This window comes from Psychrobacter sp. NPDC064578, assembly GCF_044901245.1.
GTDB classification, from domain to species: Bacteria; Pseudomonadota; Gammaproteobacteria; order Pseudomonadales; family Moraxellaceae; genus Psychrobacter; species Psychrobacter cibarius_C.
This window is the reverse complement of sequence record NZ_JBJDPI010000002.1, coordinates 173,015-230,685: the sequence shown is the minus strand read 5'-3', so window position 1 is coordinate 230,685 and position 57,671 is coordinate 173,015. Positions and strand designations below refer to the sequence as shown.

At 43.6% G+C, this 57,671-nt stretch carries 39 protein-coding genes (1 of these 39 cut by a window edge); 27 read left to right on the top strand and 12 right to left on the bottom strand.

The window, feature by feature from the left end; translation table 11 throughout:
- From rimO to ACI2JM_RS02820, 12 genes are all read left to right on the top strand, one after another.
- On the top strand, window positions 1-78 hold the 3' portion of the coding sequence (gene rimO, locus ACI2JM_RS02875) for a 30S ribosomal protein S12 methylthiotransferase RimO (RefSeq protein ID WP_404641951.1). Its footprint begins 1,530 nt before the window's first position; the window shows 78 of its 1,608 coding nt (coding positions 1,531-1,608); the start codon falls outside the window, past its left edge; it ends in the stop codon at window positions 76-78.
- A 228-nt stretch (window positions 79-306) separates the two neighbouring features.
- Window positions 307-1,032 (top strand): UMP kinase, encoded by a 726-nt coding sequence (pyrH, locus tag ACI2JM_RS02870; RefSeq protein ID WP_045444979.1) that lies wholly within the window; start codon window positions 307-309, stop codon window positions 1,030-1,032.
- Window positions 1,033-1,204: 172 nt separating this feature from the next.
- Window positions 1,205-1,759: a ribosome recycling factor gene (gene frr / locus ACI2JM_RS02865; protein ID WP_045451790.1), complete on the top strand. Its 555-nt coding sequence runs from the start codon at window positions 1,205-1,207 to the stop codon at window positions 1,757-1,759.
- A 313-nt stretch (window positions 1,760-2,072) separates the two neighbouring features.
- Window positions 2,073-2,831 (top strand): polyprenyl diphosphate synthase, encoded by a 759-nt coding sequence (gene uppS / locus ACI2JM_RS02860; RefSeq protein WP_060490684.1) that lies wholly within the window; start codon window positions 2,073-2,075, stop codon window positions 2,829-2,831.
- A 201-nt stretch (window positions 2,832-3,032) separates the two neighbouring features.
- Entirely contained in the window at window positions 3,033-3,842 is an 810-nt protein-coding gene (locus tag ACI2JM_RS02855; RefSeq protein WP_045451791.1) for a phosphatidate cytidylyltransferase, read from the top strand.
- Window positions 3,843-3,995: 153 nt separating this feature from the next.
- Window positions 3,996-5,204, top strand: coding sequence for a 1-deoxy-D-xylulose-5-phosphate reductoisomerase (gene ispC / locus ACI2JM_RS02850; protein WP_404641948.1), 1,209 nt, complete (start codon window positions 3,996-3,998; stop codon window positions 5,202-5,204).
- 85 nt (window positions 5,205-5,289) lie between these two features.
- A complete protein-coding gene (gene rseP / locus ACI2JM_RS02845; protein ID WP_404641946.1) occupies window positions 5,290-6,666 on the top strand; it encodes an RIP metalloprotease RseP in 1,377 nt (458 codons plus the stop codon).
- Between the two features lie 262 nt (window positions 6,667-6,928).
- The gene (bamA, locus tag ACI2JM_RS02840) at window positions 6,929-9,352 is read left to right on the top strand and encodes an outer membrane protein assembly factor BamA (RefSeq protein WP_404641944.1); all 2,424 of its coding nucleotides are present in this window, start codon (window positions 6,929-6,931) and stop codon (window positions 9,350-9,352) included.
- Between the two features lie 146 nt (window positions 9,353-9,498).
- A complete protein-coding gene (gene lpxD, locus ACI2JM_RS02835; RefSeq protein ID WP_404641942.1) occupies window positions 9,499-10,515 on the top strand; it encodes a UDP-3-O-(3-hydroxymyristoyl)glucosamine N-acyltransferase in 1,017 nt (338 codons plus the stop codon).
- A gap of 72 nt (window positions 10,516-10,587) precedes the next feature.
- Window positions 10,588-11,097, top strand: a complete 510-nt coding sequence (gene fabZ / locus ACI2JM_RS02830) for a 3-hydroxyacyl-ACP dehydratase FabZ (RefSeq protein ID WP_045444990.1) — start codon at window positions 10,588-10,590, stop codon at window positions 11,095-11,097.
- Between the two features lie 202 nt (window positions 11,098-11,299).
- A complete protein-coding gene (gene lpxA, locus ACI2JM_RS02825; protein ID WP_060490688.1) occupies window positions 11,300-12,079 on the top strand; it encodes an acyl-ACP--UDP-N-acetylglucosamine O-acyltransferase in 780 nt (259 codons plus the stop codon).
- Window positions 12,080-12,389: 310 nt separating this feature from the next.
- Window positions 12,390-13,742, top strand: coding sequence for a sodium-dependent transporter (locus tag ACI2JM_RS02820; protein WP_201559871.1), 1,353 nt, complete (start codon window positions 12,390-12,392; stop codon window positions 13,740-13,742).
- 96 nt (window positions 13,743-13,838) lie between these two features.
- On the opposite strand, the gene tgt is transcribed toward ACI2JM_RS02820, so the two are convergent.
- Window positions 13,839-14,990 carry a tRNA guanosine(34) transglycosylase Tgt gene (gene tgt / locus ACI2JM_RS02815; RefSeq protein ID WP_193009500.1) on the bottom strand — a complete coding sequence of 384 codons (1,152 nt, stop codon included), beginning with the start codon at window positions 14,988-14,990 and terminating at the stop codon, window positions 13,839-13,841.
- A 235-nt stretch (window positions 14,991-15,225) separates the two neighbouring features.
- Here tgt and ACI2JM_RS02810 point away from each other — a divergent pair, with 235 nt between their 5' ends.
- Entirely contained in the window at window positions 15,226-15,876 is a 651-nt protein-coding gene (locus ACI2JM_RS02810) for a heme-binding protein (RefSeq protein WP_238034406.1), read from the top strand.
- A 164-nt stretch (window positions 15,877-16,040) separates the two neighbouring features.
- Here ACI2JM_RS02810 and asd read toward each other — a convergent pair whose 3' ends face one another.
- Entirely contained in the window at window positions 16,041-17,174 is a 1,134-nt protein-coding gene (asd, locus tag ACI2JM_RS02805) for an aspartate-semialdehyde dehydrogenase (protein WP_404641938.1), read from the bottom strand.
- Between the two features lie 384 nt (window positions 17,175-17,558).
- Between asd and ACI2JM_RS02800 the strand changes: the two genes are divergently transcribed.
- Entirely contained in the window at window positions 17,559-18,683 is a 1,125-nt protein-coding gene (locus ACI2JM_RS02800; RefSeq protein WP_404641936.1) for an endonuclease/exonuclease/phosphatase family protein, read from the top strand.
- A 495-nt stretch (window positions 18,684-19,178) separates the two neighbouring features.
- On the opposite strand, the gene ACI2JM_RS02795 is transcribed toward ACI2JM_RS02800, so the two are convergent.
- Entirely contained in the window at window positions 19,179-20,582 is a 1,404-nt protein-coding gene (locus ACI2JM_RS02795) for a peptidylprolyl isomerase (RefSeq protein ID WP_109590426.1), read from the bottom strand.
- A 150-nt stretch (window positions 20,583-20,732) separates the two neighbouring features.
- The gene (locus ACI2JM_RS02790) at window positions 20,733-23,291 is read right to left on the bottom strand and encodes an LPS-assembly protein LptD (protein ID WP_404642208.1); all 2,559 of its coding nucleotides are present in this window, start codon (window positions 23,289-23,291) and stop codon (window positions 20,733-20,735) included.
- 963 nt (window positions 23,292-24,254) lie between these two features.
- Between ACI2JM_RS02790 and ACI2JM_RS02785 the strand changes: the two genes are divergently transcribed.
- A complete protein-coding gene (locus tag ACI2JM_RS02785) occupies window positions 24,255-25,367 on the top strand; it encodes an aminoglycoside phosphotransferase family protein (protein WP_404641933.1) in 1,113 nt (370 codons plus the stop codon).
- Between the two features lie 133 nt (window positions 25,368-25,500).
- The gene (murU, locus tag ACI2JM_RS02780) at window positions 25,501-26,244 is read left to right on the top strand and encodes an N-acetylmuramate alpha-1-phosphate uridylyltransferase MurU (protein WP_404641931.1); all 744 of its coding nucleotides are present in this window, start codon (window positions 25,501-25,503) and stop codon (window positions 26,242-26,244) included.
- A 158-nt stretch (window positions 26,245-26,402) separates the two neighbouring features.
- On the opposite strand, the gene ACI2JM_RS02775 is transcribed toward murU, so the two are convergent.
- The 7 genes from ACI2JM_RS02775 to ACI2JM_RS02745 form a co-directional block, all read right to left on the bottom strand.
- Entirely contained in the window at window positions 26,403-26,519 is a 117-nt protein-coding gene (locus tag ACI2JM_RS02775) for a DUF2474 domain-containing protein (protein ID WP_372815413.1), read from the bottom strand.
- A 91-nt stretch (window positions 26,520-26,610) separates the two neighbouring features.
- Entirely contained in the window at window positions 26,611-27,627 is a 1,017-nt protein-coding gene (cydB, locus tag ACI2JM_RS02770; RefSeq protein WP_045445007.1) for a cytochrome d ubiquinol oxidase subunit II, read from the bottom strand.
- Window positions 27,627-29,123: a cytochrome ubiquinol oxidase subunit I gene (locus tag ACI2JM_RS02765; RefSeq protein ID WP_404641928.1), complete on the bottom strand. Its 1,497-nt coding sequence runs from the start codon at window positions 29,121-29,123 to the stop codon at window positions 27,627-27,629. Before ACI2JM_RS02765 ends, cydB begins: the two co-directional genes overlap by 1 nt.
- A gap of 503 nt (window positions 29,124-29,626) precedes the next feature.
- Window positions 29,627-32,098 carry an esterase/lipase family protein gene (locus ACI2JM_RS02760; protein WP_404641926.1) on the bottom strand — a complete coding sequence of 824 codons (2,472 nt, stop codon included), beginning with the start codon at window positions 32,096-32,098 and terminating at the stop codon, window positions 29,627-29,629.
- A gap of 320 nt (window positions 32,099-32,418) precedes the next feature.
- Window positions 32,419-33,588: a hypothetical protein gene (locus ACI2JM_RS02755; protein ID WP_238034410.1), complete on the bottom strand. Its 1,170-nt coding sequence runs from the start codon at window positions 33,586-33,588 to the stop codon at window positions 32,419-32,421.
- 279 nt (window positions 33,589-33,867) lie between these two features.
- Window positions 33,868-34,506: a 2-polyprenyl-3-methyl-6-methoxy-1,4-benzoquinone monooxygenase gene (gene coq7, locus ACI2JM_RS02750; RefSeq protein ID WP_238034501.1), complete on the bottom strand. Its 639-nt coding sequence runs from the start codon at window positions 34,504-34,506 to the stop codon at window positions 33,868-33,870.
- Between the two features lie 198 nt (window positions 34,507-34,704).
- Entirely contained in the window at window positions 34,705-36,036 is a 1,332-nt protein-coding gene (locus ACI2JM_RS02745; RefSeq protein ID WP_055124429.1) for an MFS transporter, read from the bottom strand.
- Window positions 36,037-36,500: 464 nt separating this feature from the next.
- Between ACI2JM_RS02745 and ACI2JM_RS02740 the strand changes: the two genes are divergently transcribed.
- A complete protein-coding gene (locus tag ACI2JM_RS02740; protein ID WP_404641923.1) occupies window positions 36,501-40,091 on the top strand; it encodes an autotransporter assembly complex family protein in 3,591 nt (1,196 codons plus the stop codon).
- A gap of 165 nt (window positions 40,092-40,256) precedes the next feature.
- Entirely contained in the window at window positions 40,257-45,251 is a 4,995-nt protein-coding gene (locus ACI2JM_RS02735) for a translocation/assembly module TamB domain-containing protein (RefSeq protein WP_404641921.1), read from the top strand.
- A 259-nt stretch (window positions 45,252-45,510) separates the two neighbouring features.
- Here the strand turns inward: ACI2JM_RS02735 and hemP are convergent, their stop codons facing one another.
- The gene (hemP, locus tag ACI2JM_RS02730) at window positions 45,511-45,669 is read right to left on the bottom strand and encodes a hemin uptake protein HemP (protein ID WP_227672156.1); all 159 of its coding nucleotides are present in this window, start codon (window positions 45,667-45,669) and stop codon (window positions 45,511-45,513) included.
- 297 nt (window positions 45,670-45,966) lie between these two features.
- On the opposite strand from hemP, the gene ACI2JM_RS02725 reads away from it, so the two are divergent.
- The 9 genes from ACI2JM_RS02725 (at window position 45,967) to ACI2JM_RS02685 (ending at window position 57,301) form a co-directional block, all read left to right on the top strand.
- Entirely contained in the window at window positions 45,967-47,070 is a 1,104-nt protein-coding gene (locus tag ACI2JM_RS02725) for an NUDIX domain-containing protein (protein ID WP_087814605.1), read from the top strand.
- A gap of 440 nt (window positions 47,071-47,510) precedes the next feature.
- On the top strand, window positions 47,511-48,668 hold the full coding sequence (locus ACI2JM_RS02720) for a lipocalin family protein (RefSeq protein ID WP_404641919.1): 1,158 nt from the start codon (window positions 47,511-47,513) through the stop codon (window positions 48,666-48,668).
- A gap of 339 nt (window positions 48,669-49,007) precedes the next feature.
- On the top strand, window positions 49,008-50,453 hold the full coding sequence (locus ACI2JM_RS02715) for a glyceraldehyde-3-phosphate dehydrogenase (RefSeq protein WP_404641917.1): 1,446 nt from the start codon (window positions 49,008-49,010) through the stop codon (window positions 50,451-50,453).
- Between the two features lie 292 nt (window positions 50,454-50,745).
- Complete coding sequence (gene cgtA / locus ACI2JM_RS02710) at window positions 50,746-51,963, top strand: Obg family GTPase CgtA (RefSeq protein WP_055124422.1); 1,218 nt, start codon at window positions 50,746-50,748, stop codon at window positions 51,961-51,963.
- Between the two features lie 79 nt (window positions 51,964-52,042).
- Window positions 52,043-53,215, top strand: a complete 1,173-nt coding sequence (proB, locus tag ACI2JM_RS02705) for a glutamate 5-kinase (RefSeq protein ID WP_045445028.1) — start codon at window positions 52,043-52,045, stop codon at window positions 53,213-53,215.
- A 293-nt stretch (window positions 53,216-53,508) separates the two neighbouring features.
- Window positions 53,509-54,645 (top strand): uroporphyrinogen decarboxylase, encoded by a 1,137-nt coding sequence (gene hemE / locus ACI2JM_RS02700; protein WP_404641914.1) that lies wholly within the window; start codon window positions 53,509-53,511, stop codon window positions 54,643-54,645.
- A 110-nt stretch (window positions 54,646-54,755) separates the two neighbouring features.
- A complete protein-coding gene (argC, locus tag ACI2JM_RS02695) occupies window positions 54,756-55,823 on the top strand; it encodes an N-acetyl-gamma-glutamyl-phosphate reductase (protein WP_055124420.1) in 1,068 nt (355 codons plus the stop codon).
- Window positions 55,824-55,924: 101 nt separating this feature from the next.
- Entirely contained in the window at window positions 55,925-56,791 is an 867-nt protein-coding gene (locus tag ACI2JM_RS02690) for a hypothetical protein (protein WP_404641911.1), read from the top strand.
- A 102-nt stretch (window positions 56,792-56,893) separates the two neighbouring features.
- Window positions 56,894-57,301, top strand: coding sequence for an ATP-dependent Clp protease adaptor ClpS (locus ACI2JM_RS02685; RefSeq protein WP_238034418.1), 408 nt, complete (start codon window positions 56,894-56,896; stop codon window positions 57,299-57,301).
- Window positions 57,302-57,671 lie beyond the last annotated feature (370 nt).

Genomic DNA, 57,671 nt, shown 5'->3' with positions numbered 1-57,671 from the left:
GTTAAGGTCGGACAATTCCTAACGGTTACGATTGACGACGCTAGCGAATATGATTTGTTTGCCAGTTACAAAGGCTAAGCAGTCACTGTAGCTGATTAGTCACTACAATATACGAGTGAAAATTGCCCAATCGCGGGCAGTTTTTGCTACAATTAGCGCAATTTAGCCTTTTTACACGTTTGTCATCAGTTGCGGTGCTTCCTATATAGTACCTCGGTGATGACACTTCGAGTAAATTCGAAGGCAAACTCTATTTGTGTTTTACCGCTCATTTTAATTATAATTTAATGCTAACAAGGTGACCTCATGTCTGACAAAAACCCGCGTTACTCTCGTATCTTGCTGAAACTCTCTGGTGAAGCCTTAGCTGGTGGCAAAGAGATGGGAATTGATAGCGAAGTGCTCGATAAGATGAGCTTGTCTATCGCCCATTTGCGTGGTCTTGGTGTTCAAGTCGGTATCGTGGTCGGCGGCGGTAACTTATATCGCGGCGCGCAGTTGCAACAAGAAGGCTTAGTCGGCCGTGTGACTGGTGATCAAATGGGTATGTTAGCAACCGTTATGAACGGTCTGGCGATGCGTGATGCGCTTGAGCGCCGCAATATTAAAACCCGCTTGATGTCAGCCTTGCCAATCGGTGAAGTGACCGAAAGCTATAGCAGCCGTAATGCCATTCGCTATCTCAAAAATGGTGAAGTATGTATCTTTGTTGCTGGTACGGGCAACCCTTTCTTTACCACTGATACTGCTGCTTGCTTACGTGGTATTGAAATTGAAGCGGGCTTAATTCTAAAAGCCACCAAAGTAGATGGCGTTTATGACAAAGACCCAAGCTTACATGACGATGCAGTTAAATATGATGGTTTAACTTTTGATGAAGTATTAGAGCAAAAACTTGGCGTAATGGATTTAACTGCCATTGCATTATGCCGTGAGCACAACGTGCCGCTACAAGTGTTTGATATGACCAAGCCTAATGCGTTATTAAACGTCATCATGGGCGAAAATGAAGGCACACGCGTTTATCACTGATTTGCCTGAATACTCTAAACGCTCTGAACGCTCTAAATATTAATACGAGAATACCAGTTATTAAACTTAGATTGGTCGTTAATAACTACCAGTCGCTAATAATTAATAGTGAACACCCGTATATTTACTAACAAATGAATGATTTATCGATAGCGATAAATAAGGATATCTAATGATCAAAGAGATTAAGCAAGACGGCGAAGCGCGTATGCAAAAAACACTGGAAGCGCTTGAGAGCACTTTTAGCAAAGTCCGTACAGGGCGCGCACATCCAGGTATGTTGTCAGGCGTGATGGTTAGCTACTACGGGTCGCCTACACCTTTGAATCAAGTAGCGAGTGTCAACGTTGAAGACTCACGTACGCTCATGGTTCAGCCGTTTGACCGTACCATGGTACAAGCAATTGACAAGGCGATTCGCGAAGCAGATTTGGGTCTCAACCCAGTGACCGCCGATGTGATTCGTGTGCCAATGCCTGCATTGACAGAAGAGACACGCCGCGACATGCAAAAGCTTGCGCGTGGAGAAGCAGAAAGTAGCCGTGTTTCTATCCGTAATATTCGCCGTGACATGATGAATGACATCAAAGAATTGGCCAAAGAGAAAGAGATCTCAGAAGACGACGAGCGCCGTGCCAGTGATGACATTCAAAAAATCACTGACAAGTATATCGAAACCATCGATAAACGTTTGAGCAAAAAAGAAACTGACTTGATGGACGTGTAAAGCACTGGTTTTTCGATCGTGTAAGACAAAAATCCGTTATGTCATATCCTTATAATAAGCAGCCAATCTGTCAGTACTATTGGCTGCTTATTATTGTGTAGACGGGACCGATAATAGCGTCAATGTTATATCAATCGGATACGGCAATAGGCTTTCTCAGATTTGTAAACTGTATTTTATAAGCGCTATCTTGCAAACTAAATCACGCCCATAGATGGGTTTATGATAAGTTTGTGAATTATGGTTATGACGCTTTCTAATCGTTATCGCAGCCGTTATTATTATTTTACCTCAACAATAAGCACTTTCGCCTATGTCCACTTCAGCCGTTTTGGCTCCTGATCTTCTTCCACGCCATATCGCTATCATCATGGATGGCAACAATCGTTATGGTAAAGCCAATGATTTGGGCAAAGGCCAAGGGCATGTGGCTGGCAAAGATGCACTCGATCCTATCGTCGAGTATTGCGTTAATACGGGTATCGAAGTATTAACGGTATTTGCATTTTCTAGTGAGAATTGGCAACGCCCGCCCAGTGAGGTGGCACTACTCATGCAACTGTTAGCCTCGACCATTCATGAGCAAATACCACGCATGAATGAGTATCGTATTCGTCTACGTTTTATTGGTGACCGCAGTCAGCTGAGTGATGATTTGCAAGCATTAATGGCGGACGCTGAAGCGAAAACAGCAGACTTTAAAGCCATGACTCTAGTCATCGCTATCAGTTATGGTGGGCAATGGGATATTGCCCATGCGGCAAAACAGCTGGCGCAGCAAGTAGAGGCTGGTCAGTTACGTGCTGATGATATTAATAAAGAATTGCTCGGTAACTATGTGCAATTAGCAGATGCACCAGCAGTAGATATGCTGATACGCACAGGCGGTGAATACCGAATTTCTAACTTTTTATTGTGGCAGTCAGCCTATGCCGAGCTATTCTTTACCCAGACATTATGGCCAAATTTTGCAGCCGATGAGCTGGCAGCAATGGTAAAAGAGTTTGCTCAGCGGCAGCGCCGTTTTGGCAAAACCAGTGAGCAGATAGTGATAGAGCAAGCAAGTCGTTAATGGTGTTAAGCATTTGCCTGTTATTTTGTAAAGGAAAAAGCTCTTACAAAGCCGCTATCGTATAAGTAGTTAATATTGCTTGTTTGTGAAATAATAAACCGCGTCAATAAGCGTCAACTGCTATTAGTGGGCTATTGTAGATTAGCTGCTATAATGCACGTTTTGACCATGCGTTTTTCATTATTATAAGGCTCAATAAGTATGTGGCAACGAATTAAGACGGCAGTTGTTCTCGTTATTATCGTTGGTATTGCAATGTTTGCGAGCCAAACCCCTATTTTATTTGCACCGCTGTTAGCGATAGGCGTCATTATTGCCGCTCACGAATGGACTAAGCTGATGCCTAAGTGGCGTCATCCTGCGCTGTTTGTGCTATTGGTTTTGGTGTTGACCCTAGTATCACTCATGTTTAAAGTGACATGGTTATTTTGGTGGGTGGCTTCACTGGCTATATGGCTAATGGCGTTGTCTTGGGTGCGAGTGTTCCCGACTCATACCAATTGGTATGGCAAAAAACTGGCATTGATGGGTGCGGTGATATTGACCGCATCGATTACGGCGATGTTTTATTTGTGGCAACTGTCAGCATGGTGGTTGCTCTATGTGTTCCTTTTGGTCTGGTGCGCAGATAGTGGCGCTTATTTTGTGGGGCGTAAGCTTGGTCGCCGCAAAATGGCACCGAACGTCTCACCCAATAAAAGTATGGAAGGGTTGGCTGGTGGCTTGGTCACTGGTCTGCTCGTGGTCATTGCCATCAGTGTATTTAAGTTGCAATTGACGGGTGTGCCGTTAGTTGCATTTGTAGCATTGTCAGCCTTGACTATTTTAGCCTCGGTACTTGGTGATTTATTTGAGTCGATGCTTAAGCGCCGCGCTGATGTCAAAGATTCAGGAACGATTTTACCGGGGCATGGCGGCGTGCTTGACCGTATCGACTCACTGCTATCTGCTACACCGATATTTGCGCTTGGTTTTTGGGCGATACAGCAGTTAGGGTTGATAGTGGTTTAGGACTGAAAAAATAATTCATAGACGATGATACGCCCTAATTATAGTGGTTAAGATGAGTGACTAGTCAATACATTGGATATCGTCCATCTCTTATTTATCAGATGTTTTATCGATTTCTTATTTAATTTTTTAGAGTATCATTTACAGGCACCGATGGTTATGACGCAACGCATCGCCGTACTAGGCGCGACAGGTTCGATTGGCGATAGCACGTTAGCAATATTAGCGGCGCAACCACAGCTTTACACGGTCTACGCTCTGTCAGGCTATCACCGTTTAGACAAACTGTTTGCACTTTGCCAGCAGTTTTTGCCAAAGCGCGTTAGCGTACCGACCGCCGCAGTCGATGATTTTGCCCAGCGACTCCGTGCGGCAGGTCTTGACATCGATGTGGTAGGCGGCGAAGCAGGGCTGGTTGATATTGCCACTGATTCGCAGACGGATACCGTTGTCGCTGCGATCGTAGGCGCAGCTGGTCTGCCTTCTACTTTAGCCGCTGCTCGTGCAGGTAAGCGTATTTTACTAGCCAATAAAGAAGCGCTGGTGATGGCAGGGCAAGTGATGATTAATGCGGTCAAAATGCATAACGCTACTTTGTTACCGCTTGACTCTGAGCACAATGCTATTTTTCAGTGTTTACCACTGGCTATTCAGCAGGACAATACTCAAATTCATCAGCCAAACCACGGCATGCGTAAGCTATGGTTAACGGCCTCTGGTGGACCGTTTTTGCAAAAATCGTTTGCGCAGATGCAGCAAGCGAGCGTCGCTGAAGCGGTCAAACATCCAAATTGGTCAATGGGTCAAAAGATATCTGTCGACTCATCCACGATGATGAATAAAGGGCTTGAGCTGATTGAAGCCTGCCATTTGTTTGATTTGTCTGAAGATAAAATAAATGTGGTGATTCACCCACAAAGTATCATTCACTCAATGGTAGAATATAGCGATGGTAGCTTTTTGGCGCAGCTCGGCAGCCCCGATATGAAAACGCCCATTGCCCATGCGCTCAGTTATCCTGATCGTATTGAGAGTGGCTCACAGCCGTTAGACTTATTTGCACTTAGTGGTTTGGAGTTTATTGAGCCTGACTTGCAAAAATTTGCGTGTTTGCGTTTGGCAAGACAGGCGATGCAAGCGGGCACACAAGCGACGATTGTTTTAAATGCGGCCAACGAAATTGCCGTGGCGGCGTTTTTGGCTGGGAAAATTCGCCTGACCGACATTGCTGATATCAACGAGCAGGCTTTGAATGATATACAGCTACCACCGTTAAACGAAACGGCTGACATAGAAGATATACTCGCAATTGATAAAATAGCACGTCACCTGACGGACAAACTTGTGGCAAAGTTGGTGTGAATGTCTCAACAACTGCGTCGTTAAGAAACGATGTTAATAAAAGATGCAAAGAAAGAATGCTGAGAAACCATACTGAGAAAAGAACATGACATTTTTATTAACGCTCCTTGCGGCAATATTTGTCTTAGGTCCGCTTATTGCCTTACATGAGTGGGGACACTATATCGTCGCTCGTCTTTGCGGCGTTAAAGTCTTGACCTATTCTATTGGGTTTGGTCCCAAACTCTTTGGTTGGACCAGCAAAAAAAGCGGTATTGATTATCGTATTTCCGCTTTGCCACTTGGTGGTTATGTCAAAATGCTCGATGAGCGCGAAGGTGAGGTAGCAAAAGCTGAGCAACATTTGGCGTTTAATCGTCAGCATCCGCTAAAAAAGATTGCGATTGTTGCCGCCGGTCCTATCATGAACTTTATCATTGCTATTGCGCTGTTTTGGGTGTTGTTTATGACACCATCAGAGCAGCTGGCGACGAAGATTGGGCAGGTATTACCCGAGACGCCTGCTGCTATGGCACAGTTGCCAGTTGGTGATAAAATCGTTGCGATTGATGGGCATGAGGTACAAACGTGGGAAGGCATCAACTATCGGCTTGCCGGACGGATGGGCGAGACGGACAATGTCAGTATTACTCTGCAATCAGAGACACAAGCTGATAATGCGATCAAAACTTATCAAGCGCCCGTAACTCAGTTTATGCAAGGCAGCGCACAAGGTAAAGATGCGTTGACCAGCTTTGGCATGCTGCCATGGCAACCAGATATTGCACCGATAGTAGGTGATTTGACCGCTGATGGTGCCGCCAGTCGCCAAGGACTAAAAGTAGGCGATCGTATTGTTGCTATCAATGATCAACCAATTAAAGATTGGCTCAGTGCCACTCGTATCATCCGCGACAGTCCTGAAACTTTGCTGAATTTCACAGTATTGCGTGATGGTAAACCCGTACAGCTTCAGATTATGCCGCAAGGCAAAAAAGACAATTTGGGTAACGATTATGGGCAAATTGGTGCTATGGTGGCACAGTCCGAAATTGTTATTCCTGACGCTTACAAGACCACTGTAGTCTATGGCCCTGGTGAGTCATTGGTGAAATCATTTGAGAAAACTGAACAGCTTGCAGTGATGACCGTCAGCTCAATGGGAAAAATGCTATCAGGCATGATTGGTTTGGATAATTTGTCAGGTCCGATTACCATCGCTAAAGTGGCCAAACAGAGTTTTGATATCAGTTGGCAGATGGTTTTATCGACGGCGGCTTTGATTAGTTTGAGTCTTGCTGTACTCAATCTTTTACCCATTCCTGTATTGGATGGCGGTCATATTGTGTATTATCTTATTGAATTGATTCGTGGTAAGCCACTCTCAGAAGGGGTGCAAATGATTGGACTAAATATCGGTTTACTCTTGCTGGCAGGTTTCATGGTGTTAGCAATTGGTAATGATATTAGTCGGCTGTTTTGACCAGTGAATCGCTAATATGATCGATAAGGCACGAGATACTAATGGTTTTAGGCCTATTATGGGATGATTATTACCATGATAGGTAGCATGCTCTGTATCATGGCCTCTGTACTAAACGTAATTTTTAGTTTATTTTGTGATGCATTTTATATAAAGTGTTCTGAGTCTGCTGCGTATGCGCTTAAATTTTATGCGAGATGCGCTAGACAATATGGGCTTTTTAACTTAACTTAAGCAAGTTTTTTATTGACGGATAGTGTTTATGCGTACGCCTTTATTTATGAGCGCGGCAGGGTTGCCGTTAGTTGTAGCGATGATGAGTATGCCAGTACAGGCTGCAGAATTTGTAGTCACTGACATCGGTTTCAATGGTTTGCAACGTTTAACCCCCGATAGCCTCTATCCGGTTCTACCTATTTCGGTAGGGGATACGGTAAATGACAGTAGTTTAGCAGCCAGTATTAAGGCGCTTTATGCGACCGAAAATTTTGCTGATATTCAAAGCCGTATCGAAGGTGGACAGCTACGGTTTGATGTCGTTGAGCGCCCAACGATTGCTGAAGTCAATTTTGAGGGCAATAAGCTCATTCCAAAAGAAGGGCTAGAGCAAGGGCTAGACAATGCTGGTCTGTCTGCGGGCAATGTGCTGAAACAAGCCACGCTACAAGGCGTCGCCAATGAGTTGCAGCAGCAATATATCAGCCAAGGCTATTACAACAGCAATATCGAGGTTGATCAAACGTTACTTGATGGCAATCGCGTCAAGCTCGACGTGCGTTTTGTCGAAGGCAAACCTGCCAAAGTGGTCGATATTAATATCATTGGCAATAAACACTTTAGTGATGAAGAAATCAAAGACGTTTTTGCGGTAAAAGAGTCATCGTGGACACGTCTGCTGTCAAAGTCTGATCGTTATGCCAAAGAAAAGCTGGCTGCCAGTTTAGAGAATTTAAAAGCGCTTTACCAAAATGATGGTTATGTACGTTTTGCAGTAGATAATGCGGTGCTCAATATCAGTGAAGATAAGAGCAGCGTGTTTATCGAAGTGAGTCTAAGCGAAGGCGAACAATATCAGTTTGGCGAAGTGAATTTCTTAGGTAAGCCGACTTTTGAGAACAATGAACTAACAGAGTTGGTGACTTTTGCACCCAATGAAAAATACTCGCAAGCCAAGCTCGATGAAACCACCGCGGCACTTAAGAGTCGTTACGGTAATGAAGGCTATTATTTGGCGCAGGTGAGACCAGTACCACGTATCAATGACGAGACCAAAGTAGTGGATATCGATTATTTCATCGACCCTGCACGTCCTATTTACGTTCGTCGTATTAACTTTACTGGTAACATCAAAACTCAAGACGAAGTACTGCGCCGTGAAATGCGTCAATTAGAAGGCGCATTGGCAACTAGTGACAAAATCCAGTTGTCACGGACACGTCTGATGCGTACAGGCTTCTTTAAAGCTGTCAACGTTGATGTGAAACCAGTACCGAACCAACCAGACCAAGTAGACATCAATTATACGGTTGAAGAGCAGCCTTCTGGTAGCTCAACGATTGCCGCGGGTTACTCGCAAAGCGGCGGTGTGACTTTCCAGTTAGATCTAACACAAAACAACTTTATGGGTACAGGTAACCGTGTGAAAGCGGCACTATCACGCTCAGAAACCCGTGATTCTTATAGCTTGGGTTATACCGATCCGTACTTTACCGAAAACGGCGTCTCACAAGGTCTTAGTGCCTATTATCGTGAAACGAAATACGATGATAGAAACGTCAGTAACTATGTCACCGATTCTTATGGTGCTACGCTGAACTATAGTTATCCTGTTGATGAAACCAAACGCGTTAGTGCCGGTTTGAATGTTGATAACACTTCAGTACGTGGTGGTCGCTTCTTAGGTATATCAAACGTTCAGCAAATTATTGATGATGGCGGTACGTTTGAGAACTTTGTCAATGATGAAAATGAGGCTTCTGGACGCACAGGCTTTAAAAATGATTACAATACTTATAACCTACTATTCGGCTGGGACTATAGCACCTTAGATCGTCCAGTATTCCCGACCAAAGGTATGAGCCATACGGTCGATGCCACCATTGGCTTGGGTGATACCAACTATCAAAAACTTGTTTATAGCGGCAACATCTATTATCCCTTCTACAAAGACTGGGTAGCACGCGGTTATACTAAGCTTGGCTATGGTAATGATTTGCCATTTTATGAAAACTTTTATGCTGGTGGCTATGGCTCTGTACGTGGTTATGAGGCCTCAACCCTTGGGCCAAAATCACAAACGTATTATGATGCCATAAATGATGATGTGCGTTACAAAGACGAAGACATAGGTGGTAATGCGCTAGTCAGCTTCGGTAGCGAGCTAATTTTGCCAATGCCGTTTAAGGGCGATTGGGCAGATCAAGTGCGTCCAGTATTGTTTGCTGAAGGCGGTCAAGTATTTGATACGACTGATAAGGAAGATCGCACTTTTATCAATCCTAATGACGGTACTGATACGGGCGTACCACTGTTGACGCAAGACAATAGTATGCGTTTTAGTGCGGGTGCAGGTATAACCTGGTATACGCCAATTGGTCCAATTTCATTAAGTTATGCTGTACCTATTGGTGATAAAGAAGGCGATGAAACTGAAAAAGTTCAGTTCCAGATTGGTAATACGTTCTAACGTAGCATGATTGTTTGCGTTCATGTCGTTAACCATAGCAGTTACTTAAATGAACGCAGCATCTGTTAGATATTAGTAGATCGCCAAGGTGATTGTTCAGCTTGGCGATTGTCTTATTCATAATAATATTGATATTAATAGTCACTATGATAACGATTGAGCAACTTATCACTCGGATTGAGCAGCGTCAGCCCATCACCAATAAGGCTGAAATCAGCGCTGAACAGTTACGTCAAAAATTCAGCAGTATTGGTAGTTTGACCACGGCTGGTCATAATCAGTTAAGCTTTTTGGCCGATCCTCATTATATTTCTAGTCTGGCTATCAGCGAGGCAGGGGCTGTATTGGTTACTGCAGAATATCGCGATCAAGTGCCCGCCACAGCGATAGCGTTAGTCGTCGCAAGCCCATACTTAGCTTATGCTGGTGCTAGCCAGTTGTTTGCTCGTAAGTCACTGTCTGGTGGTATTCATCCTAGCGCTGTGATTGCTGATAGTGCTGTCATTGGTGAGCAGGTGAATATCGGACCTTTTTGTGTGATTGCCGATTATGTGCAAATTGGTGCGCGTAGCTCACTTGCGGCGCATGTGGTGATCGAAGAAAATACGACTATTGGTACTGATGGCGTTATTAAATCACAAGTGGTGATCGGGCATGATTGTGTTATTGGTGATCATGTGAGGTTACATGCGGGTGTCAGTGTGGGTGCAGAAGGTTTTGGTTTTGCACCAACCAAAGATCCTAGTACCAGTGGTTGGGAGCGTATTGCTCAGTTAGGACGGGTCGTAATTGGCAACCATGTGCGAATTGGTAGTCAAACTTGCATTGACCGAGGTGCCATTGATGATACGGTCATTGGCAATCACGTTATTATTGATAATTTGGTACAAGTTGCTCATAACGTGCGTATCGGTGATGGCACAGCCATCGCGGCTCAAACGGGTATCGCAGGCAGCACTAGTATCGGCAAGCGCTGTATTATTGGCGGTGCGGTCGGTATCACAGGTCATATCGAGATTACAGATGATGTCACTTTATCTGGGATGACCATGGTAACCAAATCTATCAAAACCGCTGGTTCATACTCCTCTGGAACGGCTGCTATGCCGACCGCTAACTGGCGACGGGCAGCTGTACGCTTCCGTCAGCTTGGGCGTGATTAGCGAAAATATCAATGCATATATACAAACACAGTAAAATCATAGCGATTTGAAACCTAGCAAGGAAGCACCATTATGAGCAGCACCGATATCGATATTTTGAATGATAAAGAAATGAAAAGCTTAGCTGAGCAAGGTCTTACGCTGCCATTAACTTATCATACGTTAAAGCATTATTTGCCACACCGTTATCCTTTTCTTTTAGTAGATAAGATTATTGATTGCACACCTGGTGAGTGCATTACAGGTATTAAGAATGTGACTATCAATGAAGAGTTTTTCAATGGTCATTTTCCTGATGAGCCGATTATGCCAGGGGTACTCATGGTTGAGTGCATGGCTCAGGTCTCAGGCGTGCTCGGATTTATCAGTGCCGGTCTGACCGCAGAAGATGGTTATTTATATCTGTTTGCAGGTGTTGATAAAGTCCGTTTTAAACGTCGAGTGATTCCTGGTGATCAGTTGACTATTCGTGCTAAAACAGTGATGCAGAAGCGCGGTATTTATAAATTTGACTGTACTGTACATGTTGACGATGAGTTAGCTGCCAGTGCGCAAATAATGATTGCTCGCCAAGAACAGTAACGTTTACTAATAGCCATTGTGCCTCGTAGCCGACCTAATTCTTTAAACAAAGCATCTAAAAAATTAGGTCAAAGCGGGTCATAAGCATTATAATTGACACTCGCATTTAACAGCAGAGCCATGCTTAGGTTTTTTCATAAAACTAAATTGGCTGTATTTGTTTTACCATTTACTCGCATCAGATCATACAAAGGCCCACATTATGAGTCAGATCCATCCAACAGCACTCATCTCACCGTCCGCCCAAATTGATGAGACTGCTATCATTGGTCCGTATTGTATCGTCGGTGATGAGGTCACTATTGGCGCTCACACGGTTCTGCATCGCCATGTAGTTGTTACCAAATTGACTCGTATTGGTCAACACAATGAGTTTTATCAATTTGCGAGCATTGGCGAAGATCCTCAGGATTTGAAGTATGCTGGTGAGCGTACTTGGCTTGAGATTGGCGATCATAATACCATTCGAGAAGCCTGTAGTTTACACCGTGGTACCGCACAAGATAGTGAGCTCACTAAAATAGGCAGCCATAATCTACTAATGGTGAACACTCACGTGGCTCATGATTGTGTAATTGGCGATCATAATGTATTGGCCAACAATGTTGGCGTTGCAGGGCATGTGACTATTGGTAATCACACGATCATTGGCGGTAATTCAGGTATTCATCAGTTTTGTACGGTCGATGACTATAGCTTGATTGGGGGCGCAAGTCTGATTCTAAAAGATGTAGCAGCCTTTACCATGGTATCTGGTAATCCAGCAACGACTCATGGTCTCAATGTGGAAGGCATGCGTCGTAAAGGATGGTCAAAAGAGACAATTGAGGTATTGCGTCAAGCTTATCGTATGATTTTTAGATCCGGTCTGACGACCGTGCAAGCGCTTGAGGTTTTGAATAATGAGCTGCTACCAAAAGAGCCGAAAATCCAGTTGCTCATTGATTCACTACAAAAAAGCCGTCGTGGTGTGGTGCGCTAGAACGGCGATTGGGTTTTGCTGAAAATCATATATAGTATGCCTTTTTTAATTAGCCAAACTCTTGTCAGTTATAGATAAAATTACCAGAAGCCATAACCAATTGTTATGGCTTTTTATGTTTATGAGCGCTTGACTTTTTTGGTGGCTTAGCAGAAACTGAGCCTTTACGATATTGTAAACAATTCTTTCTTAATGTTGCTGGACGCCTCACATTGAGGTGTTTATTGAATAGCTTGATATTTTTCATGGCTATTTATGATAATCAAGGAAGATTATCAGTGATGTTAATTGAAGCACGAGGACGGAAAAAATGGCTATTAATAAACAAGAACATGCACAGTGGAGCTCAAGTTTTGGCTTCGTATTGGCAGCAGTTGGTTCAGCAGTTGGTTTGGGAAACATATGGAAGTTTCCTTATATGGTCGGTGAAAGCGGTGGTTCAGCTTTCGTTATCGCTTATTTATTCTGTATCGCGCTGGTAGGTTTTCCGATTCTAGTCGCTGAATGGCTGATTGGTCGCCGTGGGCAAAAGAACCCAGTCAACACTTTTGCGGATGTTGCAGCAAGTGAAGGTAAATCGCGCAGTTGGGGCATCATCGGTGCGTCAGGTATTTTAGGTGGTTTCTTAATTCTATCGTTTTATAGTGTGATTGGCGGCTGGGCACTCAACTATATTACTAAAGCAGGTACAGGCAGTTTTATTGGTCAAGACAGTGATTCTATTGCTGCGACCTTTGATGCTATGTTGGCTTCAGCAGGTACGTTGACGATTTGGCATACCGTGTTTATGGCTATTACTGCTTTGATTGTCGGTATTGGTGTGACCAAAGGTATCGAAACCACAGCTAAAGTCTTAATGCCACTACTCGGCGTGATTTTGTTCGTCATCGTTGGTTACAACGTAATAAACGGTGGTTTTGGCGAAGCAGTGGCTTATCTATTCACACCAGATCTTAGCAAGTTGACTGGCGATGTGATGCTTGCAGCATTGGGTCATGCCTTCTTCACCCTATCTATTGGTATGGGTATTATGATTGCTTATGGCTCATATTTGGGTCGTGAAGTGAACTTACTAAAAACCGCCCGTACCGTTGTGATTTTAGATACGGTTATTGCTTTGGCTGCTGGTCTAGCAATCTTCCCAATCATCTTTAGCAATGGTCTAGACCCTGCTTCAGGTCCTGGTCTTATCTTTGTCAGCTTACCGATCGCTTTTGGTAGCATGGGCGCAGGGACTATCATTGGTACATTGTTCTTCTTACTTATTACTTTTGCTGCTATTACCTCATCAATCTCATTGCTTGAGCCAACCGTTGAGTTTTTAGAAGAACGTACACCGATGAGTCGTACGGTATCAACCATCGTTGCCAGTACAGTGATTTGGCTATTAGGCGTTGCGGCATTACTATCATTTAACCTATGGTCTGACTTCACTATCATGGGGAACGGTATCTTTGATGCATTGGATAAAATTACCAGTAAATTCCTTCTCCCGCTAACTGGTCTTGCTGCAATTATTTTCGTTGGTTGGCAAATGGATCAACGCAGTATTCAACAAGAGCTTGGTCTGTCTAATAGTGCATGGCAATTATGGCAAATCGTTGCTAAGTTTGTAGCACCGATTGCCGTGATCGTGGTATTTGTAACCTCGTTAATGGGCTAGTACTGATTAACTAGAAATAATAAAAGCAACACACTAAAAAGGGCTTAAGATAATTCTTAAGCCCTTTTTATAGCTATGACAATGGCAAAAGTATGATTAGCGTAGATTTAACTCAGGTACTGTTTGTCCACGTTTGTTATAAAATTCGCTGACAAACTCATCAAATTTGTCTTGTTCAATGGCATCACGGATACCTTGCATTAAACGCTGATAATAGCGTAAGTTATGGATAGTCGCTAATTGAGCGCCCAGCATCTCTTTACACTTATTAAGATGGTAGAGATAAGCACGGCTAAAATTTTGGCAAGTATAGCAGTCGCACTCAGGATCTAGTGGACCTTCGTCATTGCGATACTGGCTGTTACGGATACGTACCACACCAGCATTGTCTGCATCGCCTGTGACGAAGTAGTGACCATTACGCGCGTTACGCGTCGGCATCACACAGTCGAACATATCGACACCGCGGCGTACGCCTTCAACTAAATCCTCAGGCTTACCAACGCCCATCAGATAGCGTGGCTTATCTGCTGGCATATCATCAGGGAGGTAGTCTAGGACATCTATCATTTCATCTTTTGGTTCACCAACCGACAGACCACCGATGGCATAACCATCAAAGCCGATATCGAGCAGGCCTTCAAGTGATTGCTGACGCAAATCAGGATACATACTGCCTTGAATAATGCCAAATAATGCGTTGGTGCTGCCCAGTCTGTTGTGCTCATCTACGCAGCGCTGTCCCCAACGTAATGACAGCTCTAATGACTTTTTAGCTTCGTCATGAGTCGCAGGATAGGGCGTACACTCATCAAATTGCATGACGATGTCTGAGTTCAAGCTGTACTGAATCTGCATCGATTTTTCTGGCGACAGAAAAACTTTCGCACCATCGATAGGAGATTTAAAGTCGACCCCTTCTTCGGTGATTTTACGCATGGCACCCAGACTGAATACCTGAAAGCCACCTGAATCGGTCAAGATAGGCTTATCCCAATGCATGAACTTATGCAAACCGCCGAATTTATCAATCACTTCAGTACCTGGACGTAACCATAAATGAAAGGTATTGCCCAAAATGATATCAGCACCGATGGCTTCAATATCACGTGGCAGCATGCCCTTGACCGTACCATAAGTGCCAACAGGCATAAACGCTGGCGTTTGTACGTCGCCATGATTGAGATGAACCGTACCACGGCGCGCACGCGTGTCACCGCTGGCCGTTTTATGTAAAACAAATTGCATATGATAACCGCTATGTGAGCTATGAAAATGGTGCTAATTATAGCATTGTTAGCATTTTTTTGGACATGGATGTTTATGAGGTATTGATATATCTGACAAATGTGTCTTTTGGTTAATAGTATTGTGTCATAACCAAAAGACACAGACAGTACTTATGAGTAGTTGGTAAAGTAGAAATCATAATGGCGAGACAGTAACCATTGCTAAGCGATGTTTTAACTGCTGGAGATATCCTATGAAAAAGGCAACCTACTTATTATTAAGTGGTTCATTATTAACCTCAGGAGCAGCTATGGCGACCGAAGAGCCGAATTATACAGTGTTGTCGCAAATGGATGACTTTGAGCTGCGTCGTTACGATAAGCAGCTAGTAGCGCAAACGTTGGTAAGTGGTGACCAAGACTCCGCCAGTCGCGAAGGGTTTAAAGTGTTAGCCGACTATATATTTGGCAATAATACAGCGCCAGCTGGCGGCAGTAGTAAAATTAGCATGACTGCGCCCGTTACAATGCAGCCCAATAACAAAAAGAGTGATAGCGAATCACAAAAAATTGCGATGACAGCACCAGTAAGCATGCAGCAAGACGACGGTAAATGGCGTGTACAATTTACTATGCCCAGTCAATATACGATGCAAACACTACCAAAGCCCAATAATCCAAACATCACGATTACCGAGGTGCTAGCACAGACGTACGGTGTGATTAAGTTTTCAGGGTTGGCAGGCAGTAAAAAAGTAGCGACTAAAACGGAAGAGCTACAATCTTGGATGCAAACCCAAAATTTGACTATAACGGGCGAGCCTGAACTGGCACGTTATAATCCGCCTTGGACGCTGCCTTTTTTGCGCCGTAATGAAGTGATGATTGCTTACAAGCCAAAGTAATACTAGGCTCAAAGTATAAGATGAGCGTTGTCACATTTGCTGAGCTTATTATAAGTAGTGTTTGCATCTGTTTGCAGTGCTATTCAAATTTTTGGAAATGATATGCTCATAAAAAAAGACAGCATTTGCTGTCTTTTTTGTACTGACTTTTTAAGAAAATAAGCTTAGTCTTTTTGCTCACGGATGATATTAAGCATACGACGTAGCGGCTCGGCTGCGCCCCATAATAGTTGATCACCAACGGTAAATGCGCCTAGATACTCAGGGCCCATATTGAGCTTACGCAAGCGACCTAGTGCAACTGTCAATGTACCAGTCACGGCTACTGGCGTTAAGCGGTTCATAGTCGCTTCTTTGTCGTCTTCGACCAAGTCCAACCATTCATTGCCGCTGTTTTTAAGTGCTGCTTCGATTTCTTCTAGCGGAATGTCTTTTTTGAGCTTGATGGTAAGGCCTTGCGCATGACAGCGCATCGCGCCAACGCGGACACACATACCGTCGATAGCAATCTTATCAGCTTCAGAATTACCAAGGATTTTGTTGGTTTCAACACCACCTTTCCATTCTTCTTTTGACTGCTTGTTCTCTAGTTGAACATCAATATATGGAATCAAGCTACCAGCTAGTGGTACACCAAAGTACTGGGTAGGGAAGTCGTTCGAGCGTTGGGTTTGCGCGATTTTTTTATCAATTTCAAGAATAGCGCTAGCAGGATCAGCCAATTCATCTTTGACCGCATCATGCAATACACCCATACCACTGATTAGCTCGCGCATGTTGTTAGCACCAGAACCACTAGCGGCCTGATAAGTCATGGCGCTGACCCATTCTACCCAGCCTTTATTAAACAGCTCGCCAATCGCCATGAGCATCAATGACACGGTACAGTTACCACCGATAAAGTCTTTTTTGCCATTGGCTAGGGCGCTGTCAATAACGGCGCGATTGACTGGATCGAGAATGATGATGCTCTCATCTTCCATTCGCAAGGTGCTTGCCGCATCAATCCAGTAGCCATTCCAGCCACTATCACGTAGCGGTTGATGGACTTGCGAAGTATAGTCGCCGCCTTGGCAGGTAATGATGACATCACAAGCTGCTAGCGCGTCAATATCATGAGCATCTTTTAATTGGCCGGTATGAATACCATCAAGGCTTGGGGCATCACCACCTGCGTTGCTGGTTGAGAAAAACACGGGTGTAATACCGTCAAAGTCTTTTTCCTCAGTCATACGTTGTATTAATACTGAACCGACCATGCCGCGCCAGCCTACCAAGCCTACTGTTAAATTACTCATGAAACTCAATCCTTTTTACCATAAATTATTGCATTGCCAGCCGATAACAATGCCGTGAATAGCCATAAAAAGCAAGGCGTTTTGGCCGTTTTTAGTGGTTTTTCATACACTATTAATGATGTTCAGTATAACTTTAAGTTATTAACCTAATGGGGTGATAGCGGCGACACCTCACTCGCCATAAGTAGATAGCCCTAGAAATAAGTTCGTCCGTAGTACCCGTTATGGTGGGCGAATTAAAAGTGTAATGTTTTATAGCGGTTAACGAATAATCCATGCTCATTAGTAGGCGATAACCTTCTGAAATGCTAAAGTAAACAGCTAACGTCAGTTCAGTTAAAACCATGGCGATATTCATCATTTAATAGACGGCTAATACATACTATGGATCTCTCACTATTATATTACAGCATACAGTGGCTAGCAGGGTTCATCGCATTTGTGACGATTTGGGGCTGGATACCACTGGATAATTGGTGGGTGCGCGGTGTTGAATTTCCGCGTATTCAGATCATGGTGTTGGGTGTCATCGCTTGGATTGGTATGCTGATTTTTTGGTCAGAGTGGCAGCTGGGACAGTGGCTGTTATTTACCGTCTTAAGCATTACATTAGCCTTTCAGCTCAGGATGGTATTGCCTTATACCAAGCTATGGAAAAAAGAAGTTCAAAAGGCAAAAGACAAGCCAGAAGGGCAGGCGCATCAACTAAAAATAATGGTATCAAACGTACTAACGCCCAATGATGACACCCACAAATTGGTGGATTTGGTAAAGCAAAGACAGCCTGATATTTTAATTACGCTAGAGAGTGATGACAAATGGGAAAAAGCGCTGCATCAAATCGAGGCTGATTATCCTTACACCGTGAAAGTGCCACTAGACAATCTATATGGGATGCATCTTTATTCTAAGCTTGAGTTGATTGATCCTGAAGTTAAGTACTTGATGATTGATGACATACCTTCTATTCATGCCCAACTGCGCCTGCAAAGTGGTCGTGTGATTTGGTTGTATTGCTTGCATCCCATGCCGCCGAGTCCGACGGAAGCGGATAAATCTACCACCCGCGATGCTGAGCTATTGATGGTTGGCAAGCACATCAAAGAAAACAAGCAAACGGCGATATTGGCAGGCGACCTCAATGATGTAGCATGGTCAAAGACCACGCGACGCTTTCAACGTATCTCAGGATTGTTGGATCCGCGTATTGGTCGACATTTTATCAATACGTTTCATGTCAGCTATCCATTTTTACGTTGGGCGCTGGATCATATTTTCCATAGTGCTTGCTTTACGGTGGTAGATATTCGGCGTATGCCGTCGATAGGTTCGGATCACTTTCCTGTTATGACGACTTTACAATATGAACCAGAAGAGGAGAGCAATCAAGCGCAAAATGCCCCTACTGCAGAAGCGGAAGATATAAAAGAGACTGATAATAAAATAGTAGAAGGTAAAAAAGAAGGTGAAAAAGTCTCAAAGGAACATGCAGAAGAGCAGAGAAGTTAGGGTTGATAGCCTGCCATTACTATAGCCATCGTATGATGCAATGTTAAAAGAGGCTGTAAGCATATGCTTACGTTAAATAAGGTCTTTAGCCTCTAGTCGCATTAAACTGATTACCCTACAATACCTGCATCAACACAAGGATACGCATGGATGCAGTGTTGAGACAGTATCAATAAAAGCACAGGTCAGCCCGCTGTCTTATAGGATACTGTTTATGACTTAGGATGAGTCAGCATGGAAGAAATAATAACAACAATATGAAGCGCCATAGCCCCGAACCAATCGCCCTAGGTTCGGGGCTTTTCTTTGTGTGCGTAATGCTTATAATAACTTTATTCGATATTCTTGCGTTTGGACATGCTGCAATATATTTGAGATGACCTTCTGATTATTTTTAGCGCATAAATGAACGTTAATAAAAAAAGGGTACATGCATTAGCATATACCCTTTTTGACAAAGCATTATTAGATTTGACTTATCGATGCCTATATCAGTTAGCCAAGTACTTGGATGTAAGCACCTGCGCGTAGCTCTTGTAGCCAGTCTTCTTTGGCTTGTGGTGCTAAGCGCTGATAAAGCGCTTGACGTGCCATGTTGCGACGATATTGATCGCTAACATCTTGTTGGCGTTTGCCTTCTATTTTCAATATATGCCAGCCAAACTGGGTTTTGAAAGGAGCAGAATAGTCGCCAACCGCTGTGTTTTTCATCATGGCTTCGAATGGACCAATCATGTCTTCTTCGCTCACCCAATCAAGATCGCCACCGCGCCCAGCTGAACCGGGATCATCTGAATAGGTCGATGCTAAACCAGCAAAATCAGCGCCGCTGCGTAGCTGTTCATACAAATCATTAATCTTTTGCTCAGCAAGCGCATCTGTCTGTAGCTCATCAACTTTTACCAATATGTGACGAGTACGCCACTGCGGTATCAGCATAGTGTCGCTGGCTTTTTTGTCAGCAAGTTTGATGATATCGATACCTTCAGGTGTTATTAATGGTGCGCTGACCGCACCAACCTCAAGTTTGGTAATTTCACTTGATAGCTCTGTAGGTAGAGACGCGGCTTTATGAAAGCCCATATCGCCACCTTGTAGCGGAATAGGATAGTTGCCTTGGCTAGCAGCGACCGCTTCAGCGACATCAACGTTTGGTGCAAGCAGGCGAGTACGCAGAGCTTCTGCTACCTTTAACGCCTCATTGCGTTGGGCTTCTGAGAGTCGGCTGTAGTCATCCATGTAGGGCACTCGTACATGAATCGTTTGATACTCACTCTGGTTTAAACGCTTGGCTTCAGGCGAGGCCAAAAATGCATCAATATCCTGTTCGCTAATGCGCACGCGGTTACCGATTTGGCGCTGTTGCAAGGCTTGAATGGCTGCGTCTTCGATTAATTGCGCACGTAGCGCCGCATAGCTACCAGGTTTTGCTGCGTCCAAACGCTGTTGCAAAGCTGAGATGCTCGTCAGCCCTTCTGCTTGAGCGATTTGACTAAGGCGCTGATTAATAGCCGCTTCATCAGGGTTTAAACCGACGCGCTTGACCATTGATAGTTGTAACTCACGCAATATGAGCGCATTTAACACCTCAGACTGTAGCTGTGCTGAGTTTGCTATTGGTTCACCTGCTGCTTGTGCACGTGCTTGTGCTTGAGTGATAGCATCGATCAAATCACTCTTTAAGATAGCATTTTCATTGACTAAAGCAATAATACCGTCGGTGCTATTGGCTGGCGTCAAACGATTGACGTTATTCTGCGCGGTCACGGCATTTGCTTGAGGCGCTTGTGATTTTGCAGGTTTAACGGTGGCAGCTTGGGCGCTCAATGTAAGCGCAAGGCTGGCACTCATAGATAGCAATACAGCACGGCTGGTTTGACGTAAAGAAAAAAATCTCATGATGCTCCTCATCAATGTCATCGCATCGGATGGTAGTTGGTCAACGCTGTTTAATACTTTTAACAGTCAAATATTAGACAGGGTTGACCATAATAGGGTTACAAACAGGGTTATGAAATACATAGCAAAAATATTTATACAAGCACGGTCTTAATCTTTCCAAGCAGTCTGGACAGGTTCAAAGCCCAAGATTTTATCAGAGAGTAAGCGAGTCAGGCGGCTGCTACCACTACCCAAACCATTCAATCTAATCTCTGCCATAATGGCTTGCGTTGGTTTGTCTTTGACATTTAAGTCATTGTAGTAACGACGACCATAAACTGCAAAACCAAAGCAGCAATCTTCGTAATCAACGCCGACCAACGAATCAAGAACTTTATCACGATTGTAATCGTATTGACCTTGAGCCAAGATTCGCCAGCTGTTATTGATTGGAAAGACAGCCGATGCGGTAAAAGCAGAGAGCGGCAGCTGATCGGTGTTTTCATCACGTTGACGTTTGACAAATCCAACATTAAACAAGCTGTTGTCAGACGGCTGATAACGCAGCTCAGTCGTAATATAATTTAAATCATAATCATTGGTCAGTGCGCCACTAACATCAACCCAAAAGTTGTTGTAAGGCTGCGTGCTGGTATCCCAAACCATCCCTGAAGATGAAGAGGTGAAGACAGGTTGCTGATCATCAAGCGTAACACGTCCATTATCGATATAAAACTGCTCTGCAATGCTACCATCAAAACGTGTCACACCCGTTGCGTCGATGTAACGATAATTGATACCAGGAGTAAGCGAATGCAAATCTTGCAAGCGATCATGCCCTAAAAACCAACTGTCAGAGAACAGCTGTTCATAGTTAATAGAGGCAATACGCGTATTAAAGTTTGGAATATCGTTTTGGTCTTCATATGGCGAGTAGGTGTATTTCAATCGCGGGCTTAGCAAGCGATAACCACCCATGGTATCGTCGAATGCGCCAAAAGGCGAGCCTGCTTGATAGAAATTTAGACCTGCATCGATACTGGCTTGCGGTACAAATACCGACTGGCTACCGTCTTTATCACTCAACTGGTTGTCGGCTAAGCTATCCTCATCATAAGAGGTATAGAGATGTTGTAAGCTCAGTTTGGGCTTGATATAACCCCAAGATTTTTCCATGGGATAAACGGCGCTGAGTTTATTATAAATTCGTCCGCCACTTTTTTCATTCTCAGAGCCATCGTCGATGGATTTTTTGAAATAAGCGGAATCATGTACACCAGTGATATCGAAGCTCTTCGCCCAAGGCAGTCGATAATCGAGTTTGAGCTGCGGCAATCTTGAATAAGGCTTATCTTTGTCTTCTAAGGGTTTACCATTACTGGTAAAAGCGTCTAGAGTTTGAAAGGTTTCTACCTTCAATTCACCATCAACATAGTCATTATAATAATTGACACGTGCACGGCGTGGTAAGTTTATGGTGCTATCTGATAGACCCAGCGTATCAAAATCATTGAGGTAGTCTGAATCTGACACATAGCTGTATTTTGCATCACCGCTTAAGCGTGGAATGCTCTTAGATGACCAATAATGATCATAAAAGAAGCTAGAGCGGTTTTCGTCATTGTATTCTTTGTCATTAGGCAAATATGAACCATTAAAAATACCTTCGCCATAACTTTCGGTCAGATAGCGAAACTCGCCTGACACCATAGGATTGCGATCGGTATAAATATGGGTATTCAGCGTAGCATCATAATTGGGTGCCAAATTGAAATAGTAGGGTATATCAACCTCAAGACCGCTTTCACTACTGATACTGGCATTCGGCAATAAAAAACCACTGGTGCGACGATTATCAATCGGAAAGTTGAAATAAGGCAAATAGAATACAGGCACGTCAGCGATACGGAAAGTAGTGTTATAGGCTTCGCCGCGACCTGTATCGGTATCTAAATCAATGCTTTTGGCATCAAACTGCCATTTACGATTGGTTGGTGGACAGGTACTAAACATGACGTCATCTAGCTCATATTGACTGTCATTTGGTCTGTTCAAGCGCTTGGCATAACCATGAGCTTGCAGTTCTACACTAGCAAAAGCCACATCATTGGCTGTCGACTGTCCAGTTTCAGTATTATAATTTAAACTATCGGCGACCCCAATAAGTCCGCCTTTTGATGCTTTTTCAGTGAAATTGGCTTGGGGGTTATTCGATGAGCGGTTTAGTGCGTTGCTGCGTGATACTTGCTGACCTGTCGCCTGGTCAGTAAACATGACTTTACCTTGAGCGGCGGCAATGCCATTGCTCAAATCTAACAAGACTTTTTCTGCTTCTATCTGCTGGGTACCCTGATTGATGATGACATTGCCCGACAGCTCTGCATAGTCGACATTGTCGTAATAACCATAATCTGATTCTGAAAACAGCGGCGCTTGATTATTCGGAAGACCATTTAAGTTTGGCGCAGGCTGTCCATTGGTTGCTCCCGCCTCATTGACCGCGCGTTGATAGTTAGGGTTGCTCTTTGGATAAACCCATTGACCTTCGCAGCGTTGGGCGCTATCTACGGCATTCGGTAATAACTGTAAGTTTTTACCCACTTTTGGGATGGTTTGCGGGGTAGGTGTTAGCCCGTTTTGAATGACATCTTGGTTAGCATTATCGCTATTGTTTAATGTTGAGGCATCTGTATCGGGTGTCAGCTCATAAAATTCTGCTAAACGCATCAGACTATCTTGAATACTTTCATCACTCACATCAACTTTACCAGTCTTCTGTGCGGCTTTAGATGCAGTGGTTTCAGCAAGCTGAGCGGTGCTATTGTTTTGAGTAGTCGCAATCGTATCTTCTGCTGATACAAAACCTTGATCATCACTCTCATTAATGGCGGTAATTTCTAGAGGGCGGTTGTCTAAGGGACTTTCATTAATAGTACGCTCATTAGAGATCCTGTCGTTAAAGGCGCTTTCACTAAAGGCGCTTTCATTAAAAGTATTGTCAAAACTACTATCTGAAATATTGTTATCAGTAGCAGCCTTTTGAGACGTATTACGCTGAAAGTCAGTTTTTTGATTACTGCTATTTTGATAGCGGATATCATTATAGTCGCTGTCTTTTTGGACGCTACTGCGATTGGCATCAGGTGTAACATCAGAGACATAACGGGTGCTACCTTCAGTGATTAGCGACTCAGTTTGCTGTGTATCAGCATTGCTGGGCGCAGCACTAACGGCTAGGCTGGACAAGCCTAAGGCACCAAATAAGATCAAACGGATGCTTTGGTAAAGCGGAGAATATAACAAGGGCACACCTATGATTGCAGAGCCTATTGGATTGCGATACTGAATTTAGTAACCATATTATTAATCATGTATGGCGGTTAATAAACGCCTAAAAAATCACTGATTGATAATGCTATCTTAAGAATTTGGCTGTTTTACATATAATGACGACTAATCATAGTCAAAAAAAACCAAATCAGCTACACTATTTACCAAAATTCATAATATAGCCAAGCTGTTTTTTGAATGGTTGCTGAGGTTATGCTCAGCGCTAGATGTCGAATGATATCCCAATACGCCTGCTATCGCAGTTTTTTTGGCTCAAGACGTTGCTATTTTAACAAGGTTTTGCCTGACTTATCACTACTTTAATTGTTTATGACTTATATTTAACCTGCGATGCCCATTATGACTGATAAAATACTTTTAGAGCCTAATATGATCGATACCAAACTCAATAGCCGTCTACAACAATTAGAGAGCTGGTTGCAGCAAGTATTTGCTGGTCAAGCGTTCCAACTTGATAGTCTACCCGGTGACGCAAGTGCTCGCCAATACCATAGAATCCAGCTGTCAGACAGTAATGGCACGACAGTCGCACATTATATTGTCATGGATTCAGCGGACGAACAAGACGCCATGCGCCAGTTTATCAATGTGACTAAGCTGATGGCACCGGCGATCAATGTGCCGACGCTCATCGCGCAAGACGTGACGAAAGGCTTTTTGGTGTTACAGGATTTTGGTGCGATAGAGTTCGCCCATCTGCTCGTTGATGCGACGCCTGCGCAGATAGATGAGCATTATCAGTTGGCAATGCAGACGTTGGTCGCGCTACAGACCGTGCCAGTTGAAACAGCAAAGTCGCAACATCAATTGCCAGATTATGATACCGAGTTATTAGATCGTGAGATGGATTTATTTAGCGATTGGTTTATACCTTATATCGGTGTCGAGTTTGATAAAGCATTATGGAATACTTTAAAAGAAGCCTTAATAAAAGAGATTTTGCAGCAACCACAAGTCATCGTCCATCGTGATTATCACAGTCGCAATTTGATGCAAGACCAAGCGGATCGCTCGCGCTTAGGCGTGATTGACTTTCAAGACGCCGTTATCGGCTCTTATACTTATGATTTGGTGTCATTGCTGCGAGATGCTTATGTAGAATGGCCAGAGAGTCAAGTCTCTGCATGGATTAATGATTTTTGGCAGTTGCAAAAGCAGGCAGGCTTGACCACGGCAGATAGCATAGAGCAGCTCGAAAACGATATGAATGTCATGGGCGTGCAGCGACATTTAAAAGTGTTGGGGATTTTTATTCGCTTGTCTGAGCGAGATGGCAAAGACCGCTATTTGGCGGATATTCCTAAGGTGATGCTTGATTTAATGTTTGAATTAGAATGGTTAGAGGCGCACGGTAGACCGCATATGCAACGAGCAGTAGCGACGTTTAATGAGAGTCTCAGGGATAATATACTGCCAGCTTATCAGAGTAAGTTTGTACAGCAATATATTTAGGGTGAATCACTTGCGAGCTTCATTTGACGCGAATGTTCATCTAATAAGTAATGCTCATTTGATAAGTTACGTTAAAACATTAGCAAGTTTTAATCTGAATGTATAATCCAATAAAATAAAAAAAGGAGCGCACATGTCTGAAATTGACCGAGCAATGATTACCCAAGCAATGATTTTGGCTGCTGGTAAGGGCACGCGTCTGCGTCCGTTAACACTGGATACACCCAAACCTCTGGTAGAGGTGGGTGGGCAACCGCTTATTGTCTGGCACATTAAAGCGCTACAAGCCGCTGGTATCACTGATATCACCATTAATGCGTCATGGCTGGCTGATAAGCTGATGGATACACTGGGTGATGGCAGTCAATACGGTGTCAAATTGCATTGGTCAGTAGAGAATGATGAGCCTCTAGAGACCGCAGGTGGTATTTTTCAAGCGTTGCAAACTGGCAAGCTGCGCGACGAGCCATTTATCTTAGTGAACTCAGATGTATGGACGACCTATGATTTTGCGCAGTTGCGAGATTATAAGCTTGGCGCTGATCAGCGCGCACATCTGTTATTGATTGACAATCCAGAGCATAATAACGGCGGTGATTTTGCGTTCAATAATGGTTTAGCCAGCGAGCAGCCGATTGGTGATGCAGACAAATACACCTTTGCTGGCATTAGTGTGATGTCACCACGATTGGTCGATGGGTTGGTATCAGGTCAGTCAGCGGCGTTGGCACCATTGCTCAAGCAAGCGATGATAAAGTTCCAGATCACGGCTGAAATTATTTCTGATAATTGGATCGATGTGGGCACGCCTGAACGCTTGGCGCAGGTAAATGAATTTATCAAAAGTAACGGTGTTGATCACCATCAAGGCGCTTAGATTATGGCGTTTAGACTATGGTATTTATAATAAAGGGCTTAGATTAAGATGCCTAATTATTACTAATCTTATATAAGTCGGATAAAAAAGCAGCGTTGATAAATCGGCGCTGCTTTTTTATGTGATATAGCCATGGCTAAGTGGACTGCAAATGACTGCTAGATACCCATAGCCAACTTGATTAATTGAGCAATCGTAAAAATAACTGCAAACCCTGCTATATATAGCCCAATGAACCATGCCCATTGTGACTGTTTCTTACTGAGCTTCTTCATGCTCGCCTCCTACTACGTGTTAATGCGCTTTAAAAAGTGTAGCCACTGCTAATATTTGCAGTAGCCACATTTTTATATCCTTTGTTTACCCTTAGTACATATGCTCATGTCCAGTTTTACCCTTAAAGGTGTAATAGGCAAAAGCGGTATAACTCAGGATAATCGGTAGCATTATGACGGCACCAACTAACATAAAGGATAGTGAGGTGTCAGCTGCGGCTGCCTCATAAATCGTCATCTGATACGGTACGATGTATGGGAACATGGCGAAACAAACCCCGATATAGCCCATCAAGAACAGTGCCACAGTCAACAAGAAAGGACGATATTCGCGCTCGCCACTTAAGTCTTTACGCATCAAGAAAAATAATAGTAAAACTATAATTGGCATTGGCGCTAGATATAATAGACCTGGAAAGCCAAACCAGCCTTCGAGGGCATTAATGTCTGAAAAATACATAAACGCTGTGACGACGATCATTGCCACTACCAAAGCAGACAGCATCCAGCCAGACACTTTGCGTGCCCAGACTTGTAGGGTATGCTCAGTTTTGATAATGAGCCATGTAGAGCCAAGCAAGGCGTAACCAATAATCATGGCAAAGCCGCAGACGATCGAGAAAGGTGTGAGCCAGTCAAACGGCCCACCAGTATATAGGCGGTTGCTTGCCTCAAGACCTTGTACAAGCGCCCCAAGCATAATACCTTGAGAGAATGTAGCAACGACTGAACCAACAAAAAAGAAAGTGTCCCATACGTGACGACGTGACGATGCTTTGAAACGAAATTCAAATGCCACACCGCGCATTATTAGACCGAATAGCATAAAAGTAACAGGCAGATAAAGCCCTGTCATAATGATGCCATAAGCCACTGGGAAAGCAGCGAACAAGCCGCCACCGCCTAATACTAGCCAAGTCTCGTTACCATCCCAAAACGGGGCAATAGAGTTCATAATGCGGCTACGGTTTTTATCTGAGCCAGCAAAGGGAAACAAGATGCCGCAGCCCAAATCAAAGCCATCAAGCAATACATAGATAAAGACGGATAGAGCGATCAGTCCGCCCCAAATTAAAGGTAAGTCTAATACATCACCGTAGTTAAACATTAGCGTAACCCTCCATCATCGACGTCGTTTGCAGGAGTATCTATATCTTCTTCAGTGCTCTTAGCAGGATTGCTATCGCCACTGAGCGCACGACCTTGGCTTTCGGTCACTGAGTGCTCATAGAAGTTATCATCGGCAGGATCTTCATACGGTTTTGGCCCTTGAGCGATCAAGCGTAGAATATAAAAACTGCCTGCACCGAAGACAAATATATAGAGGACAATAAAACCAATCAACGTGGTTGCCACTTGCTGTGCTGCGAGCGGTGACATGCTTTCTGCGGTGCGTATCACACCATATACAGTCCATGGTTGACGACCTGTCTCGGTCACAAACCAGCCCGCCAATAATGCGATAAAGCCAAGTGGGGTCATCATCATCCAAGCACGGTGGAACCAGACACTTTCGGGATTATACTGCTGCTTTTTAAAGTATTTATAGAGACTAAATAAGCCGACCAGCACCATTAACATGCCAATACCAACCATGATGCGAAATGCCCAGAATACAATCATGACCGGTGGTTGGTCTTCAGGTGCCCAGTTTTTTAGACCTTTTACTTCGCCATCTAACGAATGGGTAAGAATCAAGCCTGAAACATAGGGAATGCTTATCTCATATTTATTAGTTTGGTTTTCTTGGTCAGGAATAGCAAATAGGCGTAACGCTGCGCCGCGCTCATCCTCCCAAATACCTTCCATTGCTGCGACTTTGGCTGGCTGATGCTCTAAAGTGTTTAGACCATGCTCATCGCCAATCAATACTTGAGCGGGTGCGACGAATATCGCCATAATCATGGCCATACCTAGCATGACACGACCATGTTGACGGTGTTCGGTGTGTTTTTTGGACTGAATATAATAAGCACCAATCCCGCCAATGACAAAGGCAGTCGTCAAGAATGCCGCTGTCATCATATGAGCATAGCGGTAAGGGAATGAAGGGCTAAAAATGATCTCAAGCCAATTGGTAGGATATAACAGTCCATCTGCGCCCATCATAAAGCCTTGCGGCGTCTGCATAAAGCTGTTGGCGGCTAAAATCCAAAAGCCTGAAATCAGTGTACCAATGGCGACAATGGCAGTGGAAGCGAAATGCATACGCTTGCTCACACGCCCCCAACCAAATAGCATAATACCTAAAAACGACGCTTCTAAGAAAAACGCGGTCAATACTTCGTAGGCGAGTAGTGGCCCCAAGACGTTACCGGCTTTGTCAGAAAAGACCGCCCAGTTAGTACCAAACTGGTAGGACATTACTACACCGGATACCACGCCCATACCGAATACCACGGCGAATATCTTGACCCAATGCTTGTAGACTTCGGCATAAATTGGCTCACCTGTTTTGAGCCAACGGAATTCAAGCACCGTTAACCAGCTGGCAAGTCCGATAGAAAAAGCGGGAAAAACAATATGAAACGAGATAACAAAAGCGAATTGGATACGCGCGAGCATCAGCGCATCGAGCTGGTCAATCATAAACGTAGCGAACATAAACGGTTACCCTTATCTGTTAGCTGAATAGCGCTGGCTTCCATAAAACGCTCAAGTAACTGCCCGCAATCGTCTATAGATTAAGGTAAAAAGTAGTACGGGCAATGGCTCAGTGTTGATTAGCGAGCAATCTTAGGGATAGAGTGCGGCTAAGCTAACGACTGTTTAGCTGAATTAAGTAATTTATATCCCTATAAATTAATACATTACTGTCAGGTGCTGTCAATATATTATGCGCTTCCCTCGACACACACGCAAGCTGCGCAACAGATTGGTCGCATACCTGATAGTCATTAAAAACTGCTGAGATAAACCCAGATATATCAGACTAATCGCTTGGGAAAACAAGGTGTTATCAAGTTTACCTTAATAACAGTAATGTTTTATTTGTGTAGTAGTATAGGCACAAATATCCAACACAGTACAAAGTTGCAAAGCCATCTGCTTTACTCTTAATTTTAAAGCGCAAAGACCAGTGCAGCGCTATATGACACAAGCAATGATTATTCCTGCAATTGTTTATGTAAAATCTGGCGTAATGTCAAAATAGTTTGCGGGTTAGTTTGAATGCTATGACCACCGCTGATAATCGTCTCAGAAGCCGCGCCATCGAGATGAGCGCTGGTATAAGGAACAATACCATCTGAGAGACGTTCAGTTAGTGCTTGGCTGATATCTTCATTGACAGTGACGGCTGCAACCAGTGGTTGGGCAGAGAGCTTTGAGCTATCAGAAGGGCTACTTGTACCGACTGTTTCATCTTTGGTATCTTCTACTGCTTGCGATAAATCAACCTTTGCACCAGCTGGCTGCATTTGCGCCAGTCCTTTGGTAATATCGGCGTCATTATTGGCAATGATAGAGTGATAGGTCACACGATCATTGATGGTGATGTCTTTCGTCAGCTGTATAAAAGAGGATTTGTCGCTCAGCTGACTTGCGCCATTTTGTAAATATAACGCACCCAAAGGATTTTGTGCCAAATCACCTTGCGTGGCAATGGTTGCTAAGTTGTCCGTGACAGTTTTTACCAAACCGACTGGCAAATAGACAATACGGCGCAGTGCCCGAGTGAACCAGCGATCTGCATAGTCAGTTCCGCGAAAAGGCGCTGATAAAAAGACAGCCGTATCTACTTGTGGTAAGGCTTTTAGCTCAAAGCGTTCTTTTAGCTGATCTTCGCCAAATGATGCTTTAAGTGCGTCACGAATCTTACGTTTTTCACTATCAGACAGCACATTTTGATCGTCTAATCTATCTAGGTCATCGACCAAGTTCTCATCAGATAGCATCATGCGAGCGATAATGGCACCCATACTATGACTGATAATCACGCTGTTTTTGCTGGCGCGATTTTGTCCTTTAGGATCAGTTTGCTCGTAGGTGCTGTTGATTAACTGTTGTATTTGATAACGGTTTTCTAAAATGGGCAAATTGGTTGGATAGAATATCTGCCACACTTGATAGTTATCACGCAACTTATCGTCGTTGAGAATATCGTTGGTTAAATTGACCCAAGTGGCAGGGCTAGAAGCCAAACCATGCAGCATAATCAGGACGCGCTTATTGGGATCATAAGGCTCAAGCATGAATAATTTGGGCAGTCTGGCCTCTGGCTGGCGAGTGATTAAATTGAGATAACCGACGCCATCTAGCTGGTTCTCTGACAGCCACAAGCCATAACCTGCAGAAAAGTTAGCCGCCAGTGGATAGTCACTATTAAGGATATTAACGCTTTCGCTTTGGTATGGGTTGTATAAATGAATATCGAGTTTGCGACTGCTTAGTACATCCAGTACGCTATCGCCGCTTGGTTCAATCAATCCTGTTAATAGCAAATGTCCAGTAGGGTAGATACGCGAACTTGGCTTGCTCTCATCTGTGTCTCCATCTTTTTCATTGGTCAATCGACCTGACAATGATGACACTAATAATTGGCGAATCGTGGTGGTATAGCGGTCATCCAGTGAGGCCACCAAGCTGATACCTAAGCCTGGACGTTTGCTGATTGAGTTAAGCCCAGAGAGGCGTAATTCGTAAGTGGAAACCAAGTCTGCTAGTGCAGAGGTCTGCTTATGTGCATTTTGCAAATAGTTATTTTCATTAGGCAAATAAACACCAAGATCATAATCATCAATTTGTATTTTCATGACGTTGACTTGATCAGTAGGTTTACCTTTGAGCGGTGAATAATTGGCAATCGCGGCTTGGCTACTGTCATTAAGATTGCTAGCGGATGTGGGTAAATAATCTACTTTGGTGCCGCCCATCAATTTATTTGAGCCGTTGGTTGATCTATAAAGCTGGGTTATCACATCATTACTGGCGGCATTATAGATGTCTTGGGTCTGAATATCGGTGTCATTTGGAATACGATTCTGTGCCTGAGAGGGGCTTTTGTCTTGATCTGAGCCCTCAAAATCATGCGTCAAACTGTCATAAAATAAATAGGTATAACTGGATTTGATAGCATCGAATAATCGCTCTTGATAACCTGTTAGACAGCGATTGGTGTTTTCTTGCTGGACTTTAGCTTCTGTATCTTCTAAAGGTGCGTTGGCATAATAAGGATCAAGTGGCGGGCGAGCCAGCGCATTGCGGCAGTCCTGAGAGGCAGAAAGCTGTCGCGCTTTTGCGTAGTGTAACTCTGCAAAAACTGCCAAAGCAGGACGGTAGTGTTCATTCAAAATACTGTCAGTAAGCTGAGTAAGGCATAAATCAAACTGCTGCATACAGGCTTGCTCATTGAGCCCTGCCGATAAGAGCGCTGATGCCGTATCACTGCTGAGTTTATTGGTGGTGACGATATTACCGCGCTGCGCAGTAATCGTCTTCGCTGACGCTTGCTTATTCACTGATACCGTACTGCACGCAGGTAGTAATGCTACCGCGGCTATCAAGGCGACTGATGTGATCGAAAATGGGGTTTTCTTAGCATGCGTCACCATATTTTTGATAGGGCTAGCGAAAGTCATAGGTGAGTCCAGTTAGTCGTAAAAGCATGATTGAGTCAGTAATTTATAAGAAGAAGTGTAGCGTAACTTTTCGCATTAAACTATTTTATTTAAATTTCAAAAATACGGTTTAAACTTCGATAATCGAATCGAACACGCATTTAAATAAGGTAGACAGCAAGTTGGGTTCAATGGAGTTTCGCTAGACATAAAAAAGCCCCTGACTCTATATTGAAGTAATTTCGATATACAGTCAGGGGCTTAGTCGAGTCAATCTAGCTTATGGAGCAATCATGTTATTTGTTAAATTCATTTAATGACATTTAAACACCCAATCAATGTTAAGCACTAGGCTTAACATTGATGTCAGGCGCAGGTATATCCCAAATGTAGAATTTACCCTCTTCAATAAGTTTGATTTGCTGACGAATGATGTCATTGTTAGGATTTTTCTGTTCAAGACGACGTAAGCGCTCTAGTGCATTATCGCGGCGATCACTTAACAAGTCTGACTGTGCCAAGCTTTGCTCTGCTTCGGTATAGCCAAGAGACACTGCGCGGTCTAGGTATTTTTGACCTTCTTTGAAGCCGCCGCCTTCTGACAACATCATGCCATATAAGAAGTTGGCTTCGCCGCTATCAGGTTGCAGTTTAATGGCACGGTCAACATATTTTCCACCACGTATCGTATAGTCTGACCCCAAATCTAAGTTACGTCCCATGCCATTGAGTTTAGCGGCACGAATCAATACATCATAAGAGGCATTTGGTGATTCAGCATAAGGCTGTATCCACTCAGCCAATACTTTGATTTTTTCACGCGTATAATGGCGCTGTGAGCGGTTAGGGAAGTTTGGTGGGTAATGACGAGCATTAGGTGAGACGTCTTCGATGAAATCATCAAGCAAGCTCACGTCTAGCTGATCGTTGTTATTACCGTTTTGCTGAGGAATCAACACAGTCGGTACAAAGCTTACGTCTGACAATTGTACTTGCGGCGTTGGTATATTGGCAAGCTGACCACTACGCAGATCGACACCAGTAGCGGTCAATGGACCAGGCTCATAAACTCGAGTGGTGCCGGTGAACTCAGGTATTTTTGGTGCTGGTACAACATCTTGTGGTTGCAATGTACTCATTGGCGCACGATACGGCTGAGCATTATTTGGCAAAGGAGCGCTTTGTGGAACGCTACTGCTTTGAAGGTCAGTTGGTTGAGTATTGGCTGTCACTGCCGCAGTCGGTGAAGTTGATGGAGTACCCTCTTGTCCTGTACTAGCCGCAGTCGGTCGAGCAAGGCGAATCACACGTTTGCTAGAATCCATAGCGCTAGGCACAGATGTGGCAGCAGTATCGGTCTTTGCAGCATCTGTTGCCGCATTGGTTTCAGCCGCATTGACAGGCGCTGATAATAGCATGGCACAAGCTGTTGCCAGTGCTGTCAGAGTTGCCAGTTTAGGCGACTTGCTAGACGCACGGGCAGAGAGAGTCGATTGGTTGATGGCTTTCATAAAAATCGTTACCTTAATTTATTTAGTTGTTATTTAGCAATTGAATGGTTATTAGCTCATGTCTTTGCGGCAAAATCATACAAATTTTTAATACCCTAACAAATTCAACTGAGCGCTATCAGTAGTAGGATTGTTAATAGTAAAGCAATAGCGTGTACGTTATGCCAGAGACAGCAGGGTAAATGAGAGCAATATCAATGATAAAGCGCACTGCACTTACCCTCACAACGAACTTGCCATCACAACCTATCGCTTAAAACCTGCTATCACAGATGGCAATTATAAGTGATATGCCGTGGCTTTCATGCGATTGGCCATCCAGCGCATAGTATGACGTACAGGTGGTGATAACGCTGCGCCGCCATTTGCTAATGCTAGCTCACGATGATGCAACTCTTCAATATCCATTTGTGCCAGTATCTCTTTTGAGCGTTTATCGTGCTCTGGTAATTGGGTGATATGCTCTTGTAAATGTTCGCTGACTTGAGCTTCTGTCTCTGCGACGAATCCCAAACTAAATTCATTAGAGATGGCACCCGCGACTGCGCCAAGACCGAAAGACATGCCATACCATAATGGCGTAAAGATACTGGCATGACTGCCAAGCTCGTCTAATCGCGTCTCGCACCAGACCAGATGATCGACCTCTTCTTCGGCTGATTGCTGCATGGCTTGCTTGACGCCACTGTCTTTGGCGGCAAATGCTTGACCATGATACAGACCTTGCGCGCATACTTCACCAGTATGATTGATACGCATCAATCCTGCGACATGTCGCGCCTCGGTGATAGTGAGCTCAGGAATCTCGTCACTGCTGACTGGTAGTGGACGAGTGCTAGGGTTTGAATGTGGTACGACAGCTCGTAATGCCTTATCGACCCCAAGTAACAATTGGTCGACTTTGGATAAGGGACGCAGGGCCATGATTCACTCCTGATGGCTTAAATACGATCAAAAAATTAAACTTATCTGTTCTTCTAAAAACAGCATCTGTTTTTCTAAAATAATGATAGTGATTAACGCATAGGTATTACTATAGCAAACAATCTAAATTATCAGCACCAATATTATCCATTTGATAACACACCGATTGCTATAGCAGCATGTCAATCTTACTTATGGAGCCACTTCATCGTGCGTTTGGATGACTGCATTTTTAATATGCTTATTGAGTTTACTGTATAAAAAGGCACCGAAGGCAATGTTTATGAGTCCTGTCACTAAAAATAGCTGAGGTAAATTGAATCCCAAAGCGTTCAAGATAACGATAGAGAAAATCGCTGAGGTGACCATAAATATCGCGTTAAAGATATTGTTGGCACCAACGACGCGCGCGCGGTGGCTCTTGGGTGCATAGGCCTGCATAGAGGCATATAACGGTACGATGTATAAACCGCCGCTAAAGCCCAAAAAGAATAAATCAGCAAACACGCGCCAGCTGCCACTCACCGCAAATAACTCACTGATGCCAAACAGAGTTGCATTATTCACATTGATGTTGAGACTTGACAGTGAAAAATACAAATCAATCGCAAAAATACTTAAGCCGGCGATACCAAAGGGCAAAAGACGTAAGCTGACTTGGTTTTTGGTTAGTGATTTGCATAATAACGAGCCAATCGACACACCAACAGAAAATAAGGTTAATAGGAAAATAACCACTGATTCATCACCATGTAAGATGACCTTGCTGAATTCTGGCGTTTGGGTCAAAAACGTCGCGCCATAAAACCAAAACCAGCTATTACCAAGGATGACAAAGAACAAAAAAGGCAATGAATATAAGTAGCGCACCGTCGCCACACTAGTGGTCACAATGTTCCAGTTGATTTTTAGGTTTGGCTGCATCGCTGGCATGTGGGGTATCAATCGTGCGACAAAATAACCCAATACGGCGATGACCAATACTGTCACACTTATCCAATAGAGCGGCTGTGCTATCTGGGTTAAAACACCCGCGATAATCATACCGAGTAAGATCGCTAACGACGTCCCCATTTGAAACAAACCATTAGCGCCAACCAATTCATCTTCTTTCATCGCTTGTGGTAAGTAGGCGTATTTAATAGGCCCGAAAAAAGTAGATTGAGTACCCATGAGAAACAACGCAACAAATAACAATGCGTACCACTCAAACACGAACCCTACTGCCGCAATCACCATAATCACGAATTCAAGCAATTTAATCAATCGTGTGAGTTTTGATTTTTCAAATTTATCCGCGATTTGTCCTGCCAGTGCAGAAAACAAAAAGTAGGGCAAAATAAACAACATCGCGGCCAAGTTATTCAAAATACTGACTTCCATGCCCAACTGACTCGCAGCGGTGTAAGTCAAAACCAGTATGAGCGCTTGCTTAAAAATATTGTCATTAAACGCGCCCAAAAACTGGGTAAAAAACATGGCGCTAAAACGGCGGTGCTTAAATAATTGAAACTGATTGGCCATGAAAATTCCTACAGACGGGTCGCGGTTGCTAGATCAAAGAAAAGCGCTGAATACCGCTTTTAAAGTGAAAGTAATTATCGATATAATTATTAACAGTATCAAAAACTTATCGAAATATAGCATAGGTTTTATCAATATTAAGCCGTATAATAGCAAGGCTTTGGTAAAAATACATGCGCTCGACGCTATGATTTCATAATTATCTAAGTTATGATTTGTAAATTTTGCATGGTTGCGTCGCGAGGTGTGAGTGATCGCAAAGGCTTGCTACCACTCACGCATGTCCATATTTTGATAAAAACATGGCGCTAATCTGACACCAAGGTTTGCGTTATAAACGGTCATTATCCAAAGCAAGACAGTAAACCATAATTCAGCCAACGGCTATAAGTTTATTCACCGGTAAGACTAGGCGATTGTTATCGTTCATAATATTGTGCCGCGTGAGGTGATAGGAAATACAAATGAAATACCAGCCTTCAACGCTCGCGCGCAATGTATCGATGATGCAGTGTGATACGGATAATGTTCGAGAGGATATTAAAATTCAAGATTTTCAGAGTAACCGTCTTCAAAAAACACGTCGTGCAGCAGCTGTGACAACTCATGGCAATTCGCCGCGCATTCATTTTACGCGTTCAGCACTTTTCACTGCGCTAGCGACCAGCCTAGTGGGTTTCGGTATGGCACCTGCTGCATTGGCTGATACCACAAATAATATCAGTTCTCCTAAACCACCTACGAGCAATCAAATAGCTGTCGATCAATCAAATATTCAACCAACCAGTACTCAATCAACCAGCAATCAATCGACCACACTGTCAGATGATGATACTCAGCTCGATATCGCTTTGGATGCATTGCGCCTAAAAAAGGCAGTAGAGCAGGGCATTATCGATCAGTCAGTATTGGATGAGTACAGCGAACAAAGCCTAGGCATTAAGAAGTCTGATGCTCAAGGTAAAAGCGCTAAAAAACCAGCTGCTCAGCCTCAGGGCATGGCCAATTCTCAGGCAAATGCCATGGATGATATGACTGGCGAAAATAATGCTCAGCTTGATCTTTCCAATAGCGCCAATGATGACTTGTTGCAACAAGCCGCAGCCATACAGCAGCAGGGTTATCAGATGATGACGCCTGAAGAGATTGATCGTGAGCTCGCTGCGATGGATATGCAGAATGCCCAAGATATTGATGACATCAATAGTAGTACGGACGTTAATAGCAGTAACGTTAATAGTACCAACGTTATTAATAACAATAATAATGATATCAGCAACAACGATCGCGATTTTGACGCGCCAATTGCTACATTAGATGATACAACCCCGCCTATTGGTTTAGATGTGGATTTGGATGCGACCAATCTGCCAACTCCTAACAACCTTGAGACATTAGGTAGGAATGAGAGCGCTGCTGAAAGTGCACAGACGGCTGAAGTTATGTCGCGTCCGATCGATGTTAGCGACTCTGTCAGTAGTGGACGCGTGGATGGAACCGGTACTTTCGATAATGAGATTGTCGCCAATGCCAGTGATGAGACCAACGAAGATGGTACAACGTCAGATATCATCAATCCTGATGACTACTTGCCAGACTATCAAGCGGACTCTCAGGGAATAAACCAGAGTATCGAACAAGCCAGTAAGCCCAAGCCAATGGCGCGTAATAAAGGCAATATCGTGAAACGCCTTTATAACCGTTTATTCAATGCAGGTGTGATGGCATTACCACATGTAGATACTACAATTTATCTACGGCAGGCGACCGCTGAAGGTGTTGTCAATGGTAAGCCAAAGCTCACCAAAGCGGACAATGACGTTCAGCCCATGAAAAACATCAAGGCTGCCCTTGATGATACGACGGTTCAGTCAGTTACCGACTTTACGGCCGCCTTGCCACGCCTGCGCCAAACAGCATTAGAGGCAGCCCAAGCAGTGGGTTACTATGATATTACGTTACGCCTACGTCAGCGCAATGCTGACACGATCGATGTCATTATCGAAGAGCTGGGCGAGCCGGTACGTGTGGACAGCCGTATTGTTGAGATTCGCGGTGAAGGCAGTGAACAACCAGAATATATAGCACTTGAAAAAGACTTGCCACCACAAGTGGGTGATATCTTCAATCACCGTGTTTATAAAGATAGCAAGGCGGCTCTTGAGTCGCTGAGTAATACTTATGGCTATTTTGATCAATATTGGCTCAACAAATCCGTTGATATTATCTTGCCAGATAATACAGCAGATGTGTCGCTGGTCTACAACACTGGTGATCGTTATGAGTTTGATGACGTTGTGTTTTTTACATACGATGAAGAAACCAACACCTTAACCCAAGATCCTGACAAGCTACCTGTTGAGTTGTCACTATTACAACAGTTGTTTGACTTTAAGTCCGGCGATCCTTTTTATCGTCCAGCGGTGACCGAGTTTAGCAATGACTTATCAGCGACTCGTTATTTTAATACAGTCAACGTTGAGTCGATATTGCCGCCAGATGAACGCAGTGAAGCCAGTACTTTGGCTTTTGATAACACACCTACCAATAATAGCGGCACACTCGACGACGATATTAATAGTGATGGCGCCTCAGAAATTGCGGGCAATAATGGTGCTGAAAGTTCAGCTGCTTCTAATAGTAGCCGTGTTAATAATGACAATAGCGCTGATGACAGTGATGAAAATAATGCAGAGAGTGAGGACAATACGACTGCCAATAGCGGTGAAACAGTCAATCCCGCCGACATTGCGGCGATCGATTTTGAAGCTGATGCAGCAACACTTGATAAACTACAAGCTATCAAACAAAAAGCAGAGCGCTTGAGCCGCTTACCAAATGACCGTGTATTGGATGAAAAAGACCAAGAAGCGGACAATCTTTTGGGTAAAATAAGCGACGGCATCAGTAATATTGCGCAAAAAATATTCCCTGATGAAGAAAGCTTAATCACTGATGAAAACTTTGTACCACCAACGCTGGCTGGTCGAAAAACGCCGCAACAAGTGGCAGAAAGTAAAAAAGTACCGTTGTATGTTTTTGTCTCTTCAAGTAAGCCACGCGATGCCCAAGTAGGTCTTGGTTACGGCACAGATACGGGCGTGCGAGCGACGGCAAAAATAGACTATAATTTGCTCAATCGTAAAGGCTATCAAGCTGGTGCAGAGACCGAAGTTTCCAGAATTACTAAAAACGTCGCTGTTTATGCCAGTCGACCTTGGAAACATCCACTTAACGATAAATTAGATGCGCGTCTTACCTATGAAGAAGAGGTCATCGACCAAGGTGAAGGCAACTTCGACTTATCTACTACGACGCTAAAAGCAGCATTGGCGCGTAATATTCGCCGTGATAGTGGCTGGAATCGCAGCTACTCTGTGAATTACCGTTTAGATGAGCTAGAGACTGGGGTCGATGAAACAGAATTGGACGATCTACCTATTCGCTTTACTTCCTCTAAGCCTAAGCAGCAAGCGCTGCTATTTGGTTATGGTATGAACAAAACCGATGTAGACAGCGTGACCAATCCGACTCGCGGTATGCGTCAGTATTACTCGCTTGAAGCAGGGGCTGATAAAGCCCTTAGCGACACTAATATGGCAATCATTCGCGCGGGTGTCAGCGGCATTTATAGTTTTGGCGATGAGCAAAAGCATCAAGTGCTGGGCAGTCTGAATACGGGCTACATCTGGGCAGATGATTTTTATGATGTGCCTTATAAATTACGCTTCTTTGCGGGTGGCGATCAAAGTATTCGTGGTTATGACTATGAGAGCTTGTCACCGCTCGACAAAGGCTATTTGACTGGTGGGCAAGTGCTTGCGGTTGGTAGTGCAGAGTATAATTATGAATTTAAACCAGGATTCCGCGGGGCATTCTTCACTGATGTGGGTAATGCTTACGATAAAAACTTCGAGACTGAGACAAAGGTCGGCGTCGGTGTTGGTATCCGCTGGGCATCGCCAGTCGGTGTGGTAAGAGTTGATGTGGCGGCTGGGGTGACAGAAGAAAGCATACCCGTTAGACTGCATTTCTTTATTGGCTCGCCTTTATAGCCATGCAATCCAGTAGTGACATCATTTAGCGCGTATTGAACATTATTAAGTCGTCTCCGTTAGTGACATAGAGACAGGTTCAACACGCGCTATTAGCAATATCCGTTGTATTCCTTATTTATCGTGCCGATTGCCGGTGACCATTCTTTAACGTAGTTGAGTGTCATGCTGACAAAAAATACCCCGCCTAATAATGCCCCAGATGAAGATCCAGCACAGCGCGATGCTCGTGCCGTCAGACGTTGGTATCCGCTGTCATTTTTGCTCAAATTACTGGTGCTTATTTTAATTGTGCTGGCCATCATGTTTGCTGTGTTTTTTTACGCAATGGGCACAGAGTCGGGTACGAAGTTTATATTAGAGAAAGTCAGTGCTGAGACGGGCATTGATTTTAAATATGGTCGCGGTAATTTACGTGATGGTATCTGGGTCACTGATATCGATATCAAGGCGACTGAAGACCTTGAAGTATTGGTTGATAAAGCTTACGTCAAGATAGGCTGGCGTGCCATATTTGCCAAAGAAGTGCATCTGCGTGATGCAGACATACAAACCATTGAGATTATCAATAACAAGCCACCAACGGGTGAGCCGTTCGATTATAAAACGTTACAGCTACCAGTGAACTTACGCTTTGATCACGCTAAAATAAAAAATATTACTTATAAACAAGTGACCAAAGAGCCCATCGTTGTGCAGGGTATTGTTGCCCGTGATTTAACATGGGTCGGTAGCATAGTAACGGTTGGTCGCGGCGATTTACAATATGCTGATATCGTCAAAATCAGTGCCTTACAAGGTGAAATTGATTTACAAGGCGACTATCCGCTAGATTTAAGCGCGATTGCAGAAGTCAGTGCGCTAGAAAAAGCCTACGTTGATCCATTGAATATCACAGCAACAGGAACGCTAAAACGTACGGTCGGTAAAGTTCGTAGTCGCTACAATGACAGCGATGTGAGCGGTGGTTTTGTTGTCCAAGGATTGGATCAGGATTCGCCATTCCAGGCAAAATTGCAATGGGATGATATTTTGATCCCTTATGCGGAAAGCCAAAAAATTCGTTTAAAAAGTGGTACTGCTACCGCGACAGGGGTGATCTCTGAAATACGTCTGCGTATCAATACTGAGCTGACGGCTAAAGACATTCCGTCTGGTCACTATCAAGGTCGCGCCGTTATTGCAAACAGTCAGTTACGTATTGATCGCTTAGATGCTCAGGTGCCAGCTGGAAATTTAATTCTGCAAGGTATTTTAGATTGGCAAGACAGCTTTGATGCAAAAGTACGAGCGACAGGGAGCAATTTTGATATTCGCCGCGTTATTCCTGATGACTATGCTGATTTCAAAGCATATGCACCGCAAAAGCTGAATGGTCGACTGTCATTACATTATCAGCAGCAAAACAGCGCTGGTAACATAGAGCTTGATGCAGATTTGCGTCAACGTGATGGCGAGCATGTGAATGCTAATATCGTCCAAGGCAAAACGTCAGCGAAGTCGACACAGGTAGCGCCTTGGTATATCGATGCCAAATGGCAAAACCTAATCCGCCGCGATGTGCCTAATATCGGTAATATTGATAGTCCGCGTGGACAGGCGGATGTCATCATTCGTGGCTCACGGTTATCAGTAGATGCCAATGCGGTCATTAATGAATTGAATGCCGCTCCTAAAGGCAACTATGATGTGCGCGTGCGCAAAGCTGGGGATGTCATCGACATTAATCGCCTGAACTATAAAGGGGTCGTGGGCGACTTATCAGGTACTGGACAGATTCAATTGGCAAATAAAAAGCGTCCGCTCACATGGCAGATAGATGCGCGTACCAATGGATTATTACCCAAACAGTATCGAAGTGATTTGCCGCTTGAGCGCCTAACCGGTAGTGTCAGCGCGCGTGGTCGTTTATTGACTATTACTAAAGGTGGCGTTAGTGGTCAGCGTCATATTATTACCTTAAACGATACCGACTTGCAGGCGCAACTTGATGCGACTCAAGATGGCCGTGCTATTGGTATAACGGGTGCGGGTGATGCCAAAATCGATATCGTTGGTGGCGAGCTGTCTATGTTCGATGCGCGCTTCAATGGGCAAGTCGATACTGCAGATGTACCAAAAGGACGCCTATCTATTGATGCGGCTGGCACGCCAAAGTTTATTAGTATTCGTAAGCTCAATTACAACGGTGAAGCGGGCGCAGTGAATGCCAAGGGCGTCATCGATTTGCGTAAAAATATCGGCTGGACCATAGATGGTCGCTTTTATAAATTTAATTTGGGTTATTTTTTACCCAACAATCCAGCGATTATTACCGGTGACTTGAAGACCAGCGGCGAGTGGCAAACTGCGCCTAAGAATAGTAAAAATGCCGCAGGCAAACTGCAACGTTTTGCGGTGAATTTCGATGGAGTGCTAGATGCTGAGCAACTGCCAGCGGGCAAGCTAACCATTGATGCCAGTGGTGATGATCAGCTGATTCGTATCAAGCGTTTCCGTCATGTGGGCGCGGCAGGCAGTATTGACGCCAAAGGGACGGTTGATGTACGTCAAGGCATTGCGTGGGATGTTGATGCAGTGATGGATCGTTTTAATATTGGTTATTTCCTCAAAGATACTCCAAGCCTTATCACCGGCACTATCGATACGGATGGGCGCTGGAGTGACTCGCAGCAAATCATTAATATCAAAAAAATTGATTTAAGAGGTATGCTAAAGGGTCAACCGCTTAGTGCCAAAGGTAGCTTAGCAGCGAAGATGCGTCTGCCAAAAGATTTGGCAAGCTATTTCAGGCGTCTACAAACGCAAGATGCACAGGCGCAATATAAGCAAGTAAATGCTTTGATAGACAGCTTAAACGCGGATAATTTAGTGCTACGGTGGGGTGATAATTATGTCACTGCTAATGGCAATGCTAAGCAATTACAAACCAAAATTAATATCACCAGTCTGGATCAGTTGTCAGATAAATTGGCTGGCAAAGTCACTGGCGGTGCGACCTTATCACAGCCAGCAGGACAAGCGCTGCCAACCATTTATATCGATTTAGTTGGTGAGCGGATTGCACTGCCGGGCTTTATTTTGCGCCAAGGTCGCGTGCGCGGTAAGCTGGTCAATTTGGCAAACAGCCCAAGTCAGCTGATTATCACCGCTGAAGGCTTAGATGCAGCTGGACAGAGTTTTAAAAGCGTTAAAGCAACTTTTAATGGTACTGAGCAGGCGCATGTGGTCAATCTTGACGTTGCCAATGAGCAGCTCACGATTGGCGCAAGGCTTAAAGGCGGCTTCAATCGGGATAAATTGAGCTGGTCTGGCGTCATCGGTAAAGGCCGTGTTCAATCCAAATATGCGACCTTAAATCAGTTACAGCCAGCGCAGTTAATTGTTGATTTACCCAATAATCAAAATGGCAATACTACCGATTTAAAAGTACAGTTGGCAGCGCACTGCTGGCAAGCCACCGATCAAACGGGCAAGGTATGCTTACGTGAAAACTTAATCGCGTCACCTGATAAAGGTGAGGTGAATATTGCCTTACAAAATCTAGATACGTCATTACTATCGGTCTTTTTACCCAAAGATATCGACTGGCATGGCAAAATTAATGGTAAGGCGATTGTTGGCTGGCAACGTGGTCGTCCACCGACGATTAATACCACGCTGTATTCAGACAACGGCAAAATCGGCTTGATTCAAGATGGTGATAGTTTACCCGTCACTCTGCCTTATAAGCGGGTCTCACTGATTGCATTGTCCGTCCCTGAGGGCATCAAACTACGTACCGATATCAATACTGGTGGCGGTGCGCGTGGCTATGCTGAAGTGGTCGTTGATCCTTATAAGACGCCTAAGCCAATTTCGGGTGCTTTGGTATTGAATGAGCTTAACCTTGCGATATTCAAGCCTTTCTTCCCAGGTATGCGAGTGCTAGAGGGCAATGTCACGATGGCAGGAGGATTGGGCGGTACATTAGATAAGCCGCAATTCTATGGCGATGTGAAACTTGCTAATGGCCGTATTGCGATGCTTGATTTGCCCATTAATTTAACCAATGTAAATACTGACGCCAAAATTCGTGGTACGCAAGCGACTATTGATGGAACCTTCAGCAGTGGTACGGGTAAAGGGGTTTTGACTGGTACCGTTAATTGGCAACAAAAACTCCAAGCGAAGCTTAGCGTTAGCGGCGAGCGTTTGGTGATTACTCAGCCACCATTGTTAGTGGCAGAAATCAACCCTGATATTGATATCATCGTGCGTCCAGGCGATCGTTATGTCGATATTAAAGGGGCGGTCAGCGTACCGTCAGCGACCATTCGTCCGCCAGAAGCCAGCGAAGATATCATTACTCAAACTGAAGATGCAGTGGTTCTTGATCGTCGTCTCATTGGCAATATTGACGAGGTATTGGCAATATCGAAACCTTGGTCAATCAATGCGGATATCGGTGTAGACTTGGGTGATGATATCAACTTCCGTGGTTTTGGTGCCGTTATTCCTTTAGCTGGTGCGATTAATATCACTCAAACTGGCACGGGTGTCATGCGTGCAAAAGGGGTGGTGCAAGTATCACGTCGTACCAATATCAACGCTTTTGGTCAGAACCTAGAGCTTAACTACGGACAAGTGCGCTTCAACGGTGATGTGATGAAACCTAACCTCAGTATTGAGGCGGTTAAAACGATCAGTGGCAAAACCGTAGGTGTGCGTGTCAAAGGCAATACAGAAAGCCCCAATATTATTGTCTTTAATAATGCAGGTTTGACCCAGCAGCAGGCGATGAATGCTTTGGTGACAGGTCGAATTAATAACAAGGGCGCCACCCAAATCAGTGAGCAAGGCTTTAAATCGCAAGTGACGAATAACCTAGCCGCCGCGGGCTTAAGCTTTGGATTGAGTGGCACGCGCAATCTAACCAATCAAATCGGTCAGATTTTTGGTTTTCAGAGCTTGACCGTTGATGCCTCAGGCAGTAGTGAAGACACCAACGTCAACGTCACCGGTTACGTGACGCCTGACTTGTATATACGCTACGGAGTAGGGGTGTTTAATGCTCAAAATAGCTTATCTATTCGTTATCAGTTAACTCGACGTATTTATGTAGAGGCAACCTCAGCGGCAGAAAACGCGGTGGATGTGGTTTACAGTTGGCAGTTCTAAATCACATCGTTTTATGCAATAAAAAACGCCTTTGAATGAAGGCGTTTTTTTATAGGTAGGCTAGGGCGTGTCCTCAATTCAATCGATAGTTATCTAAATGGGTTAAAAATGGCTAAATCTTGCCAAACGGCGTCAAATAGTTGACTAATATCTCGATATTATCGGCGCTATTTTCCTTGTTTGACGGCAATTTATCTCATTTTTATCACCATTTTTAGAATGAGGACACGCCCTAATATTGATGATGAATGATATTAATCTATTTAGTCAGAATTAAGCGATTATTACGTGTTAAACGTAATCGATACTCTTCACCCTCATGCTCGATACGCACTTCTTTAGTGAGTGCAAATAAGTGTTGTGATTGTAAAGTTGGTAAACGGTTTTCACGGCAATTCAAGTAACGAGAGATAACCATGCTCATAGTAAATTCCTTTTGATAAAAAATGGCTGAATAGTAGTGGCGATACAGTAACTATCTTTAACGATAATAATTATCATTTACATTGAAGGATTTTGCAAGGTAATTGATAAAATAAAATGCAGTCATTGTGTAAACTTATCTAAAGCAATTTTTGTAAATGAGATTTAAATAAATAAAAATTAGCAAATTGTTATTATAAATCAATAGGTTGGTTTTAAATTGACTTGGTTTTTTGAAGGTATAAATCTATCTAAATCGCACTTTAAAAAAACAGTAATAAAGGAGACGCCGATGCCAAATGAAGCAGACAACCACGTTGATAGCTCATTTAATAGCGAAAAAGTACTTATCGTAAACGTGGCAGTTGCGGTCATTCATCATAAAGCCCAATATTTACTTGGGTTTAGAAATGCCGCCCAGCATCAAGGCAACCGCTATGAATTTGTAGGTGGCAAAATAGAAACCAATGAAAACGCCGAGCAGGCATTAATTCGGGAAGTCGCTGAAGAGACAGGCATTGAAATTTGTGACAATACGATGGTCAAGCTTGGACGTCTGCATCATGATTATGGTGATAAGCAGGTCAGTTTACAGATTTATAAGGTTGAGCTGACCGCGCAGCAGTATGAGCAGCATAAGCATCGCCAATATGGGCTAGAAGGTCAGGCGCTAACGTGGGTAAATAAGGCAGATTTATTAGCAGGAAAGTATCATTTACCCGCTGCTAACCAGACGATTCTCGAATGGCTGAGTGTGCCAACAACGATAGCAATTACCTATCCATTGACGCATTTTGATGCCTCACCTGATCCAGTGGCCGCATGGCTGACTTTTCATCAAAACAAGCTAACAGCCAATGCTTGGGTATATATTCGAATAAAGGCAGCTGGCTCAGCAAGTATAGCAGCGCAGTTGATGCATATGCGTCCAGATATTAAGGCGATTGTCCCTTGTGATGTCAATGGACAGACCTTAACCATTGAAGCGCCGCTAGCAATGAAAGATACAACCACTGCCAATTCAATCGTTGCCAATCAGCTGTCTCATACCGAATTGTTGCAATGGTCGGAGGATACACAAGATAGAGTGCTGTCTAAAAATTATCCGTTAATAGTCAGTTGTCATGATGCCGCCAGTATTGATGCTGCCAATAAACTGGCTCATGCTCGGTTACAACAGCAATTACCGCCCGTCATTGGCGCCTTTTTGTCTCCTGTACTAGTCACCCATACACATCCTGATACTGTGCCACTTGGTTGGGAATCATGGTCAGCATTGGCACAATTGGCTGACATACCGATTATCGGTTTGGGTGGTTTATCACCTGTGATGATTCATCAAGTATTAGAGCATGGTGGTATCAGTGTTGCTGGTATTCGACAGTTCTTTGAATAGTAAAAAACTAATAGAGGAAGTGTTGGCACCAATGCTGACCAGTTCTGAACCAGAATTGCCATTAATTGGCATCTATTAGGGCAAGTAATTGATTTTTAATATATTTATCCAATCAGTAACTATGTGTTTATTCGGTATTTATTCTACTGCATAAACGCATAGTTACTTACAAACCGTTGCTTTTTCCTACATTGCGACACTGTTTTAATAGTCGAGCTGCCATTAATATATATCACCTAAACAAAGAGTACTTACTCTATATTCTTATAAGCGAATTGCTTATCAATATACCTCTTAAGCCCTCTCATAATATTTGGTTTTTGCAGCGCCAGCTTTTACATTCAATATATTTTTAAAAGTTGAAGACGCAAAGAAGATGAGAGTACATATGGGGCATATAAGAAGAGTAGTTAACAGTCACTATCAATAATGGTACCTCTATGAAAACCAATAAGTTACCTCAATCAGCATGGTCTGATACAAAGGAAGCTGGTTCTCAATCTAAGCAGACTACCCAGTCGCGCCACTATCATCTCAATGAGGATAGTACACGGCAGACAGGTAACGCCAGCAACGATGCTAGCTACAACCATGATAATCTAAATGACCAATATTGTACCCATTTGGCAAAAAAAACGTCTTCGCAAGATCACTATTTTGGATATAAAAGCGCCGATAAGAGCCTTGTACAGGCAAAAGAGTCTGCTATGATTAACAGCAACAATAATAAAGACGGCGATTCAAAACATAGCGAAAGCAGTGATTTCGTTAGTGGTCACTGCACTAACGATTATAAATGGTCACAAGAGTTGAGCGAAAAAGAATCTGGACAGAACCACCATTCAAAGCAAAATGCTGATTCATCATCAACCTCTACTTACTCATCATACAAAGAAATACCGGAGCGTATATTTATGAATGGACTTATCAAGCATACGGGTATAGCCCTAGCTATTATCATACCATTAGCCGCATTTTCAGCGTATGCGGCGACGCCACCGGTTAATGCTACAGCTGATATAACTGCTAACGCCACTACGGATAGAACCACCACAGAGACGTTGTCAATTAAGCCAAGCGCCATCATTCATAAGTCTGCAAGTACACCGACCACAGTGGATAGCGTTGATCTAAAAAAGTATGCAGGAACATGGTATGAGATAGGTCGTTTGCCCATGTATTTTCAGCGCAATTGTGCCAGTGATGTCACCGCCAATTATACGGAAAAAACCGACGGTTCAGGTATCATAGTCACTAATAAATGCGTACAGAAAGACGGTTCTGGTATTACTTCTGAGGGTATCGCTAAGCCTGTTGATGAGTCAGGCAGCAAGTTAAAGGTCACATTTTTACCATCGTGGATTCGTTGGTTGCCAGTTGGTCGTGCCGACTATTGGGTACTAGCACGTGATGCTGATTACAAGACTGCTTTAGTAGGAACACCTGATAAAAAATATTTATGGTTATTGGCGCGTTCGCCAAACGTCACTCAAGAAACCTATGCCAAATATCGTCAAATCGCTCAACAGCAAGGCTATGACTTAAAAGAATTTAAGTTAACCTCGCAGACCAATCAAACAGTTAGCCTCGTTCCATAACGAGCATCACTTACTGGATACTGTGTTAAATCGTAATGTCGCTTTATCATCCACTATTTGATACTGGCAATAATAAACAAAAAGGCAGCATAATTGGCTGCCTTTATTTTCATAATAACCTGCACAACTCAATAAAATGCTTTATAAGCGCTAGCAGATCGGTTATCACTGGCAAAATAGGCCGTTTTAGGCTAAAATCTAGGCGATCTCAATACTCTACATCAATAACTGACACCGATATCGTGCGGTTGCCATACTAGAGTGATTGCGTAGACCACACATAATCTATCTAATCTGTATTCTCTATCATTTACTGATCACACATTACTGACCATAAGGATGTTTCTCGTGAGCAACGCTGATACCTTACGCCAATTACATCAAGACCACTTAAACAACTACAACAATCAAGAGCAACAAGCGATTGAGCTGATGGGGCTATTGAATAAGCTCTATAATGAGCAAGACGTACAAGTAACCTTGTTCGGTGATACGTTAAATACGACGTCAGTTGGTCAAATATTGGCATTGCATCAAAAAGTAGCCTTGCGTAACCAAGACGCTAAATCTATTGATATCGCTGACACTTTAGCCATGGTTAAAGCGCTAGCGGCCAATGATAAGCTTCAGTCTGCACAGGTTGATGTTGGTCAATTAATCGCTAATGACAGTGATTTACAAGCAGCACTTCAAGCCGTTAATAATGATGACACTACTGTTAATCCTGCGACTGATGTTGTGCTATACGGTTTTGGTCGTATCGGTCGTATCTTAACTCGCCTGCTATTATCACAAGCGTCAAGTGCTAAAGGTATGCAGTTAAAAGCCATCGTTGTACGTCCTGCGGCATCTGGCGATTTGGCCAAGCGCGCCTCATTGCTAGAGCGTGATTCGATTCATGGTAGCTTTGCTGGTGGCGTGGTGGTTGATGATGAAAACAACGGCTTGATTATCAATGGCCGCTTTGTTCAGGTTATCTACGCTAAAGATCCAAGCGAGATTGATTATACGGCTTACGGTATTAATGATGCGTTAGTGATTGACAATACGGGCATTTGGAAAGATGAAGCGGGTCTTGGCAAGCATTTGCAATCGACTGGTGTGAAAAAAGTCCTATTAACAGCCCCAGCTGGCGGTGAGATTAAAAACGTTGTTTATGGTGTAAATAACGAAACAGTCGGTGAAGATACCATCGTCAGTGCGGCGAGCTGTACCACCAACGCAATCACCCCAACGTTAAAAGTATTGAACGATGAATACGGTATCGAAAACGGTCACGTTGAAACGATTCACTCATTCACTAACGATCAAAACTTGATTGATAATTATCATAAAGCGGATCGCCGTGGTCGTAGTGCTGTATTGAATATGGTTATTACCAGTACGGGTGCTGCTAAAGCGGTTGGTAAAGCACTGCCAGAGCTTAGTGGTAAACTAACGGGTAATGCCATCCGTGTACCAACGCCAAACGTCAGCTTAGCGATTTTAAACTTGAATCTTAAAACAGCACCAGAAAATGCTGATGCATTAAACGAGTTTATGCGTAAAGTATCTAATAGCAGTCAGTGGCAAACACAGATTGCTTATACAGATTCTACTGAAGCGGTATCGACGGATTTTGTTGGTGATACCCATGTAGGTATCGTTGATGCCCAAGCGACTATTTTGACCGACAATCATGCCATTGTTTATATCTGGTATGACAATGAAGTTGGTTATAGTACGCAAGTATTACGTTTAGCCACACAAATGGCAGGCATCAGTTATACACAGATTCCAGCTTAATACATTTGTACAGCAGTAGTGAGTTTTTAATATTGAGGTACTCTTCATAAGAAAGTACTTTGATAGTCACTTTTAGCATGGACAAATAGATGTGATTTTTTAAGTTAATATATACCGCACCCGATAGTCCAATTGGTTATCGGGTGTTATTGTCATAAATAAAGCAATGATATAATGATATATAGCAACATAGACGCAAGTCTCCTATTTTTTAAAAGATACCTATAGGCAAAAAAGCAGTATATGACTGCTATTGAGTCTATAAACTAGAGTGTAAATAAAGGAACGTAAGATGCGATTTATTGATGAAGCCGTCGTAACGGTAAAAGCAGGTGACGGTGGTAACGGAATCGCCAGTTTTCGCCGAGAAAAGTATGTCCCACGTGGTGGACCTGATGGTGGAGATGGTGGCAAGGGCGGAGATATTTACGTCATTGCAGAGGATAACACCAACACCCTAGTGGACTATCGTTATACCCGCCGTCACGATGCTATGCGCGCTGAGAATGGTCACAGTAGAAATTGTTCAGGCAAGGGCTCTGATGATTTGTTTTTACCAGTACCTATCGGTACCACGGTAGTTGATACCGAAACTGACGAAGTGTTGGGTGACTTGATTGAACTTGGTCAGACGTTACTGATTGCCAAAGGTGGTGATGGTGGTTTGGGCAATACCCATTTTAAGAGCTCTACCAATCAAGCACCGCGTAAATCGACGTCCGGTTTTGAAGGTGAGTTAAAAGTTCTTAAATTTGAGTTAAAAGTTGTGGCTGATGTTGGCTTGATTGGTTTGCCTAATGCTGGTAAATCTACCTTTATTCGTCAAGTCTCTGCTGCTAGACCAAAAGTTGCTGACTATCCGTTTACCACCCTCGTTCCGAATCTAGGTGTGGTTGATATCGGTCGTCATCGCTCATTTGTGATGGCAGATATTCCAGGTTTGATCGAAGGTGCTTCAGAAGGTGCTGGACTTGGCATTCGTTTCTTAAAACATGTGGCTCGTACTCGTCGTCTGTTACATGTGGTTGATGTAAAGCCAATTGATGGCAGCGATCCGGTAGCCAACGCTCGTGTTATCTTGAATGAACTTGAGCGTTTTTCGCCTGAGTTATCCAACTTGCCCCAGATTTTGATATTAAACAAAATTGATCAGGTGCCTGACGAAGAGTTAGATGAGCTTTGTACTCATATTGTCGCCGAGCTTGATTGGACAGGCGATGTATTTCGCACGTCAACCTTAATGGGTGAAGGGACTGATGCAGTTAAATACCATTTAATGAATGAGATTGAACTAGAGCGTGAGCGTGAACTAGAAGATCCTATCTTCGCTGAAGCACAAAGAACCCGTTTTGAGCGCTTAGAAGTAGAAGTACGTCTAAACACTGAGGCGCAGCGTGAAGCCTATCGTGCGGCTCGTAAAGCGGCTCGCGAAGGTGTAGATTTAAGCGACGACGATGCTGATTTTGACGATGACGACGAAGATGGTGTCGAGGTCATTTATGTTCCTTAAGCTAACACGCTTGAGCTGATATACTTGAGTTTTTTAGATCAATCCCCGTAATCAATTCACATGAGAGACAGGAGTTTATATGGCAGGTGACATAGAAAACACGACCGAAGAAGCAAGGTTTATTAAACAAACTCGCAACTTTGATATTCAGCGCGTTATTGTCAAGATTGGCTCATCGTTGTTAACCAATAACGGTCGAGGGCTGGATCGAACTGCCATATACGAGTGGGCAAAGCAGATTGCCAAGCTGCATAAGCAAGGCGTCGAAGTGCTACTGGTATCGTCAGGTGCCGTTGCTGAAGGTGTGGTACGAATGAACCTTGAGGAACGCCCGAAGAAACTAGCAGCACTACAGGCCTGTGCTTCTATTGGTCAAATGGGTTTGATTGAAACGTGGTGGTCAGCATTAATCCAACATGGTATTCAAAGCTCGCAGCTGCTACTAACACATGATGATTTGTCTAATCGTAGCCGTTATCTCAATACGACGGGCGCGTTGACACAATTACTAGAGTGGCGCGTGCTCCCAGTCATCAATGAAAATGATACCATTACCATTGATGAAATTAAATTTGGTGATAACGATACTTTGGGCGCGATGGCGGCGGCGATGGTCAATGCCGATTTATATATCATTTTGACTGATCAAGATGGGGTGTTTACGGACAACCCACGTGACAATCCTAATGCAAAAATGATTCGCCAAGAGCGTGCGATGGCGGATTACCTATTTGATATTGCAGGAGATGGTGGCAAGCTTGGTCGCGGCGGTATGCTGACCAAAATTCGTGCTGGTCGTCTTGCAGCGATGGGTGGTTGTCCAACCGTTATCGTGAGCGGTGCTATCGATGATGTTATCACTCGTGTGGTATCAGGCGAAGCGGTTGGTACTTTATTGACTACCAATGATCAAGACAAAATCATTGCGCGTAAACAGTGGCTTGCCGCACATTTACGTATGTCAGGCACTCTAATAGTCGATGCAGGCGCAGCAAAAGCTGTCGTTGAGCATCACAAGAGCTTGCTACCGGTCGGCGTTGTGGAAGTACGCGGTGATTTCGATGAAGGTGACGTGGTTGAGGTGGTGCATCAAGATACGGGCGAGCGTTTAGCGGTTGGACAAGTGAACTTCTCATCTCGTGATGCTTGCAGAGTGGCTCGTGAGCGTACTGAGCAGTTTGATAGAATCCTTGGTAATAATGAAGAGCGTGTGGTCATGGTACACCGCGATAACTTAGCGCTGACCATGTAGACCATTCATGGTATTCATCCGATTTCAAATATGAGCACGATATTATTGATTAAAGACTAACGGCAAATGACGCTCTAAAAAATACAAATACTTTTAATGATTATTGTTTTTATGATTGTTAATACGAGAGATATTAACCAATAAATTGTTATTAGCAAATATCTCATTATTTGTGGTTTTTTAGAATAGATTGTCGCTATCTAAACGTTCTAATATTCTTTTATTCAACTTATTTTATCCAGCACCGTATTCATTGATGATCATGAATGCGGTGTTGTTTTGGAGATTTGTACATGAGTGCTTCAGACAATAGTAACTCGATTCAGCAAGATTTTGCGCCTTTAAAGAACGACAGATTGTTACGGGCATTACGCTTTGAATCAATAGACACCACGCCAGTCTGGATGATGCGTCAAGCTGGTCGTTATTTACCAGAATATAAGGCCACTCGTGCAGAAGCGGGCGACTTTATGAGCCTGTGCAAAGATACGGACCGCGCCACTGAGGTCACTTTACAGCCACTACGCCGTTATGATTTAGATGCTGCTATCTTATTTAGCGATATTTTGACCATACCTGATGCTATGGGTCTAGGCTTATACTTTGAGGCGGGCGAAGGCCCTAAGTTTAAACATCCTATTCGTACGCAAGCAGACTTAGATAGATTGCCAGTACTTGAACCCAATGATTCTCTTGATTATGTCATGCGTGCGGTGAAGAGCATCCGCAAAGCACTAAATGGTCAAGTGCCTTTATTTGGTTTCTCTGGTAGTCCATGGACATTGGCCACCTACATGATTGAAGGCGGCAGCTCAAAAGACTATCGTTATACTAAAGGCTTTTTGTATAGCAACCCTGATTTCTTGCATCAATTATTAGATAAATTAGCCACTTCTGTCATTGATTATCTAGATGCACAGGTGGTCGCTGGTGCTCAAATTCTACAGATTTTTGATAGTTGGGGCGGGGCGCTTGGCCATCGTCAGTTTATCGATTTTTCTCATGCTTATAATAAGCGTATCGTCGCTGAATTAAAAGTACGCCATCCGCAGATACCAGTGGTATTATTTACCAAAGGTGGTGGGTTATGGTTGGATGTGCAAGCAGATAGTCAAGCCGATGTTTTAGGATTAGATTGGACGATGCCCATTGATCGTGCACGCCAAGTATTGGCTGAAAGTCAGCGTCAATTGACCAAACAGCATAAAAAACTACAGAGTAGTAAAGCCATTCAAGGTAATTTGGATCCAGCAACATTGTATGGTTCACCTGCGACGATTCGTGCTGAAGTAAATGCAATGCTTGATAGTGCTTATGCGAGCGGCGAAAAAACCGGTTATATAGCAAACTTAGGTCATGGTATTACGCAGTGGGTCAATCCTGACAATGCCAAAGTATTCATCGATGCGGTGCACGATTATAAAATCTAAAGCCGCTTGAATCCAAAAATGACAAAGTTCAGGCATATAAGCGAGCTTTCTATCTAAGATTTGTTTAACAAACACTGATATTTACCAAGTAAAATAAAAAGGAATATCTTATGATTTCAGCAGCGATTGTTGGTGGTACAGGTTATACGGGTATTGAGCTGATTCGCTTGTTATCTGCGCATCCTGAAGTATCTATTGATTTGCTAACCTCGCGTAGCGAAGCTGGTACACGCGCTGATGAGATATTTCCAAGCTTACGCGGTATATCAGATATTGTCTTTAGCGACTTGGGCGATGAGACGCTTGCAACGCTGCAAAAGTGTGATGTGGTCTTTTTTGCCACTCCACATGGCGTAGCGATGAAGCAAGCAGAGGCGCTAACGCAAGCCGGTGTGAAAGTCATTGATTTGGCTGCTGATTTTCGTTTGCAGTCACTGTCCGATTTTGAACACTGGTATCAGCAGTCGCATGCCTGTCCTGAGCTATTAAAGACAGCTGTCTATGGTTTACCTGAAGTCAATCGCGATAAACTTGCCACTGCTTTAGTCGTCGGTAATCCGGGTTGTTATCCGACCACTGCTATTTTGGGTTTGAAACCAATAATCGATATGCAAAATAAGCAAGCAGAGAGACTGGTGGAATCACGCATCGTTATCGATGCAAAGTCTGGTGTTTCTGGCGCTGGTCGCCAAGCTTCACTTGCGCTTAATTATGCTGAAACTACTGATAACTTTAAAGCTTATAGCGTTGAAGGACATCGTCACCTGCCTGAGATTGAGCAAGGCGTGGCGCAGCTATTAGACAGCCAGTTCACCCATCGCATTCGTTTTTTACCGCATCTTGTGCCGATGATACGTGGCATGCTGAGCTCTATTCATCTTGAGCTGACGGATGCGGGTGCTGCTATTGATTGGCAGCAGATATTTGAAACATGCTATGAATCAGAAGCGTTTATTGATGTCATGCCAAAAGGTATTTATCCAGATACCCGTAGTGTCCGCGCCAGCAATCGTTTACGCATTGCTGTGCATCAAGACAATGAACGTGCGGAATTGACAGTGATTGTCGTACAAGACAATTTGGTAAAAGGCGCAGCAGGACAAGCGGTACAAAATATGAATGTCATGTTCGGATTCGATGAAACAATGGGTCTAAACTTTGCACCTATTGTTCCGTAGCAGATGTTTAGCTGTGGTCAAATCATTCACATTTATGGTGCTAGGTATTGATTATAAATTCCGCTATAATATTGCCATTACTGTTAAGAGATATTGTCTAAATGCGTGTCAAGCTTGTACGACGCTTTTGCTCACAGCCCGCACCTTCATCGTGCAAAGACTCTGATTTGTATCATTTAGAGCGTAGTCCGCATTCTCTTAAAACCAATGCTGGTTCAGTAACTAAGGTAGGTGGTAGCCAACAAGGGGCATCCACATTGGTGTTGGCTCTCTTTGTCGTTGTCATATTGGTGACTGCCATTGTTGGATTGATATTCGGTCATAAATTAGGATATCAGCGTGGCTTTCATTCTATGCAAACTGAAACCAAGCAAGCGATGATCAATAGCACTGAGGCAACAGAAGCGCTTGAAGATTTACGTCTTAGTCATAAAATAGCGGCCAATCAAACGGCTACTGCTAAGCAGGAGCTGGCGATTAGCTTGGCGAACATCAAAGAGTTGCGTGAAAACCAGCAAGAATTAACGGTTGAGAATAGACAAGTCTCTCAACTGAATGAATTATATGCTGATGTCCTTCGTGACAAAGGCGGCATACCTTTACAAGTAATAGCGGCAAAGATTGAGCCATTACCTGAAAATGCCTTTGAATATGGTTTCGATATAGGCATGCTTGCTAGCGATGGCAAAGCCAAACGCCTAAAGCCAACGTTGATGTTGCTCAATGACGATGATTTTGTAGAGGTGCCGCTAGATCCTCCAGTTTATACTATTGAAGGTATCGTTCGTATTCGTGGTCGTTTCATGATGCCATCAGGCTTTAAACCGTTACAAGTCAAACTCAGCTTACAAGCTGGCGGGCAACAAGTGGAGCAGCTCTATGATTGGAAGCTTGGCGACCGAGTTGATAATATGCCGCTATCACTTTTAGATTTACCCGAAGTCGACGAAAGCCCGATTGAGCCTTAATCTATTCATATTTAAGAGCGCTATAATAAGCATTGCGTTTGCCAACCTCTGCTAGCATCCTTTATTCCGTTATAAATATAACCATTAATTTGTATGCCAATTATGATGAAACAAACCCTATTGCAAGCGTTGCCAACTGTTGCTGATTGGCACTTTCCAACTATACCTGCTCATCGTGCACAAGATGGCGATACGGAAGGCGAAACCTCGCCACAAGCAGATGTACTGGTAGCAGAGCCAGAAGTGGCTAAGCCGCCTATGTATGCCGTCGTTATGTATAATGATAATTATACGCCGATGGAGTTCGTCGTTTATATTTTGCAGTCCGAATTTCGTCATAGTATGGATTCGGCAGTCGAAGTTATGCTAACGATTCATAACAGTAGCAAAGGCATTGCTGGTATCTATCCTAAAGATATCGCTGAGACCAAAGCCAAAAAAGTAAACAGTCTGGCACATCGTGAAGGCTATCCATTATTGACCCAGATTGAGCCACATCAAGGCGAATAAGAAAATAGCGTAAACATGAATTTAAAGTTCTATCTTCTTTTCGTGTTTCTATCTTATTATTTCCAATGGTTTTATCGTTTAGAAACCCTATCAAGCTCTAAAAACTGCTCATTGTGAGCTTGATAGGTATTCTGTATCCAAGCAGTCACTCATGAATTCCTTACTATAAAAACTTCCTAACCTTGATTTTTCTCTAATATACCCTTATCTATATTAAGCAATCACGTCAAACAGCTGTCTAAATTTTATAGAAATGATTGCTGCACTCGTATTATTTTCTAGTCATCCTATTAACTTGAATTTTTCTATAATTTAATCAGCTGATGGCTTAAAAAAGTCATTTGTATCCTTCACTTTCTCACTTATTATT

Bases quoted from the DNA above. Each gene is read 5' to 3' on its own strand.
- pyrH (WP_045444979.1), top strand. From the start codon at position 307: ATGTCTGACAAAAACCCGCGTTACTCTCGTATCTTGCTGAAACTCTCT.
- frr (WP_045451790.1), top strand. From the start codon at position 1,205: ATGATCAAAGAGATTAAGCAAGACGGCGAAGCGCGTATGCAAAAAACA.
- uppS (WP_060490684.1), top strand. From the start codon at position 2,073: ATGTCCACTTCAGCCGTTTTGGCTCCTGATCTTCTTCCACGCCATATC.
- ACI2JM_RS02855 (WP_045451791.1), top strand. From the start codon at position 3,033: ATGTGGCAACGAATTAAGACGGCAGTTGTTCTCGTTATTATCGTTGGT.
- ispC (WP_404641948.1), top strand. From the start codon at position 3,996: ATGGTTATGACGCAACGCATCGCCGTACTAGGCGCGACAGGTTCGATT.
- rseP (WP_404641946.1), top strand. From the start codon at position 5,290: ATGACATTTTTATTAACGCTCCTTGCGGCAATATTTGTCTTAGGTCCG.
- bamA (WP_404641944.1), top strand. From the start codon at position 6,929: ATGCGTACGCCTTTATTTATGAGCGCGGCAGGGTTGCCGTTAGTTGTA.
- lpxD (WP_404641942.1), top strand. From the start codon at position 9,499: ATGATAACGATTGAGCAACTTATCACTCGGATTGAGCAGCGTCAGCCC.
- fabZ (WP_045444990.1), top strand. From the start codon at position 10,588: ATGAGCAGCACCGATATCGATATTTTGAATGATAAAGAAATGAAAAGC.
- lpxA (WP_060490688.1), top strand. From the start codon at position 11,300: ATGAGTCAGATCCATCCAACAGCACTCATCTCACCGTCCGCCCAAATT.
- ACI2JM_RS02820 (WP_201559871.1), top strand. From the start codon at position 12,390: ATGGCTATTAATAAACAAGAACATGCACAGTGGAGCTCAAGTTTTGGC.
- tgt (WP_193009500.1), bottom strand. From the start codon at position 14,990: ATGCAATTTGTTTTACATAAAACGGCCAGCGGTGACACGCGTGCGCGC.
- ACI2JM_RS02810 (WP_238034406.1), top strand. From the start codon at position 15,226: ATGAAAAAGGCAACCTACTTATTATTAAGTGGTTCATTATTAACCTCA.
- asd (WP_404641938.1), bottom strand. From the start codon at position 17,174: ATGAGTAATTTAACAGTAGGCTTGGTAGGCTGGCGCGGCATGGTCGGT.
- ACI2JM_RS02800 (WP_404641936.1), top strand. From the start codon at position 17,559: ATGGATCTCTCACTATTATATTACAGCATACAGTGGCTAGCAGGGTTC.
- ACI2JM_RS02795 (WP_109590426.1), bottom strand. From the start codon at position 20,582: ATGAGATTTTTTTCTTTACGTCAAACCAGCCGTGCTGTATTGCTATCT.
- ACI2JM_RS02790 (WP_404642208.1), bottom strand. From the start codon at position 23,291: ATGCGTTTAGCAGAATTTTATGAGCTGACACCCGATACAGATGCCTCA.
- ACI2JM_RS02785 (WP_404641933.1), top strand. From the start codon at position 24,255: ATGACTGATAAAATACTTTTAGAGCCTAATATGATCGATACCAAACTC.
- murU (WP_404641931.1), top strand. From the start codon at position 25,501: ATGTCTGAAATTGACCGAGCAATGATTACCCAAGCAATGATTTTGGCT.
- ACI2JM_RS02775 (WP_372815413.1), bottom strand. From the start codon at position 26,519: ATGAAGAAGCTCAGTAAGAAACAGTCACAATGGGCATGGTTCATTGGG.
- cydB (WP_045445007.1), bottom strand. From the start codon at position 27,627: ATGTTTAACTACGGTGATGTATTAGACTTACCTTTAATTTGGGGCGGA.
- ACI2JM_RS02765 (WP_404641928.1), bottom strand. From the start codon at position 29,123: ATGTTCGCTACGTTTATGATTGACCAGCTCGATGCGCTGATGCTCGCG.
- ACI2JM_RS02760 (WP_404641926.1), bottom strand. From the start codon at position 32,098: ATGACTTTCGCTAGCCCTATCAAAAATATGGTGACGCATGCTAAGAAA.
- ACI2JM_RS02755 (WP_238034410.1), bottom strand. From the start codon at position 33,588: ATGAAAGCCATCAACCAATCGACTCTCTCTGCCCGTGCGTCTAGCAAG.
- ACI2JM_RS02745 (WP_055124429.1), bottom strand. From the start codon at position 36,036: ATGGCCAATCAGTTTCAATTATTTAAGCACCGCCGTTTTAGCGCCATG.
- ACI2JM_RS02740 (WP_404641923.1), top strand. From the start codon at position 36,501: ATGAAATACCAGCCTTCAACGCTCGCGCGCAATGTATCGATGATGCAG.
- ACI2JM_RS02735 (WP_404641921.1), top strand. From the start codon at position 40,257: ATGCTGACAAAAAATACCCCGCCTAATAATGCCCCAGATGAAGATCCA.
- hemP (WP_227672156.1), bottom strand. From the start codon at position 45,669: ATGGTTATCTCTCGTTACTTGAATTGCCGTGAAAACCGTTTACCAACT.
- ACI2JM_RS02725 (WP_087814605.1), top strand. From the start codon at position 45,967: ATGCCAAATGAAGCAGACAACCACGTTGATAGCTCATTTAATAGCGAA.
- ACI2JM_RS02720 (WP_404641919.1), top strand. From the start codon at position 47,511: ATGAAAACCAATAAGTTACCTCAATCAGCATGGTCTGATACAAAGGAA.
- ACI2JM_RS02715 (WP_404641917.1), top strand. From the start codon at position 49,008: ATGTTTCTCGTGAGCAACGCTGATACCTTACGCCAATTACATCAAGAC.
- cgtA (WP_055124422.1), top strand. From the start codon at position 50,746: ATGCGATTTATTGATGAAGCCGTCGTAACGGTAAAAGCAGGTGACGGT.
- proB (WP_045445028.1), top strand. From the start codon at position 52,043: ATGGCAGGTGACATAGAAAACACGACCGAAGAAGCAAGGTTTATTAAA.
- hemE (WP_404641914.1), top strand. From the start codon at position 53,509: ATGAGTGCTTCAGACAATAGTAACTCGATTCAGCAAGATTTTGCGCCT.
- argC (WP_055124420.1), top strand. From the start codon at position 54,756: ATGATTTCAGCAGCGATTGTTGGTGGTACAGGTTATACGGGTATTGAG.
- ACI2JM_RS02690 (WP_404641911.1), top strand. From the start codon at position 55,925: ATGCGTGTCAAGCTTGTACGACGCTTTTGCTCACAGCCCGCACCTTCA.
- ACI2JM_RS02685 (WP_238034418.1), top strand. From the start codon at position 56,894: ATGATGAAACAAACCCTATTGCAAGCGTTGCCAACTGTTGCTGATTGG.